Annotated in this window: 49 protein-coding genes (1 of these 49 only partly in view); 23 read left to right on the forward strand and 26 right to left on the reverse strand. The window is 65.5% G+C overall.

Annotation, left to right across the window (positions count from 1 at the left end):
- Positions 1-116: 116 nt before the first annotated feature.
- The gene (locus B1C78_RS10270) at positions 117-425 is read right to left on the reverse strand and encodes a hypothetical protein (RefSeq protein ID WP_077279076.1); all 309 of its coding nucleotides are present in this window, start codon (positions 423-425) and stop codon (positions 117-119) included.
- A gap of 147 nt (positions 426-572) precedes the next feature.
- On the opposite strand from B1C78_RS10270, the gene B1C78_RS10275 reads away from it, so the two are divergent.
- Entirely contained in the window at positions 573-1,685 is a 1,113-nt protein-coding gene (locus tag B1C78_RS10275) for an HDOD domain-containing protein (protein ID WP_139349888.1), read from the forward strand.
- A gap of 78 nt (positions 1,686-1,763) precedes the next feature.
- Positions 1,764-2,099, forward strand: coding sequence for a 4a-hydroxytetrahydrobiopterin dehydratase (locus B1C78_RS10280; RefSeq protein WP_077279078.1), 336 nt, complete (start codon positions 1,764-1,766; stop codon positions 2,097-2,099).
- Between the two features lie 133 nt (positions 2,100-2,232).
- Here the strand turns inward: B1C78_RS10280 and B1C78_RS10285 are convergent, their stop codons facing one another.
- Together B1C78_RS10285 and B1C78_RS10290 are read right to left on the reverse strand one after the other, a co-directional pair.
- Positions 2,233-4,359 carry a sensor domain-containing protein gene (locus B1C78_RS10285; RefSeq protein ID WP_077279079.1) on the reverse strand — a complete coding sequence of 709 codons (2,127 nt, stop codon included), beginning with the start codon at positions 4,357-4,359 and terminating at the stop codon, positions 2,233-2,235.
- Between the two features lie 274 nt (positions 4,360-4,633).
- The gene (locus tag B1C78_RS10290; RefSeq protein WP_077279080.1) at positions 4,634-5,725 is read right to left on the reverse strand and encodes a class I SAM-dependent methyltransferase; all 1,092 of its coding nucleotides are present in this window, start codon (positions 5,723-5,725) and stop codon (positions 4,634-4,636) included.
- A 68-nt stretch (positions 5,726-5,793) separates the two neighbouring features.
- Here B1C78_RS10290 and B1C78_RS10295 point away from each other — a divergent pair, with 68 nt between their 5' ends.
- The gene (locus B1C78_RS10295; RefSeq protein ID WP_245795396.1) at positions 5,794-6,864 is read left to right on the forward strand and encodes a GlxA family transcriptional regulator; all 1,071 of its coding nucleotides are present in this window, start codon (positions 5,794-5,796) and stop codon (positions 6,862-6,864) included.
- Here the strand turns inward: B1C78_RS10295 and B1C78_RS10300 are convergent.
- From B1C78_RS10300 to B1C78_RS10315, 4 genes are all read right to left on the reverse strand, one after another.
- A complete protein-coding gene (locus B1C78_RS10300) occupies positions 6,855-8,048 on the reverse strand; it encodes an NnrS family protein (protein ID WP_077279082.1) in 1,194 nt (397 codons plus the stop codon). The two genes, B1C78_RS10295 and B1C78_RS10300, sit on opposite strands and share 10 nt — an antisense overlap.
- 589 nt (positions 8,049-8,637) lie before the next feature.
- The gene (locus B1C78_RS10305) at positions 8,638-9,963 is read right to left on the reverse strand and encodes a metallopeptidase TldD-related protein (protein ID WP_245795397.1); all 1,326 of its coding nucleotides are present in this window, start codon (positions 9,961-9,963) and stop codon (positions 8,638-8,640) included.
- Positions 9,956-11,392: a TldD/PmbA family protein gene (locus B1C78_RS10310; RefSeq protein WP_077279083.1), complete on the reverse strand. Its 1,437-nt coding sequence runs from the start codon at positions 11,390-11,392 to the stop codon at positions 9,956-9,958. The genes B1C78_RS10305 and B1C78_RS10310 overlap by 8 nt, the downstream gene beginning before the upstream one ends.
- Positions 11,393-11,782: 390 nt before the next feature.
- Positions 11,783-12,574 carry an MBL fold metallo-hydrolase gene (locus B1C78_RS10315; protein WP_077279084.1) on the reverse strand — a complete coding sequence of 264 codons (792 nt, stop codon included), beginning with the start codon at positions 12,572-12,574 and terminating at the stop codon, positions 11,783-11,785.
- Between the two features lie 155 nt (positions 12,575-12,729).
- Here B1C78_RS10315 and B1C78_RS10320 point away from each other — a divergent pair, with 155 nt between their 5' ends.
- The 4 genes from B1C78_RS10320 (at position 12,730) to B1C78_RS10335 (ending at position 15,862) form a co-directional block, all read left to right on the forward strand.
- Positions 12,730-13,335 carry a TetR/AcrR family transcriptional regulator gene (locus B1C78_RS10320; protein WP_245795398.1) on the forward strand — a complete coding sequence of 202 codons (606 nt, stop codon included), beginning with the start codon at positions 12,730-12,732 and terminating at the stop codon, positions 13,333-13,335.
- Positions 13,332-13,760, forward strand: a complete 429-nt coding sequence (locus tag B1C78_RS10325) for a DUF488 domain-containing protein (protein WP_077279086.1) — start codon at positions 13,332-13,334, stop codon at positions 13,758-13,760. Before B1C78_RS10320 ends, B1C78_RS10325 begins: the two co-directional genes overlap by 4 nt.
- Positions 13,750-14,415 (forward strand): class I SAM-dependent methyltransferase, encoded by a 666-nt coding sequence (locus tag B1C78_RS10330; RefSeq protein ID WP_077279129.1) that lies wholly within the window; start codon positions 13,750-13,752, stop codon positions 14,413-14,415. The genes B1C78_RS10325 and B1C78_RS10330 overlap by 11 nt, the downstream gene beginning before the upstream one ends.
- Positions 14,416-14,482: 67 nt before the next feature.
- Positions 14,483-15,862, forward strand: a complete 1,380-nt coding sequence (locus B1C78_RS10335; RefSeq protein WP_077279087.1) for an L-serine ammonia-lyase — start codon at positions 14,483-14,485, stop codon at positions 15,860-15,862.
- An 82-nt stretch (positions 15,863-15,944) separates the two neighbouring features.
- Here the strand turns inward: B1C78_RS10335 and B1C78_RS10340 are convergent, their stop codons facing one another.
- The 4 genes from B1C78_RS10340 to B1C78_RS10350 form a co-directional block, all read right to left on the reverse strand.
- Positions 15,945-17,177, reverse strand: coding sequence for an EAL domain-containing response regulator (locus tag B1C78_RS10340; protein ID WP_175628279.1), 1,233 nt, complete (start codon positions 17,175-17,177; stop codon positions 15,945-15,947).
- On the reverse strand, positions 17,170-17,379 hold the full coding sequence (locus tag B1C78_RS17640) for a response regulator (protein WP_175628280.1): 210 nt from the start codon (positions 17,377-17,379) through the stop codon (positions 17,170-17,172). Before B1C78_RS17640 ends, B1C78_RS10340 begins: the two co-directional genes overlap by 8 nt.
- Positions 17,380-17,519: 140 nt before the next feature.
- Positions 17,520-20,150: an ATP-binding protein gene (locus B1C78_RS10345; protein WP_077279089.1), complete on the reverse strand. Its 2,631-nt coding sequence runs from the start codon at positions 20,148-20,150 to the stop codon at positions 17,520-17,522.
- On the reverse strand, positions 20,147-21,199 hold the full coding sequence (locus B1C78_RS10350; protein ID WP_175628281.1) for an ABC transporter substrate-binding protein: 1,053 nt from the start codon (positions 21,197-21,199) through the stop codon (positions 20,147-20,149). The genes B1C78_RS10345 and B1C78_RS10350 overlap by 4 nt, the downstream gene beginning before the upstream one ends.
- Positions 21,200-21,498: 299 nt before the next feature.
- On the opposite strand from B1C78_RS10350, the gene B1C78_RS10355 reads away from it, so the two are divergent.
- Both B1C78_RS10355 and B1C78_RS10360 read left to right on the forward strand, forming a co-directional pair.
- A complete protein-coding gene (locus B1C78_RS10355) occupies positions 21,499-23,232 on the forward strand; it encodes an EAL domain-containing protein (RefSeq protein ID WP_139349889.1) in 1,734 nt (577 codons plus the stop codon).
- A gap of 29 nt (positions 23,233-23,261) precedes the next feature.
- On the forward strand, positions 23,262-23,873 hold the full coding sequence (locus B1C78_RS10360; RefSeq protein ID WP_425443973.1) for a DNA-3-methyladenine glycosylase I: 612 nt from the start codon (positions 23,262-23,264) through the stop codon (positions 23,871-23,873).
- 56 nt (positions 23,874-23,929) lie between these two features.
- On the opposite strand, the gene soxB is transcribed toward B1C78_RS10360, so the two are convergent.
- From soxB to B1C78_RS10385, 5 genes are all read right to left on the reverse strand, one after another.
- Positions 23,930-25,660 carry a thiosulfohydrolase SoxB gene (gene soxB, locus B1C78_RS10365; protein WP_077279092.1) on the reverse strand — a complete coding sequence of 577 codons (1,731 nt, stop codon included), beginning with the start codon at positions 25,658-25,660 and terminating at the stop codon, positions 23,930-23,932.
- Between the two features lie 379 nt (positions 25,661-26,039).
- Positions 26,040-26,759 (reverse strand): anaerobic ribonucleoside-triphosphate reductase activating protein, encoded by a 720-nt coding sequence (locus B1C78_RS10370; RefSeq protein WP_077279093.1) that lies wholly within the window; start codon positions 26,757-26,759, stop codon positions 26,040-26,042.
- Positions 26,760-26,957: 198 nt separating this feature from the next.
- Complete coding sequence (gene nrdD, locus B1C78_RS17955; RefSeq protein WP_077279094.1) at positions 26,958-27,125, reverse strand: anaerobic ribonucleoside-triphosphate reductase; 168 nt, start codon at positions 27,123-27,125, stop codon at positions 26,958-26,960.
- Positions 27,126-27,142: 17 nt separating this feature from the next.
- Complete coding sequence (locus B1C78_RS10380; RefSeq protein ID WP_077279095.1) at positions 27,143-29,203, reverse strand: ribonucleoside triphosphate reductase; 2,061 nt, start codon at positions 29,201-29,203, stop codon at positions 27,143-27,145.
- Between the two features lie 671 nt (positions 29,204-29,874).
- Positions 29,875-30,489, reverse strand: coding sequence for a TatD family nuclease-associated radical SAM protein (locus tag B1C78_RS10385; RefSeq protein ID WP_077279096.1), 615 nt, complete (start codon positions 30,487-30,489; stop codon positions 29,875-29,877).
- A 387-nt stretch (positions 30,490-30,876) separates the two neighbouring features.
- Between B1C78_RS10385 and mog the strand changes: the two genes are divergently transcribed.
- From mog to B1C78_RS10405, 4 genes are all read left to right on the forward strand, one after another.
- Positions 30,877-31,437 carry a molybdopterin adenylyltransferase gene (mog, locus tag B1C78_RS10390; RefSeq protein ID WP_077279097.1) on the forward strand — a complete coding sequence of 187 codons (561 nt, stop codon included), beginning with the start codon at positions 30,877-30,879 and terminating at the stop codon, positions 31,435-31,437.
- 448 nt (positions 31,438-31,885) lie between these two features.
- Positions 31,886-32,365, forward strand: a complete 480-nt coding sequence (locus B1C78_RS10395) for a hypothetical protein (protein WP_077279098.1) — start codon at positions 31,886-31,888, stop codon at positions 32,363-32,365.
- 168 nt (positions 32,366-32,533) lie between these two features.
- A complete protein-coding gene (locus B1C78_RS10400) occupies positions 32,534-33,148 on the forward strand; it encodes an SCO family protein (protein ID WP_077279099.1) in 615 nt (204 codons plus the stop codon).
- A 4-nt stretch (positions 33,149-33,152) separates the two neighbouring features.
- A complete protein-coding gene (locus tag B1C78_RS10405) occupies positions 33,153-33,653 on the forward strand; it encodes a copper chaperone PCu(A)C (protein ID WP_077279100.1) in 501 nt (166 codons plus the stop codon).
- 527 nt (positions 33,654-34,180) lie between these two features.
- On the opposite strand, the gene B1C78_RS10410 is transcribed toward B1C78_RS10405, so the two are convergent.
- The 6 genes from B1C78_RS10410 to nosR all read right to left on the reverse strand — a co-directional run bounded on the left by B1C78_RS10410 (position 34,181) and on the right by nosR (position 41,936).
- Complete coding sequence (locus B1C78_RS10410; RefSeq protein ID WP_077279101.1) at positions 34,181-34,690, reverse strand: nitrous oxide reductase accessory protein NosL; 510 nt, start codon at positions 34,688-34,690, stop codon at positions 34,181-34,183.
- A 45-nt stretch (positions 34,691-34,735) separates the two neighbouring features.
- The gene (locus tag B1C78_RS10415; protein ID WP_077279132.1) at positions 34,736-35,566 is read right to left on the reverse strand and encodes an ABC transporter permease; all 831 of its coding nucleotides are present in this window, start codon (positions 35,564-35,566) and stop codon (positions 34,736-34,738) included.
- Positions 35,559-36,491, reverse strand: a complete 933-nt coding sequence (locus B1C78_RS10420) for an ABC transporter ATP-binding protein (RefSeq protein ID WP_077279102.1) — start codon at positions 36,489-36,491, stop codon at positions 35,559-35,561. The genes B1C78_RS10415 and B1C78_RS10420 overlap by 8 nt, the downstream gene beginning before the upstream one ends.
- Positions 36,488-37,786 (reverse strand): nitrous oxide reductase family maturation protein NosD, encoded by a 1,299-nt coding sequence (locus B1C78_RS10425; protein WP_077279131.1) that lies wholly within the window; start codon positions 37,784-37,786, stop codon positions 36,488-36,490. Before B1C78_RS10425 ends, B1C78_RS10420 begins: the two co-directional genes overlap by 4 nt.
- A 64-nt stretch (positions 37,787-37,850) precedes the next feature.
- A complete protein-coding gene (gene nosZ / locus B1C78_RS10430; RefSeq protein ID WP_077279103.1) occupies positions 37,851-39,743 on the reverse strand; it encodes a TAT-dependent nitrous-oxide reductase in 1,893 nt (630 codons plus the stop codon).
- A 30-nt stretch (positions 39,744-39,773) separates the two neighbouring features.
- On the reverse strand, positions 39,774-41,936 hold the full coding sequence (gene nosR / locus B1C78_RS10435) for a transcriptional regulator NosR (protein ID WP_077279104.1): 2,163 nt from the start codon (positions 41,934-41,936) through the stop codon (positions 39,774-39,776).
- A 302-nt stretch (positions 41,937-42,238) separates the two neighbouring features.
- Here nosR and B1C78_RS10440 point away from each other — a divergent pair, with 302 nt between their 5' ends.
- Entirely contained in the window at positions 42,239-42,580 is a 342-nt protein-coding gene (locus tag B1C78_RS10440) for a hypothetical protein (protein WP_077279105.1), read from the forward strand.
- Positions 42,581-42,586: 6 nt separating this feature from the next.
- Here B1C78_RS10440 and B1C78_RS10445 read toward each other — a convergent pair whose 3' ends face one another.
- Both B1C78_RS10445 and ubiT read right to left on the reverse strand, forming a co-directional pair.
- The gene (locus B1C78_RS10445; protein ID WP_077279106.1) at positions 42,587-43,270 is read right to left on the reverse strand and encodes an alpha/beta hydrolase; all 684 of its coding nucleotides are present in this window, start codon (positions 43,268-43,270) and stop codon (positions 42,587-42,589) included.
- A gap of 58 nt (positions 43,271-43,328) precedes the next feature.
- Positions 43,329-43,859, reverse strand: a complete 531-nt coding sequence (gene ubiT / locus B1C78_RS10450; RefSeq protein ID WP_077279107.1) for a ubiquinone anaerobic biosynthesis accessory factor UbiT — start codon at positions 43,857-43,859, stop codon at positions 43,329-43,331.
- Between the two features lie 535 nt (positions 43,860-44,394).
- On the opposite strand from ubiT, the gene mnmL reads away from it, so the two are divergent.
- The 8 genes from mnmL to B1C78_RS10495 all read left to right on the forward strand — a co-directional run bounded on the left by mnmL (position 44,395) and on the right by B1C78_RS10495 (position 53,192).
- Entirely contained in the window at positions 44,395-45,375 is a 981-nt protein-coding gene (gene mnmL, locus B1C78_RS10460; RefSeq protein WP_077279108.1) for a tRNA modification radical SAM protein MnmL/YtqA, read from the forward strand.
- Between the two features lie 11 nt (positions 45,376-45,386).
- On the forward strand, positions 45,387-46,382 hold the full coding sequence (gene ubiU / locus B1C78_RS10465; RefSeq protein ID WP_217698029.1) for a ubiquinone anaerobic biosynthesis protein UbiU: 996 nt from the start codon (positions 45,387-45,389) through the stop codon (positions 46,380-46,382).
- Positions 46,373-47,272, forward strand: a complete 900-nt coding sequence (gene ubiV / locus B1C78_RS10470) for a ubiquinone anaerobic biosynthesis protein UbiV (protein ID WP_342745160.1) — start codon at positions 46,373-46,375, stop codon at positions 47,270-47,272. The genes ubiU and ubiV overlap by 10 nt, the downstream gene beginning before the upstream one ends.
- Positions 47,269-48,843, forward strand: coding sequence for a lipoyl protein ligase domain-containing protein (locus B1C78_RS10475; RefSeq protein ID WP_077279111.1), 1,575 nt, complete (start codon positions 47,269-47,271; stop codon positions 48,841-48,843). The genes ubiV and B1C78_RS10475 overlap by 4 nt, the downstream gene beginning before the upstream one ends.
- A gap of 436 nt (positions 48,844-49,279) precedes the next feature.
- Positions 49,280-50,302: a class I fructose-bisphosphate aldolase gene (locus B1C78_RS10480; protein ID WP_077279112.1), complete on the forward strand. Its 1,023-nt coding sequence runs from the start codon at positions 49,280-49,282 to the stop codon at positions 50,300-50,302.
- A 5-nt stretch (positions 50,303-50,307) separates the two neighbouring features.
- Entirely contained in the window at positions 50,308-50,580 is a 273-nt protein-coding gene (locus tag B1C78_RS10485) for an Rdx family protein (RefSeq protein WP_077279113.1), read from the forward strand.
- A gap of 33 nt (positions 50,581-50,613) precedes the next feature.
- Complete coding sequence (ilvD, locus tag B1C78_RS10490; protein ID WP_077279114.1) at positions 50,614-52,293, forward strand: dihydroxy-acid dehydratase; 1,680 nt, start codon at positions 50,614-50,616, stop codon at positions 52,291-52,293.
- Positions 52,290-53,192 (forward strand): complex I NDUFA9 subunit family protein, encoded by a 903-nt coding sequence (locus tag B1C78_RS10495; protein WP_077279115.1) that lies wholly within the window; start codon positions 52,290-52,292, stop codon positions 53,190-53,192. Before ilvD ends, B1C78_RS10495 begins: the two co-directional genes overlap by 4 nt.
- A 388-nt stretch (positions 53,193-53,580) precedes the next feature.
- On the opposite strand, the gene B1C78_RS10500 is transcribed toward B1C78_RS10495, so the two are convergent.
- Positions 53,581-55,104, reverse strand: a complete 1,524-nt coding sequence (locus B1C78_RS10500; protein WP_077279116.1) for a CoA-acylating methylmalonate-semialdehyde dehydrogenase — start codon at positions 55,102-55,104, stop codon at positions 53,581-53,583.
- A gap of 168 nt (positions 55,105-55,272) precedes the next feature.
- Between B1C78_RS10500 and B1C78_RS10505 the strand changes: the two genes are divergently transcribed.
- Positions 55,273-55,596 carry a hypothetical protein gene (locus tag B1C78_RS10505; RefSeq protein WP_077279117.1) on the forward strand — a complete coding sequence of 108 codons (324 nt, stop codon included), beginning with the start codon at positions 55,273-55,275 and terminating at the stop codon, positions 55,594-55,596.
- A 33-nt stretch (positions 55,597-55,629) separates the two neighbouring features.
- On the opposite strand, the gene aceK is transcribed toward B1C78_RS10505, so the two are convergent.
- On the reverse strand, positions 55,630-56,970 hold the 3' portion of the coding sequence (aceK, locus tag B1C78_RS10510) for a bifunctional isocitrate dehydrogenase kinase/phosphatase (protein ID WP_077279118.1). It continues 417 nt past the right edge of the window; the window shows 1,341 of its 1,758 coding nt (coding positions 418-1,758); its start codon lies beyond the right edge, outside the window; its stop codon occupies positions 55,630-55,632.

The following is a 56,970-nucleotide window of genomic DNA, read 5'->3' on the forward strand; positions in this document are numbered from 1 at the left end:
TGGCCCTTCATAGTTTCTATTGATCTGTTCTCTTTGCGGGCTTCGCGGCATTGCGAGAGAAATGTCCTTTTAAGCAGTTCTTCGTGCTCTTCGTGAGCTTCGTGGTTAAATCATGATCAATCCACGGCCGGAAGGTCCGGATGATCCTCTTCGACGCAGCGAAAGATCAGGGTCGCGCGGAAAAATCCGGGATCCAGTTCCCGGGTTTCCATGTCATCCCCGAGGACGCGCAGGCCGCGGGCCGCGCAATGGGCCTCCGCCCGGTCCAGGGCACGGGAACCGGCCTCGTCGTGATAACCCCGTGCCGTGGCGGCATAGCGGCCGTCGTCCAGGGTCTCGATGCTGCTGGTGCCGCCGCATGCGCCGGCAAGCAGGCCCAGGCAGCAAAGAATCGGCAACAGCCAGCGCCGTCGTGCGTCATTCATCCAGAGTGATCCAATGTGGTGGCCGGTGTCGGGATCATGTCTGAAAGAGTGCCTGAATTCAGCGGGTGATGCACTTCTTCATGGTTGGAACCGGCGATCGCGTGCTATCTTTTCCGAACCGGGCGCGTTCCGTTGCGGACGGGCCGGGTGTCCGCACCATCACACCGTACAGGGGAGACACATGCATCGGGGCTCAGCGAACCCGTGGGGGCGCGGTTCATGATGGCGCGCCTGCGCCGCTGGCTGGGACTTGGAGCGGCGCCCGACGCGCCCCGCGGTGATGGCCGTCCGCCCGGGGTGCCCGCGGCCGATTCGCCGTCTGCCGAACCGGAGACGGGCATACCGGTGCCCGACGATGCGTCCATCGCACGTTTCTATGTGGAAAGCCTCTTCCGCATGGCGGATCGCGATGGCTCGGCGCTCTCAAGCACTGAACGCGAGTGGCTGCGGGAACACCGCGAGCGTTTGCGCGGACAGGATACGTCCTTCGGGGGTCTGGTGCCGCGCCTGCCGGCCGCCATGCCCCGTCTCATGGCCGCGACCCGGGACCCGGAAAGGACCAGCGCCCGGGAACTTGCGCGCATGATCGAGAGTGATCCGGTGCTGGCGGCCAACGTGCTCAAGGTGGTCAACAGTCCCGCCATGCGCATGCGCAGTGAGGCCGTGGACAGTCTCGAGCAGGCGGTGGTGATCATGGGATTCCCGGGCATGCGCGAGGTCATTGCGGCGGCGACCATCAGTCCCATCGCCAGTTTCGATACCGACCCCCGCCTCGATGCCGCTGCCATCAGGCAGGTCTGGGCGCACACTCTGGAAGCCGCCGTGGCGGTGCGCGATGCGGCAGCGCGCACGAGTCCTGCCGATGCCTTCGAACTGTACCTGGCGGGTCTGAGTCACAGCAGCGGGCTGATGGTCCTGTTGCGTTGTCTGAAATCCCTGGATGATGTGCGGCCTTCATCGATGTTCCCCGGTGAGCTCGAGGCGCTGGCGCGACGCTACTCCGCTGCGGTTGCCCGTGACTGGGCATTCCCGAAGGGGACAGTCGAGGCGCTGGATCAGTGGGCAGAAGGCCGGGATACCCCCGGCGCGGCGGTGTTGAATGCCGCCGTGGTCTGTGTGCGCGCCGGTGCATTGGCCGAGTCGGGCACGATAAGCGGTGAGCAACTGGAGGTGATCCGCCATCGGCTGCCCGGCTTCGGCGAAGACCGGCGGGAGCGCAGGGACGGCCATCGGCCATCGGACGCCATCACCGCCGAATGACCCCGGTTCAGGCGGGTATTTGGCGTCGGTCTCGACTGTTAAGGTAGGAAGCCTGGTCTAACCCGGAGGAGGTGTCACATGAGCGGACTGTCAGCGGAAACGTGCGAGGCGTGCCGGGTCGGTGCCCCCACGGTGACCGAAGAAGAGATGAAGACACTGGGCAAGGAAGTGCCCGAGTGGAGCGTGGTCGAGCGCGACGGCATCAAGCAGCTGGAGCGCGTATTCAGGTTCGACAACTTCGTCGACGCCCTGGCGTTCACCAACCGGGTGGGAGACCTGGCCGAGGAGTACGGACATCATCCGGCCCTGCTGACGGAGTGGGGCAAGGTGACCGTGACGTGGTGGTCCCACAAGATTCGCGGTTTGCACCGCAACGATTACGTCATGGCGGCCAAGACCGACGCTCTGCCCTGAGGCTTGCCCCGCGTCCCGCCGCGACCCCGGCATTTGTAGGTCGGGCTTCAGCCCGACGCCGACGGGCTGCGTCAGGCACCGCCGTCGGGCTTCAGCCCGACCTGCGGGGATCCCACAGTCCCGGCTGAAAGGCTTATGCAGAGACGCGCTTCTGCGATCCGTTTCGCAACCAGTCCTCCACCTCTTCCGCCGGCATTGGCCTTGCATAGAAGAAGCCCTGGGCGGAGTGGCAGCCCATGCCCATCAGTCGTCGTGCCTGGTCCTCGGTCTCGACGCCTTCGGCCACGACCCGAAGATCCAGCCCCCGGCTCATCAGGATCAGCGCCTCGGTGATGGCGCGCTGGCGTACGTCCTGTTCAATGGCGGAGATGAAGCTGCGGTCGATCTTGAGGGTATGAAACGGCAGGCGGGCCAGGTAGCTGAGCGACGAGAAACCGGTGCCGAAATCATCGATGGCGAAACGCACGCCCAGTTCCGCAAGGGAGCGCATCGTCTTCTCCGCCTTGGAAAAATCCTGCAGCAGGCTGCTCTCGGTGAGTTCCACCACCAGGGTGGACGGGTCCACGCCTGACCGTGACAAGGTCTCGCGCAGACCGGATTCGAAATCGCCCTGACGGAACTGGCGCGCGGAGAAATTGACCGCAACGGGCGGTACGCGAAGGCCCGCGCGGGTCCACTCACCGATGCAGGTCAGCACACGCTCGAGAATCAGCTGCCCCAGCGGAACGATCAGACCCGTTTCTTCGGCGAGTGGAATGAACTCCGCGGGTGAGAGCGGTGTGGGGTTCCCATCCAGGCAGCGTGCGAGGGCCTCCAGTCCGACCAGTGAGCCGTCGGCCAGGGAAACCTGGGGCTGAAAATGGGGGATGAACAGGCCGGCGTCGATGGCGTCGTGAAGGGCCTGTTCCTGCCGGATACGCCGGCGCATGTCCTGACCCTGTTCGGCGGCGTAGAACTCGTAACTGCGGTCGGGATGGCGCTTCGCCCGGTCCAGGGCGATGCCCGAGGCGCGCAGCAGGCTGTCTGCGGTCTGTCCGTCTCCCGGGTAGAGGGCGAGGCCGATGCGGGCGTCGCCGCGCACGGCCACGTCATCGCGGATGACGAAGGGATCCGTGAAAGGCGCCTGCAGGCGGCGCAGGATGTCAGTGAGGGTGACATCCGCCATCGACGCTTCGAGCGCCACCAGAAAGGTGTTGCCGTGCCCCCTGGCCACGAGGCCCTGCGAGTTCGCCTGCGCGAGCAGACGCGCGCCCGCCTGGCGCAGCAGTTCGTCCCCTGCGTCGAACCCGTAGGTCTCGTTGATGTAGACCATGCGGCCCAGGTTGATCTGCGCGACGGCGATGCGCTGTTCGCGGGCGCCCCTCCGTCTGAACATGCGGTCCAGCAGGGCGACGAACTGGAACGGGTTGGGCAATCCCGTCAGCGGATCGTGAGTGGCCAGTTGGTGGAGGCGTTCCTCGGTCTCCTGCTCCCGGGTGACGTCCAGGGCGAAGCCGTCCCAGACCACGGCATCGTCATCGAGCCGGCGCGGCTGGGAGACGATGTGCAGCCAGATGAACTCGCCCGACGGAATGCGCAGGCGCACGCGGATATTGAGCCCCGAGAGGTCTTCCGCGGACCGCGCCATCTCCCGGTCCAGTCTGCTCCTGTCGTCGGGATGGAGGGCATCGAAGAAGCTGGCCGGATCCTCCAGCATGGCTTCCATGTCGAGATCATAGTCCTTGAACAGGCTGCCCGAGAGAAAGGTGTTGCGGGCGACCCCTTCACGGGTGCGCACATGCTGGAACGCCATGCCCGGCAGGTGACGCGTCATGCCATGCAATGGGGTGTCGCCGGGCCGGGGGCTGTCGGGGAGCGGTTCCGAGCAGGCGGATTCGGTGAGGTCGCGCACGATGCTGAGTGCGATCATGTGACCCACCAGCAGATCCTCGATGAGGCGCACGAGATGCTCGGAGGCAAACGTGGATCCGTCCCGGCGTTTCAGCCAGTAGTGACAGTGATAGCTGCCCGAACCGTTCTCAAGTACGCGCGCGCTTTCCTCGCCGAAGCGCCGGTAATGTTCGTCGCTCACGTGCAGGATGCGCGTGTCCTTGCCCACCAGTTCCCCGGCACCGTAGCCGAACACGCGCTCGGCGGCTTCGTTGCAGGCCAGGATGGTGCGTGAAGGCAGGTCAAGCAGCAGAATCGCGTGATCCCCGGAGAGCGAGGCGGCCTGCAGGACAGTGGCAGGAGAGAAAGCGGTGCTTGAGGAGTCTGTCATCGCGGGGCTGACACCGGGGCCGTGAAAATCGGGCGCTGCACGCGGGCGTAGTTTGCGAGGCCACTATACCAGTCCGGGCCAGCGGAAAGTCGGGATTGCACGCCGTGCGGACGCGCCCGCCGACGAGCGCGCCCATCGCGGTGATTGCCGGCGGGACCCAGGGCAGGACGATCTCCACCACGCTGAAGCTGACCGCGCGCCATAGAGGATCACGCGGTCGCCATTCACGTGCCAGATCAGTTCGCGGATGCGGCCGCATCCTGCCGCTGCACGGTCATGGCTTGCGACAGACGAACCAGACGTTCATGGGATCATGGGGCAGCACGTGGCGCTGCACTTCGGCAAAGCCGGCGTCGTTCAGCATCGCCCCGGCCGTCTCCCATCCCCACATGGTACCCAGCCCATCGCCCCCCTGGCCCAGTGAGACCGGCGTGCAGTGTACGCAGGAAATCGCATAAAGCAGAGTTGCGTTGGGAAAGTTCAGATTGTTCTCCAGGTGGGCCGAGCCGCCGATGTCCTGCACCAGGTAGATGCCTCCGGGACCCAGGGCCCGGTACAGCCGCCGGACCAGGTCCGCTGGCGAGCGCTGGTCGTGTATGGCGTCAAATGACGTGATGAGATCATAGCGTTCTTGCTCGTCGAAGTGCGTCAGGTCGCGCGCCTCGAAGCGCAGGTTGTGGAGACCGGCCTTCCGGGCTGCGCGGCGGGCGTCCTCGATGGCGTCGGCGCACAGGTCGTAACCGGTAAAGCGGCTCTCCGGGTAGCGCCGGGCGAGCGCCATGAGCGCTTCCCCGCGGCCGCAGCCGGCGTCCAGCACCGTGATGCCCCGTTCCAGGCGCGCGACGAGTCCCGGGGCCAGCGGCAGGATCTGGCCGAAGAGTTGCGCTACCACCGTCTGGCCGCTGTCCTCGGCCATGACGTGATGAAAGCAGGGGTAGTCCTCGTAACGCATACCTTCGCCGGTGCGAAATCGTTCGACGATCTGATCCTGAACCTGACCCATGAGCGCCACGTGTTGGGCGTACACGGCCAGGTTGCCGAGCGGCGCGTCGGGCACCAGGCAGGCGGCATGCTCCGCGGGCAGCAGGTATGTGCCGTGTTGCGCGTCGTAGGTGATGATGCCGCCCGTCACCAGCACCGCGAGCCATTCGCGCACGTAGCGTTCGGACAGCCCGGCCGCTTGTGCGATCTCCATGCTGGTGGATGGAGGCAGGCGCGACAGGGTGGCCAGCAGGCCGGTGCGATGCCCAATGGACAGCATCACGGCCACCGCGCCGGCATCGAGGATGGCGGCGGCGCGTTCCAGGAAGGCCTGCGCCCTGTCGGGGTCGTAGGTGTGTCCGGTCAGGTATGCGGGTTGTGACATGGTGTTGCTCCTCCGGGTGGTTTTTCGTGGTGTCGACACAGACTGCACCTGTGTGAGTCGTTTCGTGAGTGGCTGGATGGACAGAATCGGGGCATTCCGGTCATATTGCTGCGGTGAATCCCCGGGACCCAGTCGACAGCGTATCGGTGAGCCTCGTGGCGCTGCCCGAGAGCACGCCCACGGCCCTGTTCGGCTTCTACGAAGTGTTCTCCGCCGTGGGATGCATCTGGCCGGAGCTGACGGGCGAGCCATCCGAGGCACGGAGCATGACGCCGCGGATCGTGGCCGCCTCACGTGAACCGTTTCAGTGTGCTGTCGGCGTGCCCATCACACCGCAGGCCGCATTCGGGGAAGTGAGTCACACGGACGTGGTGGTGGTCACTGATCTTGCGCTGGCCATGGATCGTGATCCGCGCGGCCGCTGGCCCGGGGCCGCCGCGTGGGTGCGAGACCGCCATGCGGCCGGGTCCACGGTGTGTTCCGTCTGTACCGGCTCCGTGCTGCTGGCGGATGCCGGCCTGCTGGACGGATGTGAAGCCACCAGTCACTGGAGTGCTGCCGGACTCTTCGACGTTTATTACCCGCAGGTGCGGCTGCATCCCGAACGCATTCTCTCGCCGGCCGGCAGCGACCACCGGCTGGTGACATGCGGCGGCATGGGTTCATGGGAGGATCTGGCCCTGTACCTGGTGGCGCGCTACTGCGGCGAGGCGGAGGCGGTGCGCATGGCCAAGGTGTTCGTGCTGGGGGATCGCAGTGAGGGTCAGTTGCCGTTCGCAGCCATGGTGCGGCCGCGGCGTCACGAGGATGCGGCGATAGGGACGTGTCAGCTATGGCTGGCGGATCACTATGACGAACCGCATCCGGTGGCGCGCATGCTGGCGCTGTCCGGTCTGACCGAGCGTACGTTCACGCGCCGCTTCCGGGCCGCGACGGGTTATGCCCCGGTGGAGTACGTGCAGACCCTGCGCATCGAGGAGGCGCGGCAGCTGCTGGAGCGCAGCGCCGAAACCACCGATGCCATTGCCCGCAAGGTGGGCTACGAGGACACGGCCTTCTTCCGGCGCCTGTTCAAGCGCCGCACGGGCGTCACCCCTTCACGATACCGGCAGCGTTACCTGCGCATCGCTCATCCGTAACGCCCGTCGATGCGGGGCTTCACCAGCATGGCCGCGTAGGTCCACAGGAACAGGGAGAAGGCGGCGATCCAGATGGCCTGGGACAGACCGATCCACAGGACGTGCTGGGCGGGCAGGAGCATGGGCAGGATCACGCGGACCACCGTGCCGGCCACCAGCAACGCCAGCATCCAGGTCACGGTGGCCGGCGGGTCGAACACGTTGCGGCCGGTGTGCCCCAGGCTTACCCGGCACATCATGCCCAGGGTGATGAGGCCGATGCCGCCGTAGGCCATGGCGTGGGTGGCGAGGAAGGGGTTGAGGGCCACGACCGGCGCGAGCGCCTTGAGCGCGAAACCGAACGCAATCCATACGAAGGCCAGGTACAGGCTCCAGAGCAAAGGCTTGCGCCAGATGCCCGGCGCGTGCCAGTCGCGCAGGCGGATCGCCTGGAAGACGAATGCGGCCAGGGCCAGGACCGCGGACAGCGCCGGCTGTGCAAGAAACACCTCCGCTACCACGAAGGCGCCCAGGGAGATCAGGACGGCCTGGTCCAGCCATGGGCGGTCGGGGATGCTGACCGGCCCGTCCACGCCCTTGGTGATGAAAAAGGGCACCACGCGCCGGCCCATGACGAAGACCAGGAAGATCAGCAGGTAGAGCCCCAGGTACAGGCCCGCCTGGGCGCCCTGCGCCATCCAGCCCAGCACCCCCGCATAGAACAGGGCATGGGCGAGCGCCAGCAGGACGGGGACGGCCAGTATGCCCAGCTGTCCCCACTGGCGCGCCTTGATGATCGGATGCGCCACGGCCGCCGTCAGCGCAACGGCGAATGCCATGTCCAGAGCGGCCATGGCCGGAAGCGCGCCAGGATGCGGCACCAGCGCCAGCACCCGAGCCGCCAGCCAGCACAGCGCCAGCAACAGGAGCCCGACACCGTTGAGTGTCTGCACCCCGGTCCAGTTGCGCACGGCGGTGAGCAGGAAGCCAGCCACCACGGCCAGGGTGTAGCCGTAGACCATCTCGTGGCCGTGCCAGAGTATCGAGTGCAGGGGCAGTTGCGGGGCGGCCGCACCCCCGTGATAGACCCAGGTCCACATCAGGGTGGAGATCACCGCGAACAGGCCGGCCAGCAGAAAGAAGGGGCGAAAGCCCAGGTGCAGCAGGGAGACTCGGTAGTCCCCCGGTTGCTCGATGGTCAGCATGTCATTCTCCGGACGGTGTGGACCACGGGATCGGATGATTCCAATGTTGTTGATAACATGTATTTGCAATCCATGTTAGAGGCCCCTCATGTTCGCATGACCGGGATCAAGGTTCCATCCAGCCTGTAGGTCGGCCTTCAGGCCGACATTGTGGTTCCGGATTGACTGTTGCGTCGGCCTGAAGGCCGACCTACATCTGCAGTTTCCTTCTCTGTGCCCTCTGTGACCTCTGTGGCAGGAATTCTTTGAAAAGCTTTTCTGCCACAGAGGTCACAGAGGTCACAGAGGTTCAGACGGTCAGGAAGAATTCCCAAGGACCGGATCAATGTCGTTGGAGATACGGTGCATCGTCAGGCCACAGATGGGGTAACGCAGGTCGGCTTTCAGGCCGACATGGAGGTTCGTCATTGTCTCTCGTGTCTGGCTGTCGGCCAACCTACAGGCCAAGCTTTTCTTCTCTGTGCCCTCTGTGACCTCTGTGGCATGCTTTGAAAGGCGGTCTTGCCACAGAGGTCACAGAGGGCACAGAGGATAAGGATTTCGGCAGAAACCCTGGTGGGTGGGCGTTCCGTAGTGCGCTCAGCGCGGACTACAGCGTGAAGGTGAAGCCGTCCACCAGCAGGCCGGGGAGGCGGGCGCTGACCTCGGAACGTTTTTCGTAGGTGGCGCTCTCCAGTATGTGCTGGCGCTCCGAGGTGATGGCCTCGAGCCGCTCGCCCAGGATGTGCAGCAGGCTTTCGTCGAAGCGCATGACGTTGACGGGCGCCACGGGTTGCCCGTTCTCCACCCACAGGCAGGCAAAGCGGGTCATGCCGGTGATGCGGCAGTGATTGCGGTCCGAGTAATTGCTGTACCAGAGATCGCTGATATACACGCCGGTGCCCAGTGCGGACAGGACCTGATCGGCGGGCAGATCGCCCCCGGCCATGTCCAGACATTCCGGTCGTTCCGAGGCGCAATTGACGGCCTCCCCGTACTCGCGGGCGCTGCGCGCGTTGGCCAGGCAGTCCCGGTAACGACCTTCGCTGATCAGCTCGACACGTTCCGGTTTGATGAAGCCCTCGGGCGTGAACCGGGGGGCAAGCCCGCCCGCGTGGTCTTCGCCGAGGCTGATCCGGGGATCCAGTTGGAAGCCCTCGCGCACCATACGGATCAACGGTGTCTGCGCCGTGCGGTGGCTCTTGAGCCCGAAACCGACCCAGGCCAGCAGGCTCATGAGTTCGTGTACCGCCGACGGCGCCAGGTACACCCGGTAACGGCCGGGCGTCAGCCGCCTTGGCGACTTCGCGAGCAGTGGCAGTGTGTCCCGCGCCTCGGTCAGCTGTCGAGTGACGGTGTCGGCGTCGAACACAAAGCCCGCATGGTGTTGCTTGACCGCCTGGTCAGTGCCGCCGTGCACGCTCCAGTCGGCATTGAAGCTCCAGTCGCTGTGCCAGTTGAACTGGCCCAGTGAGTTGGTGAAGCCGCGAGAGATTCGTCCGCTGCTCCAGATGCCGGCCACGTCCAGCCCCCGAGCCGCATCCAGCCAGTGTTCCACTGCCTCCTCGGCCGCGGGCAGCCGGTTGTCGCCCTCGTGACGGCTGTTCACGGGCTGCGTGGCGAAATGCAGGTAGGGGTCTTCCGGAAGTCGGGGCAGCAGATCGCGCAGCTCTCCGACCATGGCAACCGCCCGGGCGGCGTCTGTCTCGTCTTCACCGGTCAGCGCAAGATCGGCGCGGGCCGCGCGACCCTTGCAAATCAGTTCCAGCATCAGGACTTGCTGGCGAACGTGTCCCGCCTGGCGCACGCGCGCCCGGTTGATGCGCACGAAGTCGCTGTCCTCCGCCCCCAGGTTGAGCAGCAGCACCTCGTCGGAGGCGAGTCCGGCGAAGGCATCGTCTGCAAGGGCACGGAAACGCGTTTCCAGCTCAGTCACCGCCAAAGACCTCCACGTCGTGGAACAGGCAGGGCGGCGAGGCATGGCCCACATGGATCATCTGGTTGGGTTCGGCCTTGCCGCAGGAGGGCGTGCCCCAGGCCTCCACGGTGTCGGCAGTGCCTACGCCCGCGAGGTTGCGCCAGAACTCGGCCGAGATTCCCCGGTAGCAGGGATTGCGCACGACCTCCCGAAGCTCACCGTCGCGGATCATGCGTCCCCATTCGCAGCCGAACTGGAACTTGTTGCGCCGATCGTCGATGGACCACGAACGGTTGGTATCCATAAGCACCCCGTACCCGACCGATGCAATGAGATCCTCGAGGCTCGATTCGCCGGGTTCCACGTTGAGGTTAGCCATGCGGTCCACCGCCGGGCGGTTCCAGGCGCAGGCCCGGGCGTTGGCCACCCCGGGCAGCCCCGCGCGCGCTGATGACAGCGCGCCGCCCAGCGGGCGTTCCAGGATGCCGTCACGGATCAGCCAGGTGCGTTCGGCGGGCGTGCCTTCATCGTCATAGCCGTAGGCCGCCAGTTCACCCGGGAAGGCAGGGTCGAAGGTGACGTTGAGCAGTTCCGAGCCGTAACGGTAGTGACCGAACATGTCGGTGGAGACGAAGCTGCCTCCGGCGTAGTTGCGCTCGTCACCCAGAATGCGGTCCAGTTCCAGCGGGTGACCGATGCTCTCGTGGATCTGCAGCATCATCTGGCTGGGCATGAGCACGAGGGAGGCGACGGCCTCCGGGCATTCGGGGGCGTCCAGCAGTGTCAGCGCCTCATGGGCCACCCGCGCGGCGTCGTCGTGGAAACGGAAACGCTCCAGCACCTCCAGTCCGCCCTGGCCGCCGGAATTCCAGCCGCCGCCGGTGCGCACCTGTGTCTGCGCGCCGCGGTTGGCGACGGCGGCGTAACCGGGCATGAGGATGTGCTGGTGCTGCTCGATCTCCACTCCATCGCTGGTATGGAGATGCGTTTGCACGTGCCGCCGGGTCATTCGGGCCTGGCGGTCCACGATGCAATCGTGAATGGCCAGTGCCCGGTCGATGTGGTGCAGCCGGTCCAGCTTCTCTTCAAGCGGCCAGTGCGCCCACGGGATCTCCACGGGAGTCGCATACTCGCCGGATTGCCGGGGCCGCGGGAACAAGTCGGTGTCGAACAACGGGTGGCGGCGGCTGCACGCCAGCCAGCGCAGGGCCTGCTCGCAGGCGGCCCGGAGTCCGTCGCGGGTCAGGTCACTGGTGGCCGCATAGGCCAGACCGCCCCGATCCACCAGGGTGATGTGGGCGCCCTGGTCCAGGCTGCGCGCCGGAGGTTCCACCACGCCCGCACGCACCCGCAGGGTTTCGGTATCCTCGCCCACGAGGCGCAGGGACCAGAACTCTACCTGGGGAACCACTGACAGGAACTGTTCGAAAGCCCGTTGGAAGTGCATGGGGTGACGTTATCCCTTCGGCTGCGCTGACCCGCGTCAGGATGATTCTAATTCCCACGCCGGCCGGGATCACCCGTATCCGCATACGGGTATGACCGATGCATTACCACACAGGGTGTGGCGAGGAACAGAAAAGGAAAAGGCGGTCTCTCGCGAAGGCGCCAAGCCCGCCAAGGAAATCTCGGAATGATCGAATGTCCGATGGGTACCACCGCGCTTAACCCGGACATTGCACCGAGGCGGCACCGGGGCCGAAAGATTCGGCCTGCCCATCCCGTTCAAGAGCCCTTCTTTGCGGGCTTTGCGTCTTGGCGAGAGAAATGTTCCTGTTCTTTATGTCGCCTCATCCCGCTGGGCGCTCCCACGTATACATGTGGTTGGCGGGCTCGTTCAGGCCGCCATCATCCCCTCCAGGGCGGCCTGGTCCGGTCCAATGAACGGCGGGGCGTCGGGGGCCTTGGCGAGGTTGCCCAGAAGCGTGCCGGTCATGGCTTCGGCCGGCGGCAGGTGACTGCTCAGCACCCGCCTCGGCTGCAGGTCGGTCACGGCCTGAAGGCTCTCCCGGAATCGGCCCCGGTCCACCCGGTGCAGCCACGGGGCATCCACCGTGGCCCAGCCGATCATCCCGGCACACAGCACCCCGGGATCCACCTCGGCCGCGCTTCCCGCCGGGGCGGGCAGAAGGGCGCCGAAGCAGTCGGCGCTGAACAGCGTGCCCGTCGACGGATCGAACAGGCCGGTGGATTCCGGCGCGTCAAACACGGGCGGTGCCACGGCCAGCAGCCCGCGGTCGCCCGCATCCAGGCATTGCCCGGGATTGACCAGGTGGACACGGTCTACCGGCAGCCCCAGCAGGCCCAGCTTGCCCATGCCGAGGAAAGTGGTGACCACCCGGGCGTTGGGGGCGTGTTCCAGCACCGCGGCCAGGTTGCCCACGTGATCCGGATCCGGGTGGGTCAGCCAGATCCATTCGAGCCGCGCCGGGTCGATGGATTGCTCCAGGGCCTTGAGGAACGCCTCGCCAAGCGCCGCAAGCCCCGTGTCCACCAGCACCGGCCGGGCGGCGCGGATCACGAAGGCGTTGACGGCCAGCACGCCGAAGCCCGGCACGGGCAGCCAGGTGCCTAGGGCGTCCACGTCCGGGCTGACAGGGGTCGTGGTGATCATGGGTTGTGTGGTCATCGGGATGTTCCTCCCCGTGGTTGAGGTGAAGGCAAGACGTCCGGCGCTCCGGTTGCAGGGCAAATTTCAGTAAACATGTGTGTTCACATGACGACTGAGATTAGTCCCGGTCCGGTGGCTTGTCAATATTTCGATGAACATCTATGATCACTGATATGGGTACGCGCAGATACACGCTCCGCAAGCGTGCCGAGGCACAGGAGGACACTCGGGCGCGCATCGTAGATGCCATGATCGAGGTGCACCGGGATCTGGGGCCCCGCAACGCCACCGTGAGCGCCATCGCCCAGAAGGCGGGGGTGCAGCGCCTGACCGTGTACCGCCATTTCCCGGACGATGAGAGCCTGTTCGAGGCCTGCACGTCCACCTGGCTGCAGCGCAATCCGCCGCCGGATCCGGCCGCGTTCCAGGGGGTGTCAGATCCTGTCTCCCGCACACGGCGAGGCCTTGAGTCCCTGTACGCCTACTTCGGGAGCACGCACCGGATGTGGGCTGTCTCCTACCGCGACGTGGAGGAGGTGCCGGCCCTGCAGGGGCCCATGGCGGGTTTCGAGGCCTGGCTGGATGATTTTCACCAGGCCCTTCTTGGAGGCTGGCGGCTGCGGGGTGCCCGACGTGAACGCCTGGCCGATACGCTTGCGCTGGCGCTGCGTTTCCATACCTGGCAGACCCTGGATACACGGGGCCTCGATGATACGGCCAAGGCCGGGCTGGTGATGGAGTGGCTCATGGGCATCGCGGGCGGGAGGCGGGCGCGATGACGGTCCGCATCGCGCTGCGGCGGATCTATGCGGCACCGGAGGCCGACGATGGCTTGCGGGTGCTCGTGGACCGGCTCTGGCCGCGCGGTGTGCGCAAGGCCGATGCCAAGGTCGGTCTGTGGCTTCGTGAGATCGCGCCGTCCCACGAGTTGCGCCGCTGGTTCGGCCACGATCCGGGGCGCTGGATGGCGTTTCGCGATCGTTACCGGGACGAACTGGCCCGGCAGCCGCAACGCCTGCGCGAACTGATGGACCACTGCCGGCGTGGCCCGGTGACCCTGCTCTATGCCGCCCGGGACGAGACCCGCAATCATGCGGTCGTGCTGCGCGAGGTTTTGCTGGGAGAGTTTATTGAGGAGGCGCGTCCCAACGAGGCCTCCTCTCCCGTGTGCTACCTGGGCGCCGGGGATGCCCATGACAGCTGAAGCGCCTGTTCACACTGATCCCGTTCGATGCACCCTGTGCGCCGGCCGCACTGTCGGCCATGCGGCCGACCTCAGGCGTTCCTATCTTCGCTGCGACCACTGCGGGCTCATCTTCGCCCATCCGTCGAGCCATCCGGACCGCGACACCGAGAAGGCCATCTACGATCTGCACGAGAACCATCCCGGCGATCCGGGTTACCGCGCATTTCTCTCCCGCTTGGTCATGCCGCTCCTCGAACGGCTGAGCCCCGGGATGGAGGGGCTGGACTATGGTTGCGGCCCCGGCCCGGTCCTGTCGATGATGCTGGAAGAGGCCGGCATGCGGGTGACCTGCTTCGACCCCCTTTACGCTCCGGACGATTCGGTGCTTAGCCGCCGCTATGATTTCGTCACCTGTACAGAAGTTGTGGAACACTTCCATCGTCCGGCCGAAGACTGGTCCCGTCTCGCGGCACTGTTGCGGCCAGGGGGCTGGCTCGGGGTGATGACCCGAATGGTGCCCGAGGACCGGACGTTCGGGGACTGGCACTACAAGAACGATCCCACCCACGTGAGCTTTTACAGCCCGAAGGTGATGCGTTGGCTGGCCGCTGCCCTGGACCTGCAACTCGTGCGGTTGCAGGGCGATGTGGTGCTGATGCGCAAACCGGCCTGATTTCCGGTTGTCCGGGCCCGCGGTGGTCTATACAGTCGGGGCAAGGTGTCGTATCCAGGGGTGCCCCATGTTCATCAGCGTGCTCGAACTGTTCAAGATCGGCATCGGGCCGTCCAGCTCCCACACCATGGGCCCCATGGTGGCGGCAGCCACCTTCGCGCAACGGGCGGGCGCATGGCTGGCCGACCATCAGCGTGATGAAGCGGTTTCCGTACGCTGCGTTCTGAAGGGTTCGCTGGCCTACACGGGCAAGGGCCACGCCACGGACCGTGCGGTGACGCTCGGGTTGCACGGGCATCTGCCCCGAAACGTGGCGGAGGAAGATGTGGATGCGCTGACGCAGGCGCTCGGAGGCAGGGATTCCGTCATCGTCAACGGCGATCTCCACATCGGTTTCAGACCGGATCGCGATATCGTGTTCGATCGGGGCGAGCCGTTGCCCGAGCATCCCAACGGCATGATCTTCGAGTTGCGGGATGCATCGGGACAGGTGCTGATGTCAGAGACGTACTTCTCCATCGGCGGCGGGTTCATCAGCACGCCGGAGGAGATCAACCGGCTGGTTGCGCCCTTGCGCATGACAGGTGCGGATGACTGTCCCTGGGGATTCGACTCCGCAAAGGAGATGTTGCGCATGGCTCGCGAGAGCGGGCTTTCCATCGCCGCCATGAAGCGCGCCAACGAACTGACCATCATGGATGACGCGGCGCTGGACGAGGGGCTGGATGCGATCTGGCAGGCCATGAAGCGTTGCATCCACCGGGGCTTGTCGACAGGGGGCGAACTGCCAGGCGGGTTGCACCTGACACGGCGCGCCTGCGATCTGCACGAGCAACTGCTGGCCAATCCCGACGAGTCCACCATGAACGACTGGTTGTGCGCCTATGCCATGGCCGTCAACGAGGAGAACGCCGCCGGCCACATGGTGGTGACCGCGCCGACCAACGGTGCCGCCGGTGTGATCCCTGCCGTGCTGTACCGTTTCGTGCACGACGAGGGCGGCACTGATGTTCAGGTGCGCGACTTTCTGCTGACTGCGGCCGCCATCGGCGGACTGATCAAACATCGCAGCTCGATCTCGGGTGCCGAGGTGGGGTGTCAGGGTGAGGTCGGTTCCGCGGCCGCCATGGCGGCCGCAGGCCTTTGCGCTGTGCGCGGAGGCACGCCGGAGCAGATCGAGAACGCTGCCGAGATCGCGCTGGAGCATCACCTGGGCATGACCTGCGATCCGGTCAAGGGACTGGTACAGGTGCCCTGTATCGAGCGCAACGGTTTCGGCGCCATCAAGGCCTGGACGGCCGCGTCCCTGGCGCTGCGCGGCAGCGGCAAGCATTTTGTCGCGCTCGATGATTGCATCGCCGCCATGAAACAGACGGGCGAGGAAATGTCGTCACGATTCAAGGAGACGTCCCTGGGCGGCCTGGCAGTGAGTGTGACGGAGTGTTGAGGGCGGCTCGGTGCGATAGATCACCGCGGGATGAGGCGCGACCGCCTCGGGCATGCCAGACTGGAACCGGATTGACGGCGGCTTACACACACAGCGGGTGCAGATCGCGGAGCCACTCCACGGCCTTGTCGCCCGACAGCGGGCGGGCGATAAAGTAACCCTGGGCGAGATCGCAGCCCACCTCGGTCACGTAATCCAGCGCTTCGCGGGTTTCCACGCCCTCCGCCGTGCAGCGCAGGCCCAGGCCGTGTCCCAGGTCCACAATGCTGCGGATCACGGTACGCGATTCACGGGATTCCATGGCCGTCATGACGAAGGACTTGTCCACCTTGATCTCCGAGAATGGCAGACGCACGAGCTGGACCATGGATGAGAATCCGGTGCCGAAGTCGTCGATGGACAGGTGGAATCCCTTCATTCTCATGCGCGTGAGCAGGTCCAGTGAGGCAACGGGATCGTCCATGGCGCTGGTTTCCGTGAGTTCGAAGATCAGGTTGGCGGGATGGATCTCCAGTGCTTCGCAGCGCGCCGCCAGACGGTCAACGAAAGCCGCATCATTGAGCGTGCGTGCCGAGATGTTCACCGACATGGTGAGTGCGTCCGTGGCCCGGGCCCGCAGGCGGCTGCAGGGATCGAGTACGCTGTCCGGAGGAAGTGCTTTCAGCCAGGCCAGTGCCTGGTCCAGCACCTGCTCCGTGAGTGTGTCGATCAGCCCGGAGGACTCCGCCAGCGGGATGAACCGGTCCGGCCCGATAATGCCGTGCTCGGGGTGCACCCAGCGTACCAGCGCTTCGAAGCCGGCGAGTTTCTCCGAGCCGCACTCGATCTTGGGTTGGTAGATTACCGAGAACTGACGCGCATCCAGCGCCGCCTTCAGATGCGCCTCGGTGATTTCCGGCTTCGGCCGTCGCGTGCGTGCGGGTGCCGCTGTGTTATTGGCTGTTTCGCCAGGGGTCAGCAATTCCCAAAGGTCGGCAGCGGTGAAGGGTTTCGCCAGTACGCCGACGATGTTGAGACCGTGGCCGGCGGCGGCCCGCCGGGCGGCATCCAGGATGCGCTCGCCCACGCCGCTGGTGATGATGATGCCTGCATCGCAGCCCCGGTCGGCCAGGCTGGACATGACCTCCACGCCGTCCATATCCGGCATGATGAGGTCCAGCGCAATGTGTGTCGGACCCCATGATTCCACCTGCAGAAAGAACTCTGACGGTGTACTGACAAAGCGCGCCACGGCCCCTGCGCCTTCAGCCATGAACTCCATGGTGCGGCCCACCATGGGATCGTCGTCGAGAATAAGCAGTCGGCATTCACTCATTACTTGGCTTGCTCCCGGTCCTGCCGTTCGTGCCACCCGGCATGACCACGTCAGTGAGCAGCAGGTCGATGGTATCGCTACTGCGCACGATGTCCGGCTCATTCCTGGCGTCGCTGGCAGACGACACCTGGTAGCCGCGATTCAGCAGCAGGGTTTCGACGTTGGCCGGCTCATCATTCTCCACCACCAGAACGAACTCCATACCGCCAGTCGGGGAAAGTCGCGTGTTGGCCCGTGTAGCGCAATGCCCTGCCTGTGACCGCAAGGCTTTGGGCAAGTAAATGTACACCGTAGTTCCATGCGCGAACTCGGGGTGCTATCGGATCGCTCACTGGCGCCGCGTCACCGCGGCCCGTCTAGCGCCTCCCGCACCTTGCGCGCCAGGTCGGCCTGACGGTACGGCTTCGCCAACAGCAGGACACCGGTATCCAGCCGGCCCTGGTGCACGATGGCGTTCTGCGTGTAACCCGATGTGTAGAGGACTCTGATGTCGGGGTGCAGTGCGCGGGCCGCGTCCGCCAGTTCCCGCCCGTTCATGCCGCCCGGCATGACCACATCCGTGAACAGGAGATCGACATTCAGGTGCTCATGCAGGACTCCGAGTGCCTCGTGTGCGTTGGTGGCGACCAACACCGTATAGCCCAGGGCGCTGAGTTGTTCCTGCGCATACCGGCGCACCAGCCTGTCGTCTTCCACAAGCAGGATGATCTCGTCTCCACGCCGGGTTCCTGCATCGGTTGTCGCCGCAGCATCTTTCATATCGGTGTGCGCGGCTCGCGGCAGGTACAGCCGCACCGTGGTGCCATGACCGGGTTCGGAGTAGATGCTTATCTGGCCTCCGGACTGCTTGACGAAGCCGTGCACCATGGACAGGCCGAGGCCCGTGCCACGTTCCGCGCCCTTGGTAGTGAAGAACGGTTCGAACACCTTGTCCAGGATCTCCGGGGCGATCCCCTCGCCGGTGTCGGTCACACTCAACAGTACGTACTCTCCGGGATTCACTTCCATGTGCGTGTCGGCATAGTGCTCGTCCAGCACGGCGTTCGCAGTCTCGATGGTGAGAAAGCCTCCGTCGCCCATGGCATCGCGAGCGTTGATACAGAGGTTAAGCAGCGCATTCTCAAGTTGGCCGGGGTCCACCATGGCGGGCCACAAGTCCGGGGTGAGTACGAAGCGGATCTCGATGTGTTCACCCAGCGCCCGCTGCAGCAGATCGGTGATGCCCTCGAGATGCGCATTGGCGTCGATGATCCGGGGTTCCAGGACCTGGTGGCGGGAGAAGGCCAACAGTCGCTGGGTCAGCTCCGCGCCGCGCTGGGCGGCCGAGCCGATCATGTCCACCAGTCCGCGCAGGGTGTCATCCCTGTCCATGCGCAGTTGCAACAGTTCGGCGTTGCCGATGATGACGGTAAGCAGGTTGTTGAAATCGTGTGCGACGCCGCCGGTGAGCTGACCGATGGCCGACAGCCGATCCGACTGATTGAGCGTATGGATCATGCGCCGGGTATGGAGCATGCGAGAAAGATGCCCGGCCACACCGTCCAGCAGCGGCTGTTCCTCGGGCAGGAAAGGGTCGGATTGCGGTTGTGCCTCGGCTGGAAGGCGCGTGTAACCCACTTCGATGAAGCCCTCGTCCGTGCCGTCGTGCCGGATGGTGCTCATGATCTTGAATGTCGGTGTCTCCCAGCAAGGGCTGCGCCATTCTTCGGAACCAATCACCACACGGGCCACGGCATGCTCCGGCCAGGTGAATCCCGCCGGGAGCATGTTGGCCACCTCCTCACAGACCTCGTACGTTGTCCTGGTCGCATCCGCAGTCAGTTCCAGGATCCGGTACAGGGTGCGCAGTTCCTTGACCCGCTCGCGCAGGTCGACCTCCATCTGGCGCATGTGGGTGACGTCTACAGCCACTCCCGCAATGCGATACACTTGTCCTCGGTCGTCATGAATCGGGAATGCGCGGTCCAGTATCATGCGCACGGAGCCGTCGGGCCGCACGACACGATACTCCTCGTTGTAGGTGCCCTTCGCCTGACGTCCGGCTGCTTCGATGACCCGGGCGCGATCTTCTTCATGGATGGCGTCCAGCCAGACCTCCGGTCTGTCGTAGAGCGCACCGCAGGACACGCCCCAGACGCGCTCGAAGGCCGGACTGACATAGAGTACGGAACGCTTGTCCGGGGTGCTCATCCAGAAGACCTCGTCGATGTTCTCGGCCAGCTGGCGGAAGCGTTCCTCCTGGTCCTTCAGCGTGTCCTCGTACTGCTGCCGCTGGTCGACCATGCGGTTGAAAAGCCGAGCGAGTTCACCCAGCTCGTCATTGCCGCGGATGGGAATGTGCGTGTCGGGATCACCCCGGGCGAACAGACTGAGACCGCGTTGCAGGTCTGCCAGGGGCCTCCTGAGCCGGCGATGGATTAGGGTGAAGCCGATCAAGGACAGGAGTGCGAGGGCCATCGCGACGGCCGTAAGGGTGCCCACCAGCGCCATGAGAGCCGTGGCGACCGACTCGTCCTGTGCGCGATCGAGGGTATTGAGCACATCGGTCACCCCGGAGCGGTGGACAAGCAACTGTCGGCTCAGGGCCATCAATGTGTCGCGTTGGAGTTCGTCCGCGTGGAGCAGTGAGGTATCCGGTGCCGCCTCTGCCAGTACCTCGCTCAGATGCGCGATCTCGTTCAGGTGCAGTATTGCCGGCGCACCGGCGACGGGGTCCAGAGTCCTGATCGACTCCGCGAGTCGCCTTGCATCGACGCCTACACCCTGCAGGACGTCGATGTCGCTGCGGATCAGGGTGACGTAATCGATGGCGGACTTGAACTGCTCCATCTCTGTGCGCAGTTCCGAGAACGTGTGGATATCCTCAAGATGCCCCGAGAATGTGCGCCAGGCGTGGACGCTGAATGCCCCAAGCAACAGCAGAGCCGCAAGCGCAGCGGTCAGGAACGTCCCGGAGAGCGTGCGCAGTTTCATGGGCCCGGCTCCGCGGGCCGCGCCGGTGAGTGAATGTAGGCCGGGAGCTTGACCCTGTGGGGCGCGACGCGGGAAAGCGGCCCGGCCTCGAGGTACTGGCCGGGTTTCGGGAGGTATGACCGGGCGAACTCCGGCCGCCGGCGCAGCCACTCGAATTGGGTGTCCAGGTTGGAAAGCACGGACCAGCCCAGGTTTATGTGCCAGATGATGTTGGACGGCGGCGGCGTGTGCAGCGCGTCCGGGTTGCGGTAGATGTGATCGATGGCCCGAAGATAGCCGCGCAGCACCCGGTCTGTGATGTCCGGGCGAGCCAGGGCAATTTCCCTCCGTGTCACGAGCAGCCAGTCCACGGCGTGGAGTTCCCGCATGGAGAAGACCACTGCCTGATCGCCGAGGGTCTCGGTGATGGGTTCCACCCAGGGATCCCAGGTGACCGCCGCGTCGATGTGACCCCGAGCCAGGCCCTCGGCCAGTTCACCGATGGGCATGTCTACCAGGGTCACGGAATCACTGGCCATGCCGTGAAACTCGGCGAACCGGTCCCAGGCGTGGTGAGCGGAGGTGTCGAGCACGAGGCCGATACGCCGCCCGGCCAGTTGCACTGGTCTTTCAATGCCCCGTCGTCGGTCCGTCACCACATGATGGGAGAGATTGGACAGGGTGACCGAGGCGAGGATGACGACATCGTCTCCCGGATCCCGTGATGTGACCGTCCTGCGCAGCAGGCCGATGGCCACCGGTTCCGGGGCTGCCAGAGCGAATTCCACTTCCTCACCAAGGAGTGCCTCGAAGGCCTGCTTGCCGGTGTCATACTGCTCGACCCGGATGACCTCGCGGGTTCGCGTGTCATGCTCGGGGGGGTTGAAGTAGCCCAATTCGGCGGCGATGCGTGTGGGCGCATCGCCCACCCAGGGCGATCCGGCGATGCGAAACTCGGGCGGCGTTTTGGCGCCAGGTTCAGCAGTCGCTGTCCCGCACAGTGTGGTCGCCATCAGCAGCAAAACGATCCATCGCGCCGCAGACGGACGCCCCGGTTCGCGGCTGCTCATGCGCGATGCCACGGCTCCATCGGCGGCTGCGCCGCGACCAGATTGGCTGGCCTGCCCTTCGATGCGAGCCGCGCGTACTGTGCACGTGGCGGCATTCATCAAGAAACCCCTGATTATTATTATTGTTCAAGGTGTTGAGTCGGCTGACCCTCCGTGGAGGATAGCAGTCCCCGCGTTGTACGACGGCCCGGCCCAGGTCTTTTTCTTGCAGTGCGACACGCACCGTCTAAGGTCTACATTGACACCGTAGCACAGGATCTCCTAAAAGGTGCTATGAAGATACATCTTTGGAATTGCTCGTGACCGATTGGGGAGTCCACAGATTCTCCGGCGTGTCCGACGTGGTGTGCGCGCTGCAGCGCAACCCGGGAGTATCTCTCGCGCTGGTAATTGTTGCGCTGTTCAGCAACGCGGGCCTGCTGCTGGTGGAAGAGGCGGTCAGGGGGCCGTTGTCACTGTTTCTCTTCGCCCCGGTGATCCTCGCCGGGCTGGCCTTCGGATTCTTCTGGGGAATCACGGCCGCACTCGTTTGCAGTCTGGCGATCTCGCCCTGGCTGTTCCCGGCGGAACCTGGTGTTCAGGCTGTTTCCTGGGTGGACTGGGCCATACGCACCACGTGGTTCTGCGTGGTGGGCGGGCTCGTGGGTATCCTGGCGGGCAACGCCCGGGACATGGCAGGGCAGATCAACCGCATGCGGGGGGTCGACCCGAGTACCGGGCTGCCGGACTTCGATGGCGCCAGGAAACACATCGAGGTACTGCTGAGCAGCACGAGCGGTGACACGGCGGGGGACGATGTTCATGTCACCCAGATCCGCGTGACCAATTTCGAGCAGCTCAAGACGCTGTGCGGCATCCGGCGCACCGAAGAGATCATGCATCAGCTGCGCGAGCGTGTGCGCGCGGCACTGCCCGCGGACAGTTACGTGAGCCGCTCGGAGGCGGACCTGTTCACGGTCGTCAATTCGGGGGAGATGACGCCTTCCGCCACGGAGCAGTTCAAGCGCCTGCAGGAGATCAGCGAGGCACCCTTCGAACTGGACGACATGCTTGTCTTCACGGATCTCGTGGCCGGGATGGCCAGCGGTCCACGGTCCGGCGTCAGTGCCGAGCAGCTGTTGTCCAACGCCAACGAGCAGGTGACGCGCCGTCTCCGCCAACGCACAATGGCGGATGGCCACGGGATGACCTATGTCGATGCAGGACCGGCCAATCTAAAGCTGCTGGGCGAGGTGGGCCGGGCCATCGAGGACGGCGAGATCCGCGTGGTGTACCAGCCGGCGCTCAACCTGCATACGCGCGAGTTCGTGCACCTGGAGGCCCTGGCGCGCTGGAACCACCCCACCCGGGGGCTGGTGCCGCCGAGCAAGTTCATCCCGCTGATTGAGCAGGCCGACGTGGTGCATCAGTTCACACGGTGGATGTTCCAGGAGGTGGTCGCCCGGGTGGCCGAGTGGGCTGCACACGGCAACGCGCTTACGGTGTCCATCAACCTGTCCCCGCGCAATCTCATGGATCGCACTCTGCTGCTGGAGATTCCGCCGCTGCTGGAGAAGCAGGGTGTGAAGCGTGACTGCCTCGGACTGGAGATCAGTGAGCACGTGATCATGTCGCTCAAGGGCCCGCAGCTGGAACGCATGCGCGAGCTCAAGAATCTGGGCGTGCGATGCGCCGTGGACAACTTCGTTGGCAACCGGGTGCCGCTCACCCACCTGCGCACGCTCCCGGTGGACACCATCAAGCTGGACGTGGCGCGTCTATGCGACGAATCCGGGCGGCTGAAGGATCCGGAGACCATGCGCATCGTGGTGCGCATGGCCCATGACCTGGGCCTGGACGTAATCGCCAGCGGCGTGGAGAACGAGGTGCAGCTCAAGGAATTCGTTGCGCTGGGCTGTGACGTGCTGCAGGGATTCCTCATCGCCAGGCCGCTGGAGGCGGACAAGGTCGAAGACACCTTGCGTTCCGCCGGAGGCATCGCGGATCGGCCGATGTTTGCGGGCATCGGTGCTGCCGGTGGCGCAGGGACCTGATTGATGCGAAGGGGAGCCACGACAGAATCATGGGCATGAATCCCGGCGACGACCGTTGCCCCTGGTGCCTGGGTTTTCCGGAGTACGTGCGCTATCACGACGAAGAGTGGGGCGTACCCTGTTTCGACGAGCGTCATCTCTTCGAGATGCTGATCCTGGAGGGTGCGCAGGCCGGCCTGTCCTGGGCCACCATCCTGAAGAAACGGGAGCATTATCGTGTCGTGTTCGATCGCTTCGATCCCGAGCGCATGGCGCGTTTCACGCCGAAGCGTATCGAACGCCTGCTCGCCGATCCCGGCATCGTGCGCAACCGGCTCAAGGTGGAGGCCGCGGTGGGCAATGCCCGGGCATGGCTGGCATTGAAGGACAAGGGGATCGATGTCGTCGAATACCTGTGGCGCTATGTGGAGGGCCGTCCGGTGGTGAACCGTTTCGAGTCCCTGTCACAGGTGCCTGCATCCACACCGGTGTCCATGGCCATGAGCCGCGACCTGAAGAAGGCGGGCTTCCGGTTCGTGGGCAGCACCATCTGCTATGCCTTCATGCAGGCAGTCGGCATGGTGAACGATCATCTGGTCGGCTGCCCCTGGCATGATCAGCCGGGTGTCGGACCGGGGCAGAAAAAACGCCGCACCCGGTAGCCCGAATGCGGCGCAGCGCGCGGAACGCGCCAGGAGCCTGTCCGAGTACTTTCTGCTCAGATGTCCAGACCGGGGTCGCCTTCGACGTTCTTGAGACGGGGGGTGTACGGCTCGCCGACGCGCACGGTCTTGACGTCGCGCAGGTAGTCTTCCACCACCTCCCAGATGGGGCGGTCGTCCACCGGCGCCGCGACGCTCGCCCAGCCGGCGACCACGTACCTCTTGTCCGCCTTCATCGGTTCCCCGTTGACCTCCAGGTCGCTGATCCGGTTGCCCAGGGACTGATGCGGGTCGATGGTGTAGCGCAGACCGCCGGTGCGCACCATGTCGCCGCCCCGGTGCAGGTATGGATTGGCATTGAAGATGCTGTTCGCCACGTCCTCCATCACGAACTTGATCTGCTCGCCGGTCATTTCGTTGCGGGTGATCTCCGAGTAGGTGGTCACCGTCTGGGTCATCAGGTCCTCGAAGGTGATGGGCTGGCCGGGCAGTACGCTGACGCCCCAGCGGAAACCCGGCGAGAAGGCGATCTCGGCATCCATCTCGCGCAGCATGGCCTGGATGATCACCTCGTCGAAGGTGCCGTTGAAGTTGCCGCGCCGGTACAGGAGGTCGTCCGAGACGGCCAGTTCCTCTGAGAGCTTGTCCGCGTAGGGGGCGCGCACTTTCTGGATGTATTCGCTCATCTCGCGGTCGGGTTCCAGCAGGTTCGAGAACACGGGCACCAGCTTGAACCGGTAATCGCGCACGCCGTTGTCGCGCACGTCCAGATCCATCACACCCAGGAACTTGCCGTTGGAGCCGGCGTTGGTCACGATGGTCTTGCCGTTGCCATTGTCCACCTCGACGGCACCGGGGATGGCGTCATGGGTGTGTCCGCCCATGATGACATCGATGCCTTGCACACGGCGCGCCATCTCGAAATCAGTGACCATGCCGTTGTGAGAGAGCACGATCACGGCCTTGGCGCCGGCGGCGCGGGCCTCCTCGACCATCCGCTGCATGCGGCTGTCCCGGATGCCGAAACTCCAGTTGGGGATCATGTATTGCGGGTTGGCGACGGGGGTATAGGGGAATGCCTGACCGATGATGGCCACCGGCACGCCGTTGACTTCGCGGATCACGTAGGGATCGAACACCGGTTCCTCCCAGTCCACGTCCACGATATTCTGCGCAACCCAGTCGATGCCTGCGTCCTTGAAATCGTTCTCGACGACTTCCAGCACGCGTTCCTCGCCGAAGGTGAACTCCCAGTGGCCGATCATCACGTCCACGCCCAGCAGTTTCTGTGCATCCACCATGTCCTGGGCGTTGGTCCAGAGTGACGTGGCGGAGCCCTGCCACGTGTCGCCGCCATCGAGCAGCAGCGCGCCCGGACGCTCGGCGCGAAGCTTCTTGACCAGCGTGGAAAGATGGGCAAAACCGCCTACACGGCCGTACTTGCGCGCGGCCTCGGTGAAATCCAGGTGGGTGACCGCATGAGCCATGGGCGTGCCGGGCTTGATGCCGAAATGCCCCAGCAGCTTGTCGCCCACCAGCACCGGCGGTTTGCCGTGCATGTCGCCCACGCCGATGTTGATGTTGGGTTCGCGAAAGTAAATCGGATTGAGCTGTGCGTGGCAGTCGGTGTAGTGCAGCAGCGAGACGTTGCCGAAGCGCGGCAGGTCGTAGAAGTCGGGAGGTACGTCCTTCCAGTTCGGGCGTGTACCGGCCCAGCTGTTCAGGCTGAAGCCCGCGGCGCTGGCGGCCACCAGCACTTCAAGAAATTCCCGGCGCGTCAGGTTCATCGCAATCCTCCTGGTGTCGTAGGTAGCTCGTTGTTGTCTGTTGCGCGATCAGGGCGCTGTGCCCGAGTGCGGCGGCGTGGCCGTGATGGCCGACATGCCCTGGCCCGGAGGTTTCACGTTGCCGCGCGACGAGGGCGGATGCATGACTCCGTGGCGCGGTCAGGCACGCCGGTGATGCATGATTGCGGTCCCTGGATGTAGCGAGCGAACCGCGACTGCGACAAGAGAATGTGAGTGTACCGGACCTGTGCCCACACCTCGGGTGTGCGACCTCAGGCGAGGTGATTTGTTCCGCGACATCCTAACGCATGCGCGTCGATCTGGGCATGCTGCGGTGCGGAATGCGGGCTTGTGTCGTGCATTACATGCGCTGCTGCCCTTATCTCACCACCACGTGTGGGACATGGGCGCGCAAGCGTTCGATCAACGTCGGGTCATCGAGCGGATCACGGTCATTCACCGGGGGCGGCCGGCAACGTTGCAGTACGTATTGCTGCACACCGCGGTCGGCCAGCCACCGGGCCAGTGTGAGCAGTCGTTCCGTGCTCAGGAGCGATGGATCCACGGTGGTGCGGAACTCGTGATCGACACCGCTCGCCATCAGCAGGCGGGCACTTTCGGCTGCGCGATCTCCGCTGCCGGGTACGCCCGTGATGCGCGCGTAATCTTCCAGCGGCGCCTTCAGATCGAAGCCCACCCAATCCACCAGGGGCAGCACCCGGGCAAGACGCTCGGGATAAGGCCCGCCGGTGTGCAGGCCGGTGAGGAAACCCATCTCCCGGGCCTCGCGCAGGGCCTCACCCAACCCTGACTGAAGCGTGGGCTCGCCGCCGCTGAACACCACGGCATCCAGCAGGCCACGGCGCCGCTCGAGGAATCTCAGCACCGCCGACCACGGGCGGTCACCGGGGCCGCGGGGGATGAGATGGGGGTTGTGGCAGTAGCCGCACTGCCAGGGGCAGCCCTGGCAGAAGACCACCGCCGAGAGACGGCCGGGCAGGTCCAGGGTGGTCAGTTGCGTGAGGCCGCCCACGGCGAATCCCGGTACTTCACCGGGGCGGCCGTTGGTTTCGGGGAATGTGGTGACGGGTGATGCCATGGCGTGAATCCGGCTGTTCGGACATGCAGGAACTTTCGCCAGGATGCTGGGAAAGCACATCGTTCAATCTGCAGGGCGGATAAGCGCAGCGCATCCGCCCTGCGACCTGTAGGTCGGGCTTCAGCCCGACAGTGGAGTGCCTGAAATGCGCCTCGGCTGTCGGCCTAAAGACCGACCTACAGGTGGCGGCCCACGTCGTCACATCATCCGGTGTTCGCGGAAGTGGCGCCGCTCGGTGTGCTCGCTTTTCTTGCCGGGGTTGAACTCGGCCACGGGGCGGTGATAGCCCATTACGCGGGTCCAGACCTCGCAGCGCTGGCGTTCTTCGTCACGCAGTTCGGGGTGTTGCACGTTCACTTGCTGCATCACGCTTGTCTCCTCTTTCAGTTGAGATGTGCGCTCTCGGCGCTTTCGGCTCGCTTGCGTTCCAGGATCTCCGCGTCGCATTTCGGGCAGAACGCGTGTTCCCCGGAGAGATACCCGTGGGTCGGGCAGATGGAAAAGGTGGGCGTCACCGTGATGTAGGGCAGGCGGAAGCGCGTGAGCGCGCGCCGCACCAGCGCCTTGCAGGCCTCGACGCTCGAGATCTGCTCGCTCATGTAGAGATGCAGCACCGTACCGCCCGTGTAGCGGGTCTGCAGGTCGTCCTGCATCTCCAGGGCCTCGAAGGGATCCTCGGTGTAGCCCACCGGGAGCTGGCTGGAGTTGGTGTAGTAGGGTGCATCATCGCCGCCCGCATGGAGGATGTCCGGGAAGCGGCGCTTGTCCTCCTTGGCGAAACGGTAGGTGGTGCCCTCGGCGGGCGTGGCCTCCAGGTTGTACATGTGGCCCGTCTCTTCCTGGAACTCGGTGAGTCGGGCACGCACGTGATCCAGCAGTTCCACGGCGAAGGCATGACCCCACTCGGTGGTGATGTCGTGCTCGTCGTTGGTGAAGTTGCGGATCATCTCGTTGATGCCGTTCACACCCAGCGTGGAGAAATGGTTGCGCAGGGTGCCGAGATAGCGCCTGGTATACGGGAACAGGCCCGCATCCATGTGGTGCTGGATCACCTTGCGCTTGATCTCCAGGCTGTTGCGCCCCAGCTCCAGCAGGGCGTCCAGGCGCCTGAACAGCCCTTCGCGGTCGCCGCGGAACTGATAACCCAGGCGCGCGCAGTTGACGGTGACCACCCCCAGCGAGCCGGTCTGCTCCGCGGAACCGAACAGCCCGTTGCCGCGCTTGAGCAGTTCGCGCAGATCCAGCTGCAGGCGGCAGCACATGGAGCGGATCATGTTGGGCTTGAGTTCCGAGTTGAGGAAGTTCTGAAAGTAGGGCAGGCCGTAGCGGGCCGTCATGTGGAACAGCCGGTCGGCGTTCTCCGATTCCCAGGGGAAGTCGGGGGTGATGTTGTAGGTGGGGATGGGGAAGGTGAACACCCGGCCCCGGGCGTCGCCCGCGGTCATCACCTCGATGTAGGCCCGGTTGATCATGTCCATCTCGGCCTGCAGGTCGCCGTAGGTGAACGGCATCTCCTCGCCGCCGATGATCGGCACTTGTTCGCGCAGGTCCTCGGGGCACACCCAGTCGAACGTGACGTTGGTGAACGGTGTCTGGCTGCCCCAGCGCGAGGGGACGTTCAGGTTGTATATGAACTCCTGGATGCACTGCTTGACCTGCTCGAAGGGCAGGTTGTCCTTGCGTACGAAAGGCGCCAGATAGGTATCGAAGGAGCTGAAGGCCTGGGCTCCCGCCCACTCGTTCTGCAGGGTGCCGAGGAAGTTGACCATCTGGCCCACGGCGCTGGAGAGGTGCTTCGGCGGCCCCGCCTCGATCTTGCCGGGGATGCCGTTGAAGCCCTCGTTGAGCAGGGTGCGCAGCGACCAGCCGGCGCAGTAGCCCGCCAGCATGTCCAGATCGTGGACGTGGATGTCGCCGTCACGGTGGGCCGCGCCGATCTCGGCCGGGTAGACATGGCTCAGCCAGTAGTTGGCGATCACCTTGCCGGAGACGTTGAGGATCAGGCCGCCCAGGGAATACCCCTGATTGGCGTTGGCATTCACGCGCCAGTCCTGGCGATGCAGGTACTCGTTGACGGAGCTGGCCACGTCCACCAGGGTGCGCCGGTCCTGGCGAAGCTGCTTGTGCTGCTCCCGATAGACGATGTAGGCACGGGCGGTCTGGAAGTGATCGGCGCTGATGAGCACCTGCTCGACGATGTCCTGGATCTGCTCGATGCTGGGCGCCCCGCCCTGGAAGCGGTGGGCGAGCACCTTGATCACCTGGTTGGCCAGGCGCCGGGCCTGGTCCGCGTCGAACTCGCCGGTGGCAGCCCCCGCGCGGCGGATGGCGGAGACGATCTTTTCTCCATCGAAGGCGGCCTGGCGGCCGTCACGCTTGAGGACCCGGCCGGGCAGGTGAACGGGGGCGGCCGCCCCCGATGCATGGGCAGTACTGGGCGTCATTCGTGTCTCTCCCTTGGCTGGTGCGGCCGGGCATTATGTGGCGCCGACCGTCATCGGAAGAGACTATATAGTGGGGTCTGGAGGCCCGTGTACCCCAATATCTTGGGTTCATTGACCTGGGTCAACAGTATCACCACGAAGCTCACGAAGGACACGAAGAAAAGATCGTTCTCTCGCGAAGACGCAAAGCCCGCCAAGAAAAGCGTTTGATCATAGGGCGCCCCGTGGGCGCCGCCGGGCCTCGGTCAGGGCCCGAGAGGCGGGCATGGCCCGCCCTATGAATCTGTTTTCTTGGCGGGCTTCGCGGCTTCGCGAGAGAAACGTCTTTCGTCAGAGAATGCGGCCAAGGGAGATTCCGGCAGCAAAATCGATAAAGGGTACGGAAGCAACCTGACCAGCTTTCCTTCGTGCCCTTCGTGTGCTTCGTGGTAAGGCGTTTTTCAAACCACCAGAACCAACCGCAGCCACAGGGCCTCGGTCGGGGCCCGAGAGGCGGGCACGGCCCGCCCTATGAATCTGTTTCCTTGGCGGGCTTTGCGACTTCGCGAGAGAAACGTCTGTCGTCAGAGAATGCCGCCAAGGGAGATTCCGGCAGCGAGATCGACAAGGGTACGGAAGCAAACCGATCAGTTTTTCTTCGTGTTCTTCGTGCGCTTCGTGGTTACCTGAACTCAACCCACCTCATCCAGGACACGGCGGCGGAAGTTGACGCCCAGGTCCCGGGCGATGGCCTCGCAAGCCTGGATATCCAGACCAGGCAGACCTTCGATGGCGGTGATGGTGACGTCCGGCACATGGCGCCGCGCGTGGCGCACGAAATCCAGCACCGCTCCCCAGGCGCCGGCGTGTTGAGGTCGGCAGTGGACATCGTAGACGGCCGGATCCTGCCCGTTCAGGGAGACGGACAGAGCGTCGATCAGGCCCGCGAAGCGGGGTGTCACGTCCTGTCCGTGCACCAGGTTCGCCAGCCCGTCGGTGTTGATGCGCACCCGCCGCGCACCCGCCGTACGCACAGCGGCAGCCACCTGGAGAATCTCGTCCAGGCGCAATGTGGGTTCCCCCAGGCCGCAGAACACCACCTCGTCCCATGCGCCCGCATCCCCGGCGGCAGCGATCATCTCCTCCACGTCCGGTTCGTCGCGCATGCGCAGGCCGTGGCCCTTCACCTCCCAGACCTTGTTGAACTTCGGGCAGAAGGCACAGCGCAGCGTGCACCGGTTGGTGACGTTGATGTAGCGCTGGTTGCGGATGGTGTAGCCCACCGCCGGGGTTTGGGTATCCTGCATGGTGTTTCTCGCCGGGGTGCCGGGAGTTGAAATGATGGATTAACCACGAAGCTCACGAAGGGCACGAAGAGAAAAAAGGCGCTCTCTCGCAAAGACGCGAAGCCCGCCAAGAAAACCTGAATAATCGGATCAATTCGGCGGAATGAGCCTGCCGACATGACCTCGTTCTACATCTGGCCTCACAAATGGGCGCCCCATATTCAAAGCTCTTCTTCGCGGGCTTCGCGTCTTTGCGAGAGATGATTTCCTTTTCTTCGTGTCCTTCGTGAGCTTCGTGGTTAATCAGAAAACATTATCCGCCCGTCGAGACGGATCGCCTTGCGTCAGGTCAAGCAACGGCCGGTGCGTCGGGGTATCCTGCCGGTCGAGCCCTCTGGAGATGCATCCATGCGCCCCTCGTTACCCGCACGAATTGGAATTCTTACGGTCTCGGACCGCGCCAGTCGCGGGGAATACGAGGACCGGGGCGGTCCGGCGATCCGGGAATGGCTGGACAAGGCGCTGGCCGGTTCGTGGACGCCCGTGGCGCGCATCGTGCCCGACGAGGCGGATCTGGTGGCCGGCGCGTTGCGCGACCTTTCCGATGAGGAAGGCTGCTGCCTGGTGGTGACGACGGGCGGGACCGGGCCGGCCCCGCGCGATGTGACGCCCGAGGCTACCGAGCAGGTATGCGACAAGCTCATGCCCGGGTTCGGGGAGCTGATGCGGACCGTGTCCCTGCGCCACGTGCCCACCGCCATCCTCTCGCGCCAGACGGCGGGTATCCGCGGCCGTTGCCTGATCATCAATCTGCCCGGCAAGCCCTCGGCCATCGCCGAGTGCCTGGAGGCAGTGTTCCCCGCTGTGCCCTACTGCATCGACCTGATCGAGGGGCCTTACCTTGAGACGCGGGAGAACTTCATCCAGGCGTTCCGGCCGGCCCACGCCAGGCGTTCGGGAAATGAATGAAATGCCTTTTGCCACAGAGGTCACAGAGGTCACGAAATGAAGAACAAGAAGCAGAACCAGTACCGTGATCGAGCATCCACGGGGCCTGGCGGGCGATTCGACCCTAGACCTTGGCTTTTTCACCTCTGTGGCCTCTGTGACCTCTGTGGCAGAAAGATCCAGCGTATTCATGGCCACTGAGCCCTGCTTGACCACCATGGGTGGTGGGGTCGATCGTGGCAAATCACACAGCCTGGTGTGGCAGCTGCCCCTCCATGCGTTCGACCCGGTGCGCTATCGATCCCAACCCGCTGTTTTCAAGGCGCTTTGCCGTGGGAAACGTTTGGCATGGTTCTCGCTTTTTCATGGCGGAACCGTCTGTGGGGATGCCTGAACAGAACCGACTGCGGATTAGAGGAGTCCATTGCAGATTAATGGTTTCCCCGAGCGACAAACCGGAACGATCTCCATGCCCCGCCTCACCGCCCTGTCATTTGCCGCCCTGATCCTGCTCGTGTTGCTGGGCTGGCTGCTTCAGCCCCGTCTGGCCAGTCTGCTGGGCGATGACGGCCAACCGCTCATATGGCTGGCGGAGGCCGGCGGTGACTGTGATCTGCACACGGGCCCCTGTCGCGTTTCCCTGGAGGACGGCGGTTGGGTGGAACTGTCCATCGAGCCGCGCCCAATCCGGATGTTGTATCCGTTCACCATGGAGGTCCGCCATGAGGGGGTCGACGCCGAGACGGTAGCGGTGGATTTCAGCGGTGTGGAGATGGAGATGGGCTTCAATCGCCCACGACTTCAACCTGTGGCGCCCGGCCTGTTCCGCGGTGACGGGTTATTGCCCATGTGCGTGCTGGACCGCATGACGTGGCGGGTGCAGGTGCTGATGGACGGTGAGGCGGGCCGCGGTGTGGCGGTCTATCACTTCGAGACGACACGGAATTAACCCGAATGTCTCATGAATTGCGCACGCCCTCGCTTGTCTCTTGTCCGCACAGCGGATTTTCCTCAGTCGGCCGTATAGCCCGATACGGCGCTTCCTCGGACGATCCCCTGTGCGGCCAATATCCTGCGCGATCATCGCGCGAATCCATGAAACATTCGGGTTAAGATCATGCTGGAACGCGGTTTGTGGATACTGGTGGCGGCCCTGCTGGTGGCGGTGGTGTGGGTGGCGTTCTTCCTGCCCGAGGGGGAGGAGGCTGCTCATCCGGGACACCGGGCGTTGCCGCTCGCGGCCGAGCCGGTGGGCGGCGATTTCCGCCTCTCACGGGAGGGAGAGTCCTTCGACCTGGCCAAACATCGCGGCAAGGTGGTGCTGCTCTACTTCGGCTACACCCACTGCCCCGACGTGTGCCCCAGTTCGCTGGTGATGATGCGCCATGCCCTTGAGCGCATGGAGCCCGATCAGCTCGAGCAGGTGCGGGGTGTCTTCGTCAGTGTCGACCCCGAGCGCGACGACCCCGCGCGCCTGCAGGAGTACGCCCGTTTCTTCCACCCGCGCATCATGGGCGTGAGCGGCACCCACGATCAGCTTGAGCAGGCGGGACGCCTGTACGGCTCCGCCTGGCAGCGCACCGAGACCGATTCCGCCATGGGCTACGCGGTCGACCACAGCTCCAACACCTACGTGATCGACCGGGACGGCCGGCTCGTGGAGATCCTCCCCCATGGCGCGGATGCCGACCAGATTCTTGCCACCATTCTTCCCTTGCTGACCGAGGACTAGATCGATGATGCCAACCTTGATGCGCACCCTCCTGCCCGCGGCACTCATGCTTTTCATGGGAGCGGCCTGGGCTGGCAGCCACGGCCACGACGCGGGTGCCTCCCACCCGGTCAAGGTGCACATGCCCTTCGTGCGCCTCATGCCGCCCGGACAGCCCAACACCGCCGCCTTCATGACCCTGGAAAACACGGCTGGGCAGGATCTGGCGGTGGTGTCCGCCGAGAGCGGCGTCTCCCGGGTGGTGGAACTGCACACCCACACCATGCACGAGGGCGTGATGCGCATGCGCCAGATCGAGCGCATCGAGGTCCCGGCAGGGGGGCGTACGGAACTCAAGCCCGGCGGCCTGCACGTGATGCTCATCGGCCTGCACGAGCCGCTGCAGGAAGGGCAGGTGGTGGAAGTGACCCTGGTCTACGACGATGGCTCGCGCCAGCTGGTCAGGGCCCCGGTGCGTGATCCGGGCGACATGATGCGGGGCGGCGGCCATGGCATGAACCATTAGCGGCCCGTTTCAGCGCCCGCCAAAGGCTTTTCACCACGAAGCGCACGAAGAAAAGATTGTTCTCTCGCAAAGACGCAAAGCCCGCCAAGAAAACAGATTCATAGGGCGGGCCGTGCCCGCCACACTGGCCTCGATCGAGTTCCGGGGGAGCCCACGGGGCGCCCTTTATTCCAGCGCTTTTCTTGGCGAGCTTTGCGTCTTCGCGAGAGAAATGTCTTTCGTCGGGGAATGCCGTCAAGGGGGATTCCGGCCATGAATCCCATATAGGGCACGAAAGCAACCTGATCCGTTTTTCTTCGTGTCCTTCGTGCGCTTCGTGGTGAACAAAGGTCTTTCGGGATCAGTCAGGTAGGTTGGGGTGAGGAACGAACCCCAACAAGTGATACCCGGTCCTGGCCAATGTTGTTGGGGTTCGCGCTGCTCACCCCAACCTACACATTCCTTGGATTTCTTGGCGGGCTTCGCGGCTTTGCGAGAGACCGATCTCTTTCCTGGTGCGCTTCGTGGTGAACAAAGGCCTATCGGGATCAGCCCAGGTTCCCGCGCAGGTTGTCCCAGTTGATCTGGTCAAGGTCCATGACGCGTCCGCCATGGCGCTCGGCGAAGGCCTCGGCGTCGGCTCGCTGCGAGAACGGTGCGGGGGAATGGCCCATGGCGCCCTGCTGGTCGTGGCCTATGACGTAGACGGCCGCCTGGGCATCCATATAGGCCTCGTCGGAAGGCTCATCCCAGCCGGTGTGCGACAGGTCGTGCACGTAGAGCTTCTCGATGGCGGGTACGGATTCCGGCTGCCAGGACCACGCCAGCAGGTCCTGCACGGAACAGAATGGCAGCACCCGACCATCACGCAGGCAGGCCTGCCCCTTGGGGCCGGGGAAACGCACCACTGTCATGCCGCACAGGGCGCACTCGTGCTCGTCGGTGAGCAGGATCGGTGAGCACGCGGTGGCTGCGGTCTCCCGGTCACCACCACAGGCCACCAGACTGAGGGTGGGCAGGGCAGCGAGCAGCGTAAGGACCTGGCGTCGTGTGGGCATGGCGGGGAATCTCCTGTGCGATGGCAGACACGGACAAGGGAATGTTCAGGTGCGCCGCGCCGCGAACAGCGCCGCGGCCGCGCCTAATGGCACCGCGATCCAGGCCACCAGGATGCCGAGCAGCAGGGACAGGGGGTAGTCCTGGTCCTGGAATACGCTCAGCAGGCCGCTGCTCGTCGCGGTTTCCTCGAAGCCGATCAGGTTGACCAGACGGAACACGTCAGTGGGGTTGAACAGGAGCAGCAGGCGGAACACGCCGCCGTCGACGCGCCCCTCGGTGCCCACCAGCACGCCCAGCAGCACCAGGTCGTAGACCAGGACGAACAGGAACCATACCAGCAGGGCCAGTCCGGCCGCCCGGGCCTTCTCCCGGGTGACCACGCTCACCAGGTAGGCCAGTGCGAGGAAGGTCAGCCCCAGCAGGATGGCGCTCGCGATAAACAGGCTGAATGGACCCGCAAGATTCGCAAAGGTGGCCTGTTCCGCCAGCAATCCAATCAGTACGGCGGCAATGCCGAAGCCCAGGACCGTCGACAGGGCCAGGATGGCTCCGTGGCCCAGAAACTTGCCGGCCAGCAGGCCCGTGCGGCTCAGCGGATAAGTCATGAGCAGCAGCAGGGTGCCCTGCTCGTCCTCGCCCACGATACTGTCGTAGGCGAGCATCAGGGCGATGAGGGGGATCAGAAAGACCGCGAGGCTCGCCAGGCTGACGATGGTGGTGGAGATGCGAGTGAAGCCCACCTCGCCGGAGGCGGCGGCCCCGAACCAGGCCAGCCCCATGGCCAGCAGGGCAAAAGCCAGGGTGATGGCCAGGATCCAGCGGTTGCGCATGCCGTCGCGGAACTCCTTGCCGGCTACGATGAAGACCTCACGCATCGCCCTGTCCTCCGTTGCGGCCTTGCGCATCGAAGTAGGCGTAGAGCGAGTCGAGCGTCGGCGGCTCCATGCCGATGTCGCTCAAGCGCTTCTCGGCCAGCAGGGTACGCAGCACGTCCAGCTTCTCCGAGGGTGCCGTGCTCAGATGCGTGCGTCCGTCGCCGTTGGTCCTCACCTCTACGCCGCGTTCGATGAGCCGGCCGCGCAGCGCCTCGCTGATCTCTTCGCTGCGCACATGGATCCGCAGCGGCAGGCCGGCTTCCTGGCGCAGGGCGTCGATGGTGCCCCAGGCCAGCAGCCGCCCCTCGCAGAGAATGGCGACCCGGTCGATGTGTCGTTCCACGCCCGGAAGCACGTGGGAGCTGAGGATCACGCTGGTGCCCTTGCCGCGCAGTTGGTCGATCATGCCGTAGACGTCCCGCACCGCCATCGGATCCAGACCCACTGTGGGTTCGTCCAGCAGCAGCAGGCGCGGCTCGCCAAGCAGGGCCTGGGCGAGCCCGAGGCGCTGCCGCATGCCTTTGGAATAGGTGCGTACCCGACGCCTGGCGGCGTGACCCAGCCCCACGCGTTCCAGCAGCCGGTCGGCCTCGGGCACCGGCACCCGCTTGAGGCGCGCGAAGTAGCGCAGCACCTCGCTCCCGCTCAGGTTGTCATAGAAGCTGACGTTCTCCGGCAGATAGCCCAGCTGCAGGCGCAGGTTGCGGGCCTGGTGCCCGCGCGGATCCTCGCCGAGCACGCTCACGCGGCCGGCCGTGGGCGCCAGGACGCCCAGCACCAGCTTCATCATGGTGGACTTGCCCGCGCCGTTGTGCCCCAGCAGGCCCAGCACCTCGCCGGCCTCCACCGTGAGGCTCAGCCCTTTGAGGGCCTCCACCGAGCCGAAGCGGCGCTCCACCTGTTCCAGACGTACGATGGGGCTCATCCCACTTCCTCCAGCGAACGGGTCGGGCGCATCAGCGGGGCGCTGTCCTTCACGCCCGGCGGGCGCAGGACGGGAAACGTGCGCTGCACCCAGCGCAGGAGTTGTATAGCGGGACTGTTCATGAGCACGCGCGCCATGGGGTACTTCCAGAGCAACCGGTCCACCGAGTCGTTGGGCTCGTGGGGCACGTCACCGAGGCCGTCGCCGCTCAGGTCCCAGCCCACGTAGTCGCTCCAGTAATTGCCACGGCCGTCCACCGACCATTCCTGCTGACGGGTGGCCACGTACATGACCTGGCTGCGGTTGTTGACCAGCGCATTGTTGTAGATGCGGTTGCCTTCCGATCCGGCGGTCAGGTGGACGCCGATGTCCGTGCCGGCCAGGAGGTTGTCGCGGATGGTGTTGTGCTGGGAATTGTATACAAACAGCGCCTTGCCTTCGGCGCCGGCGATGGTCTGCCCGCCAGTGCCCGGTGTGGTGCCGTGGCGGATGCCGATGGCCGTGTTGCTCTCGATGGTGGAGTAGGTGATGTCGTTGAGCAAGAAACCGTAGTTTTCGTCGCCCATCGCGCGGTTGCCTACCACGGTGAGATGACGCGAGGCCATGAGGGCAAAGCCCGCCCGGTTGTCCCGGGTGCGATTGCCCATCACCTCGTTGTGATGCGAAAACATGTAATGGATGCCGTAGCGCTGGTCATGCAGGGTGTTGCCCAGCAGCCGATTGTGGTTGCTCACGTCGATGTAGATGCCGTCGCGGGCCTCCCAGACGATGTTTCCCGCAACGACTGCGTGGTTCACGTTGAACAGGTGAATGCCGTTGCCGCGATCCTGGGAGCGCAGTGCCGTGTCTCCGCTGATGCGGTTATCCGCCACGACCGCGTGGGGCGCGCCGTCCAGCCAGATGCCGAAGCCGCGGGCATGGATGCGGTTGCCGATCAGTCGGACCCGCTCGGCCTGTTTCTCCACGAAGATGGCGGCATCCATCGCGGTGAGATCCGCGCCGTCATTGCGCAGAGTGAGTCCCTGTATCACCACGTCCGGCGCCGCTACCACCAGCACGCGGCCCTGCCCGTCACCGTCGAGCACAGCATCGGACTCGGCAGTGAGTCTCAAGGGGACCTCGACGCGCACACCGCCTCCGTGGGTCCCGGATTCAAGGTGCAGCCAGGCCCCCGGCTGTGCGTCCGCAAGCGCCGTGGCAAGCTGGCCCGGGGCGACGCGTAGTGGGGTGTCGGCGGCAGATACACTGCCGGCCCAGAACAGGGCCAACAGGGCGAAAATTCGGATGATGCTCATGGGAATGGGCGCGGAGGCGGCGCGCTCGCACCGCCCCCGCGCCACGCCCTCCGTTACAAGGTGGTCAGGCCTCGACAATCATGCGACCGGCCATTTCCATGTGCAAGGCATGGCAGAACCAGTTGCAGTAGTACCAGTACACCCCGGCCTTGTCGGCCGTGAAGGTGATCGAGGAGGTCTGAAGCGGGCTGATCTCCATGCTCACCCCGTGATCGGTCACGCAGAAGCCGTGGGTCAGGTCCTCGATCCGGTCCAGGTTGGTGACAACCACCGTGACCTGGTCGCCCTTCTTTACGCGGAACTCGGAAAGGCCAAAGGAGGGGGCCACCGAGGTCATGTAGACGCGCACCTTGTTGCCGTCCCGGATGACCGTGTTGTCGGTTTCCACGTTGACCCCGTCGCGCCGGGCCATCTCGATGGTCTCGGCGAAATAGGGGTCATCCCGGTCCCAGATCTGCTTGGTGGTGATCTGGTCACGGCGCACAATGACCGCGTCGTGCGGCTCCGCAAACGTGGGGGTGTCGTGCACCAGCACCATCTCGTCGCCCGAGATGTCGATCATCTGGTCGCACTCGGCATGCAGCGGGCCCACGGGGAGGAACCGGTCCTTGGAGAACTTGTTCAACGAGAACAGCCACTTGCCGTCGGCGTCCTTGGACTCTGCCAGCGAGGCGTGGTTGTGGCCCGGCTGGTAGTGGACGTCGATCTTCTGGACGATGTAGTCCACATTCTCACCGTTGTAGTGGCGCACGGCGTTTTCCATGTTCCACTTGACCACCTGGCTGTCCAGGAACAACGTGGTGTAGGCAAAGCCCCTGCCGTCGAAGGTGGTGTGCAGCGGCCCGAGACCGAGCTCCGGTTCGCCGACCACTACGTCACGCTCGTTCTGCAGCTGACCCGCGAAGAGGTCATCCAGCTTGGCGATGTCGATCATGGTAACGGTGGGTGAGAGCTTGCCGTTGGCGATAAAGTACTTGCCGTCGGTGGACGTGTTGAGACCGTGGGGGTTCTTGGGCACCGGGATGTAGCGGGTGACGTTCAGCTCGGACGTCTTGCGACCGTCCACCACGGGCACGTCGGAATCGCCGATGGTGGTGAAGTTGCCGTCACGCACCGCCTTCTCGATGTTGGCGATGTTGAACACCACCACGTGGTCACGCTCCGCCTGCATCTTTCCGGCCAGGGTCACCGCGTTCTCGGAGTTGTAGCAGGTGGAGGCGGTGTACTTGCCGGTGTAGTCGGCGTCCGTGTTGTCCAGGTTGCCGTCCACCAGCACCTGCCACTTGACCTCCATACTGTCTGCGTCGATGGCGCTGTAGAGCGTACGGTAGTTTTCCGTATCGTCCAGGCCGCGACCATCGTTGGGCTGCGGGATCAGGTACTCGCCGTTCGCGAACACGTAACCGGTACGCGGTGCCTTCTGCAGGCGCAGGCCGTGGACGGCCTGGACGTTGGGCACGGTGACCATCTTGTCCGTCTTGAACACGTCAAGCCGGATGCGGGCCACACGGGTGTTGGCCTTGTCGTTGATGAACAGGTACCGGCCGTCGTGGCTGCCCTCCGTGTAGCTTACATGCGGATGGTGCGCATCACCGTTGGTGAAGCGCCAGCTGTCGCCCATGATGCGCTTGGACTCGTCGGTCATGCCCCAGCCGCTGGCCGAGCAGTGGTTGAACACCGGGATGCGCATGATCTCGCGCATGGACGGCACACCGTAGACGCGCACCTCGCCGGAGTGCCCGCCACTCCAGAAGCCGTAGTATTCGTCCAGTTCGCCCAGCGGGACGTGGGTGCTCTGCGCGCCGCCGCTGTTGCGTGCAGCGGTTGCCTCGCCGCTCTTCATGAGCGCGGCGCCTCCACCTGCCGCACCTAGCATGCCGACGGCGGCCGTGGCGCCCAGAAAGCGCCGGCGTCCCGGGCTTTCCAGGGCCTTCCTTTCATCGTTTCGGTCTGTCATGACGTCACCTCTTTAATGGTTAAAAGGCTGCTAGCTCTTTGCGGTTGAAGCAGCCTGTTCCTCGATCCGGATGACCGGATATTCGCCACCTTTCGCCCTTCCCGCCGAGATGCTGGCCGCCTTCTCTCGCCGCTTGCGGCGGGCGATCAAGGGCGGGCACTTGCGGTCGTTCCAGTAGGTCACCTGGCAGTCCAGGCAGTAGTGGCATTCGTTGGCGTTGATGCGTCCGTCCGGATGGATGGCGCGCACCTCGCATTCATGGGCGCAGATCTGGCAGGGTGTCCCGCACTCCTTGTGGCGCCTGAGCCAGTCGAACAGGCGGATGCGCGCAGGGATGGCGAGACCCGCCCCGAGCGGGCACATGTACCGGCAGAAGAACTTGCGGTTGACCACGGAGATGGCCAGCAGGATCCCTGCGTAGAGTACGAATCCCCATTCGCGCTGGAAGCGCAGTGTGACCGCGGTCTTGAACGGCTCGACCTCGGCATAGACCTCGGCGGTGGAGAGCGAATGCAGCGAGATGGCGAACAGGACGAGCAGGATCATGTACTTGATGGCCCAGAGCCGCTCGTGCACGGCCCAGGGCAGCTCGAATTGGGGCACCTTGAACTTGCGCGAGACCTCGTTGATCAGTTCCTGCATGGCACCGAACGGGCACAGCCAGCCGCAATAGACACCCCGGCCCCAGAGCAGCAGGGTGGCCGCCACAAAGGTCCATAGGATGAACATCATGGGGTCCATCAGGAAGGTGTCCCACTTGAAATCACGGCCCAGCGAATTGGTGAAGGTGAAGATGTTGACCACCGAGAGCTGCGCCAGGGCATACCAGCCGATGAACACCACGGTGTAGATCAGGAAGACATGACGAATCCGCAGCAAGAGCTTCGGCCGGCGTGCCAGCACGTCCTGGAACATCAGTATGAACACCAGCAGCGTGAGCCCGATGCCCAGCACCACGATGTGCATGACACGGTCTTCCCAGACCGTCACCCACAGCGGCCGGTCGTCGTCGACCGCGATGGCGGGCTCGGGCGGCTCCGGATAGCTGAACCAGGCCTCCGGCGGCGTATACATGAGCGGGAAGTTGACGAAGGCCGAGTCGAGGGCCCCCACCTGCCGGCGCACCAGCAGCTCGATCTCCCAGGGGCGTCCCGGGTCGAAGCCGTGCTCCGATCGCACCACGAAGATGTCGCGCTCGATGAAATGCGGCGCGCCCTCGGCAGCGATGTTGGGCGCACGGATAAGGTCCGTGTCGCGGAACTGGATCGCGCGGTCGCCCTGAAGCAACTGGATGCGATCGAAGATGCCGCCGCGTACGAACCCGGAGCCCTTGAACGAGTAACGCCCCGAGGCCATGAGCAGGATGGCGTGCTCATCCTGCTCCAGGCGCCCCATGATCCGCTCGTAATGGGCATCGCCGAGCAGGTTGCGGCCCGCCGTGGGCGCGTTCAGGTAGGCGGCGTGGAAGTCGATGAAGATCTCGTCCTCGGCCCCCGGCGGGGCGGTCTCCCGGCCCTCGGCCTCGGTGCCGATGAATGCCTCGTCCACCTCGCCGCGGGTCAGATCCAGGCGTCCGACGGCGCCCGCTTCGAGCAATTCGTTCCAGGTGGCAGGTTCGAACACGTCCTCGCGCACCGTGGCCGGTTCCCGTACAGCCAGTGCTTCCGGGTCGACCAGTCCGTGGGCCAGAGCGATGCGCCGCGCGCTGCGCATGATGCCTTCGCCCATGACCACTACCGTGACCGTGGCCCCGGACACCGCATCCACGTACTGGTAGCCCTCGCGCTGGCGCGGCGAGATGCCGACACGCACCCGATCCTTGATGGTGCGCGTGAGATACTGGTTGGCGAAGTCCACCAGGCGCTGCTCGGGGATGCCCACCAGCATGATAGGTTCGCTGTGCTCGAGGACCCGCACGCCGACGATCATGCCGGTCATGTCCAGCGCCACCAGCATGTTGACGGGCTCGCCGGAGTAGGCGGGGATGGGGGCCACGTCGTTGGTCTCGAACAGCAGCCCGATCTGCTCCTCACCCCGGTAGACGGGCCGGGCGGGCGGATCCCCGGCGGGCTCCCCGAGGCGATCCGCTTCCGCAAAGAATCGCTCCCAGTCGGCGCCCGCGGGCAGTGCCAGGGTCAGCACGAGCAACGTCAGGATGAACAGGGCCAGTCGTGATGTGATGATGCTGCGCATGGTCAATCCGGGATGTGCGAGTACAGCTCTCCGCCGATGTCCGTTCGGGCGTCGTGCGCAGCCTTCCACTGGGAGGGAGAAACCCTGCGATGCATCCTGTTATCCTCGTGAGTGAGGTCTGTATCCGGTGCAACTTGAGGGGTTCGCGTTCCCTGGGCCGGACTACGGATCGCGCGACCTGTCCTCGCATGGCTTGAAACCATGCTAGCGACCCCCCATGGTGGGGCACTTGATTGGGATCAAGCAACGATATGAAAGATGTATATATCTTTCACGTTAATTACCGCGGCGGAGGAACGGCCATGAACGAAGGTGTCGACGAGGGAAAATTCAGGCGCGAGGGCGTCGACTGGGCGAGACGCCTGGTGGACGAGTACGCCTTCTCCCTGGAGGGGATTCCCGAGATGATCCGGCTGCGCTTCTACCGGGTGGTGGGCGGCCAGGAGATCGAGGTGGAGCAGAGTCACTACCTTCAGACCCCGGGCATGGCGAGCCCGGTGCTCTCGGAGACACAACGTTACCCCGGCATGAATGAAGCCCTGGAGGATGTTCTGAACGGCTTTACCGAGGGCTACCACGCCGCCGTCTCGGCGGGGCGGCGTCCGGACCTGAACTGGCTCCTGCCGAACCGGGATTTCCACTGAGACGGTTCAGTCCCTTGCGGGAGCAAGAATCCGGTAGGTCCACTGGTCGAGGAGGTCGATTTCCTCCGGACAGACCGCATGGCCCATGGCGAACTCGTGCCAGTCCACCGCATAGCCCAGTTCCAGCAGGCGGTCCCGGCTGCGGCGGGCGTCCTCCAGCGGGATGGTCTCATCCCCGGTCCCGTGCAGCATGAGTATGGGGACGTCCGCATTGGCCGGATGACGTTCCCCGGCCAGGCTGTCAGCCAGCACCAGTTCCCCGGAGAGCACGATGACGCCGCCCAGACGGTGGGGGTAACGCAGTGCCGTGTGCAGCGCAAGCGATGCCCCCTGGGAGAAGCCGCCGATCACCGTGTGTTCCGATGCGATGCCGCGTCCCCGTTCGTCGTCCAGCAGCGTCGTGATGCGCCGTGCGCTCTCCTCGATGCCGGCCTGGTCCTCGGGCACCTCCGCGGGGTCGCCGGTCACGTCGAACCAGGCCCGCATGGGTTGCCCGCGATTCACGGTGATGCGCCGCAGAGGCGCGCTGGGCGCCAGGTAATGCAGGCCCAGCTCCCGTGATCGACGCATGTTGGTGATGATGGCGTCCATGTCCGTGGCGTTCACCCCGAGCCCATGAAGCCAGACGGTGCAGGCCACCAGTTCCGGGCGGGTGTACAGCTCAATGAGGTCTTCCTGCTCTCTTTTCATGGTGTCAGATGTCAGATGGCAGATGGCAGATGGCAGATCTCAGATGGCAGACTGACGTCTAACGTCTGATATCTGACGTCTGAATGCGGTCCAGGCCTGCACGGCGCACGACGCCGATCACCAGGTTTCCCGGGCCTGTGCCCAGCACCGCCCTGACGTGTGCCTGCCAGTCAAACTCCATGGCGTCGAGCAGGTTCTTGAGGTAGAGCCCTGCCTCGGTCTCGCCCTCCAGGTCGAGGCGGCGATGGAAGAACAGCGTGTCCGGGTCCTCGATCCGCGCGGCCAGCCGCCAGAAATCCTCCAGCGCGCCGCGGATGCGCACGTCCCAGTCGTCCGCCCCGCGGGTTCGGCACGGTGTCAGCCGGCGACCGCGCACCAGGAACGTGATCTCGCTGCCGGTGTCGGAGACCGAGAGGCGGATGCGCTTGCCGTCGAGCGGGTCCAGTTCGTCGGCCAGCGGCTGCCCCTTCAGCAGGTGGTTGACCATGGCGGTGAACACCGCTTCATGCGCCGCATTCGGGGCAGTGCGCAGGGCGAGCCCCAGAGGCGCCAGCAGCGTAGTGCGTGAGGGCGCGAGGGTCAATTGCATGGGTGACTCCGAGGCTGGATTCGTCAGGTGAATCGCCAAGTCTAGTGCATTCATGGCCGGCTGTGGGTGCGGGCCCGGCTCGCCCTTGACACAGGTCATGGCAGGGAGGCCCCCATCCGGGTGCAATGATAAGGACCCTGCCGGACCCCCCCGAGGCATCATGGGTGTCGCGGGACGGGCCTCCGGTTTGCCCAATCATACCTGGAGTTGGCTCCATGCTTAGCCTGCATATCTCACCGCCGTTTGTAGCGAGGGCGTCGAGATGCCGCTGTGACGGGGCGCGCGGACCGCAGGACGGCGCAGGCGTAGCCGACACTACGTCAAGCCGGCCGGAGGGGCGAAGCGGAATCGAAGGTCCGGTGGACCTTCGCAGTTCGCTGAGCGGGCGTGCAGGACGCACGCCCTGGGCTGCAAGCGAAGCAGGGACTGCGCAGCGCAGCAGACGCCCCGTCACAGCGAGCAGATCGGCGGCCGCAGTAGAAGGGTGGTGAGATATGCAGGCTGGTAAGGACCAGCGCGCACCCGGGCCGGTGCCGTGGCGCTGACCGATCGTGTCCACACCCTCGGTGCCGCGCTGCGCGCGCGTCACGGGGTACGGGTGCACAAGCTGACGGTGAGCGCCGGATTCGTCTGTCCCAACATGGACGGCACCCGCGGGCGCGGCGGATGCACCTTCTGCAACAACGCAAGCTTCTCGCCCCAGGGCTACGACGGCGGCGACGTGGCGCGTCAGTTGGCCGAGGGTCGAGCGGTGATCGCGCGCCGCACCGGTGCGCGACGGTATCTCGCCTACTTCCAGGCCTACACCAACACCTACGCGGAACTGGAACGCCTGCGCGCCCTCTACGACGCAGCGCTGGCCCAGCCGGGCGTAATCGGCCTGAGCATCGGTACGCGCCCCGATTGCGTGCCCGACCCGGTGCTGGACCTCCTCGCGGCGTACCGGGACCGGGGCCACGAGATCTGGCTGGAACTGGGGCTGCAGTCCAGCTTCGACGAGACCCTGGCGCGGGTGAACCGGGGGCACGGGTTCGAGGAGTACCGCGACGCGGTGCGTCGTGCCCACCTGCGGGGCCTGGAGGTGTGCACGCATCTCATCGTCGGTCTGCCCGGGGAGACCGAATGGCATGCCCGGGAGACGCTGAACCGGGTCCTGGAGGCGGGCACGGAGGGGCTCAAGCTCCACCCCCTGCATGTGGTGCGCGGCACGCGCCTCGCCCGGGACTGGCGCGCCGGGGGCTACCGGCCCTGGACGCAGGACGAGTACGTGACCACCGCAGCCGATCTGATCGCCATGACGCCCCCCGGCGTGGTCTTCCATCGCCTGACCGCCACCGCCCGGGCGCCCCTGCTCCTGGCCCCCGCGTGGTGTGCCGCAAAGTGGTCCGTGCTCAACGCCATCGAGGCGGAGCTGGTGCGGCGCGGCACCTGCCAGGGCGGCGCCTGCACGCGGCCGCGGCCCGCGTGTCCCGGACTGTCGTTCGAATCCCGCCACAAGGAGGCAACCTGCCGATGACACAACCGCCAATGGAACTGGTCTGCCCGGCCGGCAGTCTGCCGGCCCTGCGTGCAGCCGTGGACAACGGCGCCGATGCGGTCTACGTGGGGCTCAAGGGGCGCACCAACGCGCGCAACTTCCCGGGCCTCAACTTCGACGTGAACACCCTGCGTCGGGGCATCGAGTATGCCCGCGCCCGGGGCACGAAGGTGTTCATGGCCCTCAATACCTACCCGAGGCCCGAGGGCTGGGCGGACTCGGTGCAGGTCGTGGATATCGCCGCCGTCGAGGGGGTGGACGCCCTGATCGTGGCCGACATGGGCCTCATGCGCTATGCGGCCGATCACCACCCGGATCTGCCCCTGCACCTCTCGGTGCAGGCCTCGGCCACGAGCCCCGACGCGTTGGACTTTTATCGCGAGCGCTACGGCATCCGCCGCGCGGTGCTGCCGCGGGTGCTCTCCATCAAGCAGGTCGCGCAGGTGATCGCGGGCTGCCACGTGGACGTGGAGGTGTTCGGTTTCGGCAGCCTGTGCGTGATGGTGGAGGGGCGCTGCATGCTCTCGTCCTATGCCACCGGCGAATCGCCCAACGCCTGCGGTGTGTGCTCTCCCGCGCACGCGGTGCGCTGGCAGGAGACCGCCGGGGGGCGCGAGGCGCGCCTCAACGGCGTACTCATCGACAGCTTCGCGCCCGGCGAGAACGCGGGCTACCCGGTCGTGTGCAAGGGCCGCTTTCGCGTGCGCGACCAGGTCTTCTACGCCATCGAGGAGCCCACCAGCCTCAGCACCCTGGACATCCTGCCCGAGCTCTACAGGCTCGGTGTGCGCGCCATCAAGCTGGAGGGGCGCCAGCGCAGCCCCGCCTACGTGGGCCGGGTCACGCGCGTCATGCGCGAAGCCCTCGACGCCTGCCACAGGGACCCGCAAGGCTTCGTGCCCCGTCCGGAGTGGACCGCGAGTCTGAACGACATGGCCGAGGGACGCACCCACACCCTGGGTGCCTTTCACAGGGCATGGCAATGAAGCTCGCGCTGGGACCGTTGCAGTACTTCTGGCCCCGGGAGCGGGTGATGGCCTTCTACGAGGCCGCGGCGGGCTGGCCCGTGGACATCGTCTACCTGGGTGAGACGGTCTGCTCCAAGCGCCGAGAACTGCGGCCCGCCGACTGGCTGGCACTGGGTGAGAAGCTCGCCGCGGCCGGCAAGACCGTCGTGATCTCCTCGCTGGCCCTGATCGAGGCGGACTCGGAGCGGCTGAGCCTGAAAAGCCAGGTGGCCGACGGCCGCTTCCCCATGGAGGCCAACGACGCCACGGCGCTCGCCCTGCTTGCCGGGCGCCCCTTCGTGGCGGGCCCTCACCTCAACACCTACAACCCTTACACCCTCGCGGAACTGGCCGCTCTAGGTGCCGTGCGCTGGGTCGCACCGGTGGAACTGGCCCGCGACACGGTGGCCGAGTTGCACAGCCGCCGGCCCGAGGGGCTCGAAACCGAGGTACTGGTGTTCGGTCGTCTGCCGCTCACCTTCTCGGCGCGCTGTTTCACCGCCCGCGCCCACAACCGCCCAAAAGATGCCTGCGAGCTGGCCTGCCGCGACGACCCGGCCGGCCTGCCTCTGGCGACCCGGGACGGACAGAACTTCCTCACCGTCAACGGCATCCAGCTCCAGTCCGCCGATCCCGTCAACCTTATCGCCGAGGTGGCCTCGCTGCGCGAAGCCGGGGTGCAGGTGCTGCGCATCTACCCGGAGGCGGAGGGCACCGAGGTGGTGGTGCGCGCCTTTCGTGCCTGCGCCGACGGCGCCGCCACGGCGGACGTTGCCCTGGCGCAGATCGCGCCCCATTTCACGGGATTCTGCGACGGCTACTGGCACGGTGGCGCGGGCATGGACTGGGGGGGCTCGCCGCAGCCATGACCGTGCGCACTTGCCGTGTGCTGCGTGAGGGCACGGCGCCTGGGCCGCGGCAGGTGAATGTTGACCGGGCCATGCTCGCGACCTGCGCATCCCGCGGGAGTGCAACGCTCAGGTTTCATCGTTATCGGCCCACCGCGAGCCTGGGCCGTGATGAGGCCGTCTGTCACGCGGTGCGGGCCGACTATTGTCGCGAGGCAGGCATTCCCCTGGTACGCCGGCCCACCGGGGGCGGCGCCCTGTACCTGGATCCGGGGCAACTCTGCCTGAGTCTCACGCTCCCGCGCGCATGGCTGGGTGGGGCCGATGACCTGGTTCGACTCATGGCGCGCTGCAACGGCGCTGTGGTGGACGCCCTGCGTGGCATGGGTATCCCCGCCGAGGCCGTGCAGCCGAACGACCTGGAATCGGGCGGCCGCAAGCTGGGCGCGGGTTTCCTGTGCCTGGAGGCGGACGCCGTGCTCTATCAGGCGGTGCTGCTCATGGCCCCCGTGGACATGGAGACCCTGCTCACCGTGCTGCGCGCCCCACGGGAGAAGCTGAGCCCGGTGGGCGTGCAGAGCGCGCGGGAACGCTTCATCACGCTCACGGAACTCGACGAATACCTCGGTGTGCCTGCTCCGGGCGCCGGGGACAGGCTGGAGGACGCCCTGCAGGCGGCCTTTTGCGAAGCGTTCGGGCTGACGGCCTCGCAGGACGAGGGTGCCGAGCAAGCATTGCCCATCCCGCCGCCGGCGCCCGTGGCGGACGAACTGGAACAGGACTGGAACGCCGTTCGGGATCGCACCTGGCAGGCCTTCGAACCCACCCCGGGCGGCGTGCTGCACCTGCGCCTGGATCCCGATGTCGACGGTACGCGCATCCGGCATGCGACCCTGGCGGGTGCGGTGCACGTAACGCCGCCCACCCTGCTGGCGGATTTGGCCCGGGAACTGACCGTGGCCGCACCCGGCGCCGCCGAGGCGCGGTGGCGCCGGTATCTCGCCGATGGAGAGGTGCAGTTGCTGGGTTTCGAGGCCGGGGATCTGTACCGCCTGCTACGGCGTGCGTTGCACCGTGATGACGAGCGGCGGCTGGGCCTGGATACCGAACAGGCCAACACACTGATGGTGCATCCGGCGGGCGGGACCGACGCCGCACACGAGATCCTCGAGCGCGCGACGGTGATGCTGGTGCCCTACTGCGCCAAGCCCGCCTGGTGCAAGTGGCGCCACCGGGACGGCTGTCCGGAGTGCGGCCAGTGCGAGGTGGGCGACGCCTACCGGCTGGCCCGCGAGCGCGGCATGCGGGTGGTGACCATCACCCGGTTTGAGCACCTGCGTGAAGAACTGGATCAGATGCGCCGCGACGGCCAGCCAGCCTACGTGGGCATGTGCTGCGGCAACTTCTACCTCAAGCGCGCCCAGGCCTTCCGGGACGCCGGCATACCGGCCGTGCTCATGGACATCAGCGGCGCCAACTGCTACGAGCTGCGCCAGGAAGACCAGGCCTACGCGGGACAGTTCACTGCCGAAGCGCGCCTCAACGGCGAAGTGGTGGAGCAGGTGATGCGCTGGGTGCCGCGGGTTCGGTGAGTTGTTCTTGGTCTTAACCACGAAGCGCACGAAGATCACGAAGAACCTCTAAAGCAATGTTCTCTCGCAAAGACGCGAAGCCCGCCAAGAAGACACAAGAATATAGACGTTAACCCCCCGTTTTTTTGGAGAACATTAGGCGCCCCATGGTCACCGCCGGACGCACAGCTATGGCGGAGAGGCGCGCGCGGCCCGCCCTATAAACCGGTTTTCTTTGCGGGCTTCGCGTCTTTGCGAGAGAAACTTTTTAAGCAGTTCTTCGTGATCTTCGTGCGCTTCGTGGTTAAACGGGTTTTGACCCTGCCTAGGACGGCACCACTGGCGATCGCCGGCACAGGGCAATACACTCAGGGGACGCTGACGGCGACAGCGCCTGCAGCTCATGACACATTGCCGTCGGCCGTGAGCTGCGGGCCTCAACCGCGGGAGGTGTCTCATGAGCGGAAACGATCTCGCATCCATTGCCCGGGCCATGGTCGCTCCGGGCAAGGGCATCCTGGCCATCGACGAAAGCCTCGGCACCATTAAAAAGCGCTTCGACAGCATCAATGTCGAATCCACCGTGGAGAACCGCCGCGCCTACCGGGAACTGCTGATCACGGCCCCGGGCGGCGGCGAGTATGTCAGCGGCATGATCCTGTTCGACGAGACCATTCGCCAGAAGACCGGCGACGGCGTGCCGTTCGTGCAGGTGCTCGCCGATCAGGGCATCCTGCCGGGTATCAAGGTGGATGCCGGTGCGAAGGATCTAGCCGGGCATCCCGGCGAGAAGGTCACCGAGGGTCTCGACGGCCTGCGCGAACGTCTGGCCGAGTACGTGCAGCTCGGCGCGAAGTTCGCCAAGTGGCGCGCGGTGATCACCATCGGCGAGGGCATTCCTTCATCTGGCTGCATCGAGGCCAACGCCCATGCCCTGGCCCGTTACGCGGCCCTGTGCCAGGAGGCCGGACTGGTGCCCATCGTGGAACCCGAGACCCTCATGGACGGCGACAACACCATCGAGCGCTGCTACGAGGTGACGGAGTGGACGCTGCGGAATCTCTTCAGCGAACTGCACCGGCAACGCGTCGTCACCGAGCACACGATCCTCAAGGTCAACATGGTCGTGCCGGGGAAGAAGTGCGCGGACCAGGCGAGTGTCGAGCAGGTCGCCGACCTGACCGTGCGTTGCCTGAAGAACTCCGTGCCCGCTGCGCTGCCCGGCATCGTGTTTCTCTCGGGCGGACAGAGCGCGCGCGACGCCACCGTGCACCTCGACGCCATGAACAGGAGGTATCCCGACCTGCCGTGGCCGCTCAGCTTCTCCTATGGCCGCGCCCTGCAGGAGCCGAGCCTCAAGGCCTGGGCCGGGCGTCCGGAGAACGTCGAGGCCGCACAGGCGGCGCTGCTGCATCGCGAGAAGTGCAACAGCCTCGCCGCGCTCGGTCGGTACGACGCGTCGCTGGAGGAGGCGGCCTGAGCCCCGTGAAGCCGCGCGTGGAGATCGAGTTCTGCACGGCATGCCGATTCACGCTGCGTGCCGGCTGGCTGGCCCAGGAACTGCTGTTCACCTTCGGCGAGGATCTCGGCGAGGTGGCCCTGGTTCCGACCACGGGCGGGGTCTTCGAGGTCCGCTGCGACGGCACGACCCTGTGGTCGCGCAAGACCGAGGGCCGGCAACCCGACGCCAAGGAACTCAAGCAACGGCTGCGTGATCACATCGATCCGGACAGGTCGCTGGGTCACAGCGACCGTTGATCGCCGGTCGCTGTCCGTTCCGGGAGCCATTCCATGTCCGACAACCGCAGAAGCCGGGTCGTCACCGAGGGTGTGCAGCGCAGCCCCAACCGCGCCATGCTGCGCGCCGTCGGATTCGACAACGGCGATTTCACCCGGCCCATCGTGGGCGTCGCCAGCGCCCACAGCACGATCACCCCCTGCAACATGGGCATCGGCGGGCTCGCCGAGCGCGGCGAGGCAGCGCTGCGGGCGGCAGGGGCGATGCCGCAGCTGTTCGGCACCATCACCATCTCGGACGGCATCTCCATGGGTACGCCCGGCATGAAGTACTCGCTGGTGTCGCGGGAGGTGATCGCCGACGCCATCGAGACGGTGTGCATGGGACAGTCCATGGACGGCGTGCTCGCCTTCGGCGGCTGCGACAAGAACATGCCGGGCGCCATGATCGCCATCGCGCGCATGAACATACCGGCGGTGTTCGTCTACGGCGGCACCATCAGGCCCGGGCATTACAAGGGTGAGGACCTCACCATCGTGTCCGCCTTCGAGGCGGTGGGCCGTCACGCCGCCGGACGCCTCAGCGACGAGGACCTCTACGGCATCGAGCGCAACGCCTGTCCGGGCGCGGGGTCCTGCGGCGGCATGTACACCGCCAACACCATGTCCAGCGCCTTCGAGGCCATGGGCATGAGTCTTCCGTACTCCTCCACCATGGCGGCGGAGGATGCCGAGAAGGCCGAGAGCGCCGCGCGCTCGGCCGAGGTGCTGGTGGAAGCCATCCGCCACCAGCGGCTGCCCCGGCAGATGCTGACGCGCGAGGCGTTTGAGAACGCCATCGCCGTGGTCATGGCGCTGGGCGGGTCCACCAACGCCGTACTGCACCTGCTGGCCATCGCCCATGCGGCGGAGGTGCCCCTGTCGCTGGACGATTTCGAGGACATCCGTGCCCGGGTGCCGGTGCTGTGCGACCTCAAGCCCTCCGGGCGCCACGTGACCACCGAGTTCCACCGGGCCGGGGGCGTGCCGCAGGTGATGCGCATGCTGCTCGATCGCGGGCTCATCCACGGCCAATGTCTCACGGTCACGGGCCGCACCCTCGCCGAGACGCTGGAGAGGATTCCCGCCGAGCCCCCTGCAGGACAATCGGTGATCCGTCCGTGGGACGAACCGGTCTACGCGAGCGGCCACCTGGCGATCCTCAGGGGCAACCTGGCCCCGGAAGGGGCGGTGGCCAAGATCAGCGGCGTGCGCAGCCCGGAGATCACCGGACCGGCGCGGGTGTTCGAGTCCGAGGAGGCCTGCCTGGACGCGATCCTCGGCGGCCGCATCCGGGCCGGCGATGTGCTGGTGATCCGTTACGAGGGTCCGAAGGGCGGGCCGGGCATGCGCGAGATGCTTGCCCCCACCTCGGCCATCATCGGTGCGGGTCTGGGTGACAGCGTGGGGTTGATCACCGACGGGCGTTTTTCCGGGGGCACGTACGGGATGGTGGTTGGTCATGTCGCGCCGGAGGCCGCAGTGGGCGGACCCATCGCACTGGTGCAGGAAGGCGACCCCATCACCGTCGACGCCCGCGCACGCCGGCTCGATGTCCACGTGTCGGAGGCGGAACTGGAGCGTCGACGCGCGCAGTGGACACCGCGTCCGATGCCGGACCGGGGGGTGCTTGCGAAGTACGCGCGGCAGGTGGGCTCGGCGGCGCGGGGAGCCGTGACGGACGGGCAGGAATGAGCGCACGCGCCGTGGTACTGGGCGGCACCGGCTTCCTGGGCCGGGCGGTGGTGCGCCGCCTGATGGAGTCGGGCTGGACGGTGCGCTGCGTCGCACGTCATGCGGATCGGGCCGCGAAGCAGTTCCCGGCCGATTCGCCGCTGGAGCTGCGCGCTGCCGACATCGGCGACGAAGATGGCCTGAGGGAGGTGTTGCAGGACGCCGACGGCGTGGTCAACGTCGTGTCGCTTTACGTGGAACAGGGCGGTGCCACCTTCGAGGCGATCCACGTGCATGGTGCGCAGCGCCTCGCACGCCTTGCCCGGGAGGCAGGGGTGCCCGCTCTCGTACACGTCTCCGGCCTCGGCGTCGACGAGACCTCGCCCTCGTCCTACGTGCGCGCCCGGGCCAGGGGTGAGCGGTGCGTGCGCGAGGTCCTGCCGGAGGCCGTGATCATGCGCCCGAGCGTCCTGTTCGGTCCCGGCGACGCCTTCCTCCGATCCCTGGAGATGATCACCCGCCGCCTGCCGGTGATACCGCTGTTCGGGGACGGTTCAACGCGCTTGCAGCCCGTCTACGTGGAGGACGTGGCCGCCGCCATCGCGCAGGCCCTCGTACAACCGGATGCACGCGGGCGGGTCTTCGAGCTGGGTGGTGCCCGAGTGCACACCTACCGCGAGATCGTGGTCATGGTCCTGCGTCACTTCGGACTCCGCCGGCTGCTGATGCCCGTGCCCTTCGCCCTTTGGCACGGCCTGGCCGCCACCGCCTCACTCCTGCCCGCCGCGCCGCTCACCCGCGACCAGGTCTGGCTCCTGCAGTCGGACAATGTCGTCGCAGCGGACGCATCCACGTTCGCTGATCTGGGTGTTGAACCCCAGGTTCTCGAAACGCTCCTTCCGGAATGCCTCGGCGTTTAGCCCCGAAGCGCACGAAGTGCACGAAGGGAACCGAAAGAATTTTCTCTCGCGAAGCCGCGAAGCCCGCAAAGGAAACCTGAAGGATTGGATCAATGCGGCGGGCTGAACTGTCGATGTGATCGCGATTGACATCGGGCGGCGGGCACGGCCCGCCCTATGAATCCGCTGTCTTGGCGTGCTTGGCGTTCTTTGCGAGAGAAATATCTGTTCCTTCGTGTTCTTCGTGCGCTTCGTGGTTGGAGACATCCCTCGACCGGGCACATAGGGCGCCCCGTGGGCGCCGCCGGACGTCCAATGCGACCACATCGGCAGACACAGCCCGTCGAATCGATCCAGATCTTCAGATTTTCTTTGCGGGCTTCGCGGCTTCGCGAGAGATATCTTCCTTTCAATGCGTCGGCATGATGAACGAGTTGGCGGACAGCTCACCAGCAGACGGCCAGCGCGAAGTGACGGTCTTGAGGCGGGTGTAGAAGTGCACGCCCTCGGGGCCGTGGATGGCGTGGTCGCCGAACAGGGAGTGCTTCCAGCCGCCGAAGCTGTGGAAGGCGAGCGGCACAGGGATGGGCACGTTGATGCCCACCATGCCGGCGGAGATGCGGCGCGTGAACTCGCGGGCGACGCCGCCGTTACGCGTGAACACCGCCACGCCGTTGCCGAACTCGTGGGCGTTGACCAGGGAGATGGCGTGGTCGAGATCCGGCACGCGTACCACCGAGAGCACCGGACCGAAAATCTCCTCCCGGTAGATGCGCATGGAAGGCTCCACCCGGTCGAACAGGCAGCCGCCCAGGAAGAAGCCGCCCTCGTGGCCTTCCACCCGAAAACCGCGGCCATCCACCACCAGTTCCGCACCCTCGGAGACGCCGAGGTCCACATAGCCGGTGACGCGCTCCAGGTGCGCGCGGGTGATCAGCGGGCCCATGTCCGCCTCCGGATCGGTGCCGGGGCCGATACGCAGCTTGCGTACGCGATCCGCCACGCGTGCCACCAGGGCATCCGCCACATCCCCGACGGCCACGGCCACGGAGATGGCCATGCAGCGTTCACCCGCCGAGCCGTAGGCGGCGCCGACGAGCGCGTCCACGGCCTGTTCAAGGTCCGCATCGGGCATCACCACCATGTGGTTCTTGGCTCCGCCCAGTGCCTGCACTCGCTTGCCGTGGGCTGCACCGGTGGAATAGATGTGCTGCGCGATGGGCGTGGATCCGACGAAACTCACGGCGGCCACGCGCGGGTCCGTGAGCAGGGCATTCACGGCTTCGGCATCGCCGTTGAGCACGTTGAACACGCCGTTGGGCAGACCCGCCTCGCGCAGCAGTTCGGCGAGCATCAGGGCGGGGCCCGGGTCGCGCTCCGAGGGTTTGAGCACGAAGGTGTTGCCGCAGGCGATGGCCACCGGAAACATCCACATGGGCACCATGACCGGGAAGTTGAAGGGCGTGATGCCCGCGCACACGCCCACCGGCTGTCGCAGGGAGTAGCTGTCGATCCCCGTGCCTACCTGGTCCGAGTACTCGCCCTTGAGCAGATGGGGAATGCCGCAGGCAAACTCCACCACCTCCAGCCCGCGGGTGAACTCGCCCCTGGCGTCGGAGAGGACCTTGCCGTGTTCGTGGGTGATCAGCGCCGTGAGTTCGTCGGCGTTCTTCTCCAGCAGCTCCTTGAAGCGGAACAGCACCCGGGCGCGCCGCAGCGGGGAGGTGTCGGCCCAGCCGGGCAGGGCAGCGGTCGCAGCGGTGAGTGCCTCCTCCACGTCTGCCTGGCCGGCGAGCGGCACCCGGGCGGTCACCTCACCCGTGGCCGGATTGAACACCTCGCCGAACCTGTCGTTTGCACCGGCGTGCGCTTCACCGTTAAGGAAGTGGGTGAGTCGGCGGGGCCGGCTTTCGTCATACAGCCTGGATGTCATGTGCGTGCCCTCCGCGCCGCCGGCGCGGCGCGCAATGGTCGAAGCGTGGCACCCGCTCCGGGGCCGGTCAAGGCGCGTCGGGTCGGCAGGCTGTTATGCTGTGTGTCCGGCAATGCGCAATCTGCCTTCGGGCGGTAATTTCACATCAGGAGAAACGGGAACTGCGTCATGGAGCTCAAAGTCATCATCGAGGACCAGCTGTACACCCTGAACGTACCCGACGAAATCATCCAGGGCGCGACGGACGCCTTCGAGCGCATGGACCGCGAAATGGACAACGGCTGGCAGATGGGCCGCGACTGGGTGGACCAGCCAGGGCGGGAGGACCGCGTACGGATCGTCGGAGACAAGCTCCTGTCGGCGCTGGAGCGCGACGACCATGATCTCGGGCGCGTGATGGCGGCCTATATACTCAGCCGGATGCCGGAACTGGATACGCTGGTCCTGGATACCTCCGGCGAGATCCGCAACAGTGAATTGCGCTATCGCTGAGAACTCCCGCGGCCCATGCCCGCCGCCGACGGGTTATTCCGCCGTAGCCAGGTCCTGCGCGGGGGCGGCCTCGGGGCGCGGGAAGCGCACGCGTCTCGGATAGGGGAACACGTCCCCGTACACGCCGTTCTCCACCTCCTTCTGCCGCTGCTGCCAGTAGCTGTAGTCGAACAGCTCAGGGTGCAGCTCCCGGAGCAGCCTGCGTTGCTGCGGGTCGGTGGTGAGGAAGGTGGGAAACTCCTCGGGGAAGATGTCGTGGGGGCCGACGGCGTACCACGGCTCCGAGCTGAGTTCGTCCTCCGGTGTGCGCGGCGGCGGAATCTTCCGGAAGTTGCACTCGGTGAGGTAGCAGATCTCGTCGTAGTCGTAGAACACCACCTTTCCGCTGGACGTGACGCCGAAGTTCTTGAACAGCAGGTCGCCGGGGAAGATGTTCACGGCCATGAGCTGCTTTATGGCCCGGCCCCAGTCGTCCAGGGCGGTGCGGGCCTTCTCGGGTGGCGCGTCCTCAAGGTACACATTGAGGGGCACCATGCGCTTCTCGATGTACATGTGCCGGATGAACAGCACATCGCCTTCGATTTCCATCTTCTCCGGGATCTGCCCCTTGAGTTCCTCGAGCAGTTCGGGCGAGAAGCGTTTGAGCGGAAACGCCACGTCGGAGAACTCCAGCGTGTCGGCCATGCGTCCGACGCGGTCGTGCATCTTCACCTGCAGGTAACGCTTGCGCACCAGTTCCGGCGTGACCTGTTTCTGGGGCGGGAACCGGTCGCGCATGACCTTGAATACGTACGGGTATGAGGGCAGCGTGAACACGGCCATCACCAGGCCGCGCGTGCCGGGCGCCACCTCGAAGGTATCGTCGCTGGCCGCCAGGTGGTTGAGGAAGTCGCGGTAGAAGTCGTTCTTGGCCTGCTTCTGGAAGCCAATGGCCATGTAGATCTCGGCGATGGGCTTTTCCGGCATGATGTCATGCAGGAACGCCACTGTCGCCGCCGGCACGGGCGTCTTCACCAGGAAATAGGCCCGGGCGAAGCTGAACACCGCCTCGGCCTCGTCCTCGGTGGTGAGCAGGGTGTCCGCGTAGATCCCGCCCTGCTCGTTGTTGATCAGCGGCACGATGAAGGGATGGGACTGTTCGCCTTTCACTACGCGCCCGATGATGTAGGCAGCCTTGTTGCGAAAGAACGGAAACTCCAGCACGTCGACGCGAAGCTCGTCCATGTTGCCTGCGCCGAAGGGGGAGCGCTCACGCAGCGCTTCCGCAATGCGTTCCGCATCCCGGTCCAGATCCTCGTAGGCCACATTGAAATAGAACGCGGACAGGATCTCCCAGATGCTGGTCTCCAGCCCGCCGTCCCGCGGATGGAAGGA

Origin of the sequence: Thioalkalivibrio denitrificans (genome assembly GCF_002000365.1) — a bacterium.
Taxonomy (GTDB): Bacteria; Pseudomonadota; Gammaproteobacteria; order Ectothiorhodospirales; family Ectothiorhodospiraceae; genus Thioalkalivibrio_A; species Thioalkalivibrio_A denitrificans.

What these genes read in the sequence shown, in the direction of transcription:
- B1C78_RS10500 (WP_077279116.1), bottom strand. Translation starts at nt 55,104, where the DNA reads ATGACATCCAGGCTGTATGACGAAAGCCGGCCCCGCCGACTCACCCAC.
- B1C78_RS10335 (WP_077279087.1), top strand. Translation starts at nt 14,483, where the DNA reads ATGTTCATCAGCGTGCTCGAACTGTTCAAGATCGGCATCGGGCCGTCC.
- mog (WP_077279097.1), top strand. Translation starts at nt 30,877, where the DNA reads ATGCGCCCCTCGTTACCCGCACGAATTGGAATTCTTACGGTCTCGGAC.
- B1C78_RS10325 (WP_077279086.1), top strand. Translation starts at nt 13,332, where the DNA reads ATGACGGTCCGCATCGCGCTGCGGCGGATCTATGCGGCACCGGAGGCC.
- B1C78_RS10290 (WP_077279080.1), bottom strand. Translation starts at nt 5,725, where the DNA reads ATGTCACAACCCGCATACCTGACCGGACACACCTACGACCCCGACAGG.
- ubiU (WP_217698029.1), top strand. Translation starts at nt 45,387, where the DNA reads ATGGAACTGGTCTGCCCGGCCGGCAGTCTGCCGGCCCTGCGTGCAGCC.
- B1C78_RS10405 (WP_077279100.1), top strand. Translation starts at nt 33,153, where the DNA reads ATGATGCCAACCTTGATGCGCACCCTCCTGCCCGCGGCACTCATGCTT.
- B1C78_RS10370 (WP_077279093.1), bottom strand. Translation starts at nt 26,759, where the DNA reads ATGGCATCACCCGTCACCACATTCCCCGAAACCAACGGCCGCCCCGGT.
- ubiT (WP_077279107.1), bottom strand. Translation starts at nt 43,859, where the DNA reads ATGCAATTGACCCTCGCGCCCTCACGCACTACGCTGCTGGCGCCTCTG.
- B1C78_RS10420 (WP_077279102.1), bottom strand. Translation starts at nt 36,491, where the DNA reads ATGAGCCCCATCGTACGTCTGGAACAGGTGGAGCGCCGCTTCGGCTCG.
- B1C78_RS10360 (WP_425443973.1), top strand. Translation starts at nt 23,262, where the DNA reads ATGGGCATGAATCCCGGCGACGACCGTTGCCCCTGGTGCCTGGGTTTT.
- B1C78_RS10310 (WP_077279083.1), bottom strand. Translation starts at nt 11,392, where the DNA reads ATGCACTTCCAACGGGCTTTCGAACAGTTCCTGTCAGTGGTTCCCCAG.
- B1C78_RS10345 (WP_077279089.1), bottom strand. Translation starts at nt 20,150, where the DNA reads ATGAAACTGCGCACGCTCTCCGGGACGTTCCTGACCGCTGCGCTTGCG.
- B1C78_RS10440 (WP_077279105.1), top strand. Translation starts at nt 42,239, where the DNA reads ATGAACGAAGGTGTCGACGAGGGAAAATTCAGGCGCGAGGGCGTCGAC.
- B1C78_RS10340 (WP_175628279.1), bottom strand. Translation starts at nt 17,177, where the DNA reads ATGAGTGAATGCCGACTGCTTATTCTCGACGACGATCCCATGGTGGGC.
- B1C78_RS10410 (WP_077279101.1), bottom strand. Translation starts at nt 34,690, where the DNA reads ATGCCCACACGACGCCAGGTCCTTACGCTGCTCGCTGCCCTGCCCACC.
- B1C78_RS10445 (WP_077279106.1), bottom strand. Translation starts at nt 43,270, where the DNA reads ATGAAAAGAGAGCAGGAAGACCTCATTGAGCTGTACACCCGCCCGGAA.
- B1C78_RS10380 (WP_077279095.1), bottom strand. Translation starts at nt 29,203, where the DNA reads ATGACGCCCAGTACTGCCCATGCATCGGGGGCGGCCGCCCCCGTTCAC.
- B1C78_RS10425 (WP_077279131.1), bottom strand. Translation starts at nt 37,786, where the DNA reads ATGAGCATCATCCGAATTTTCGCCCTGTTGGCCCTGTTCTGGGCCGGC.
- B1C78_RS10330 (WP_077279129.1), top strand. Translation starts at nt 13,750, where the DNA reads ATGACAGCTGAAGCGCCTGTTCACACTGATCCCGTTCGATGCACCCTG.
- B1C78_RS10285 (WP_077279079.1), bottom strand. Translation starts at nt 4,359, where the DNA reads ATGACAGACTCCTCAAGCACCGCTTTCTCTCCTGCCACTGTCCTGCAG.
- B1C78_RS17640 (WP_175628280.1), bottom strand. Translation starts at nt 17,379, where the DNA reads ATGGAGTTCGTTCTGGTGGTGGAGAATGATGAGCCGGCCAACGTCGAA.
- B1C78_RS10385 (WP_077279096.1), bottom strand. Translation starts at nt 30,489, where the DNA reads ATGCAGGATACCCAAACCCCGGCGGTGGGCTACACCATCCGCAACCAG.
- nrdD (WP_077279094.1), bottom strand. Translation starts at nt 27,125, where the DNA reads ATGCAGCAAGTGAACGTGCAACACCCCGAACTGCGTGACGAAGAACGC.
- B1C78_RS10270 (WP_077279076.1), bottom strand. Translation starts at nt 425, where the DNA reads ATGAATGACGCACGACGGCGCTGGCTGTTGCCGATTCTTTGCTGCCTG.
- B1C78_RS10505 (WP_077279117.1), top strand. Translation starts at nt 55,273, where the DNA reads ATGGAGCTCAAAGTCATCATCGAGGACCAGCTGTACACCCTGAACGTA.
- B1C78_RS10300 (WP_077279082.1), bottom strand. Translation starts at nt 8,048, where the DNA reads ATGCTGACCATCGAGCAACCGGGGGACTACCGAGTCTCCCTGCTGCAC.
- nosZ (WP_077279103.1), bottom strand. Translation starts at nt 39,743, where the DNA reads ATGACAGACCGAAACGATGAAAGGAAGGCCCTGGAAAGCCCGGGACGC.
- nosR (WP_077279104.1), bottom strand. Translation starts at nt 41,936, where the DNA reads ATGCGCAGCATCATCACATCACGACTGGCCCTGTTCATCCTGACGTTG.
- B1C78_RS10415 (WP_077279132.1), bottom strand. Translation starts at nt 35,566, where the DNA reads ATGCGTGAGGTCTTCATCGTAGCCGGCAAGGAGTTCCGCGACGGCATG.
- B1C78_RS10280 (WP_077279078.1), top strand. Translation starts at nt 1,764, where the DNA reads ATGAGCGGACTGTCAGCGGAAACGTGCGAGGCGTGCCGGGTCGGTGCC.
- B1C78_RS10350 (WP_175628281.1), bottom strand. Translation starts at nt 21,199, where the DNA reads ATGAGCAGCCGCGAACCGGGGCGTCCGTCTGCGGCGCGATGGATCGTT.
- B1C78_RS10320 (WP_245795398.1), top strand. Translation starts at nt 12,730, where the DNA reads ATGGGTACGCGCAGATACACGCTCCGCAAGCGTGCCGAGGCACAGGAG.
- B1C78_RS10395 (WP_077279098.1), top strand. Translation starts at nt 31,886, where the DNA reads ATGCCCCGCCTCACCGCCCTGTCATTTGCCGCCCTGATCCTGCTCGTG.
- B1C78_RS10475 (WP_077279111.1), top strand. Translation starts at nt 47,269, where the DNA reads ATGACCGTGCGCACTTGCCGTGTGCTGCGTGAGGGCACGGCGCCTGGG.
- B1C78_RS10400 (WP_077279099.1), top strand. Translation starts at nt 32,534, where the DNA reads ATGCTGGAACGCGGTTTGTGGATACTGGTGGCGGCCCTGCTGGTGGCG.
- B1C78_RS10480 (WP_077279112.1), top strand. Translation starts at nt 49,280, where the DNA reads ATGAGCGGAAACGATCTCGCATCCATTGCCCGGGCCATGGTCGCTCCG.
- soxB (WP_077279092.1), bottom strand. Translation starts at nt 25,660, where the DNA reads ATGAACCTGACGCGCCGGGAATTTCTTGAAGTGCTGGTGGCCGCCAGC.
- B1C78_RS10315 (WP_077279084.1), bottom strand. Translation starts at nt 12,574, where the DNA reads ATGACCACACAACCCATGATCACCACGACCCCTGTCAGCCCGGACGTG.
- ilvD (WP_077279114.1), top strand. Translation starts at nt 50,614, where the DNA reads ATGTCCGACAACCGCAGAAGCCGGGTCGTCACCGAGGGTGTGCAGCGC.
- B1C78_RS10495 (WP_077279115.1), top strand. Translation starts at nt 52,290, where the DNA reads ATGAGCGCACGCGCCGTGGTACTGGGCGGCACCGGCTTCCTGGGCCGG.
- ubiV (WP_342745160.1), top strand. Translation starts at nt 46,373, where the DNA reads ATGGCAATGAAGCTCGCGCTGGGACCGTTGCAGTACTTCTGGCCCCGG.